A 57,671-nucleotide genomic window follows, 5' to 3' on the forward strand; every position below is an offset into this window, starting at 1 on the left:
CCGCAAATCACCGGCTGACAGGCGGGCCCACAATCAAGTTGAGAGCCCAACCATCTTGAAGCGATCGCCACGCTGTCACCTTTGATGCATCCATGTTTGAGGGAGCGTCACCGGTAGGTGCTACTTCACGAGCATACAGGTCGAGCGCAACGCTATTTGGATCATTTAAGGCGCTCAGCAGATCCTCCTGCCCCTTTGCAGCAACGATGCTGGATAGACGTCTTTTGATTGCTCGGTCAGCTCCTGTGTCAGGCTTAATGCTCAGATATCTTGGGACCCGATGGCCTAATGGCGAGTCTAATTCGAACAAGTAGCCAGCGGAGCCATTTCTCTGTCCAATGTCTTGGAACCTGAGCGCCGACCCTCCAAATGCGTTTGATACTGTTGGATCAAAATCGGACAACACCCAGTTTCGGGAAACGTCGTCGAAACTCAACTCTCGTGCCAGGTCCTCCGCAGCAGGACACAGCCCAAGAGAATGCCTAAATGCGTCGCGCGACTGGTCTTGCCTTGACGATATCAAAACGGTCGCACCGTCATCCAGCTCTTCCGCATAGACCGGGTACACCGCAAACCGATTGCTAAGGAACGAGAAGACTTCAGCTAGGATTAATGCATACCAAACGGGCGACTCTTGCCTTAGAGGACTGGCTTCCGCTGGAGTTTGCAGCGAGCGCCAAGATGTTGCTCCGAGCCCTAGTTTGCGGACTCTATCCTCAGCTTCTTTGCGCCGAAAACAAACACCGACCTTTTTCACAAGTTCCAATGCACCGTCGGTTCTGTCAGAGGCTTGCCTCTTTGATGCACCCACAATTTGGGCAAGGTAATCGCCTACAGTGTTCAAGCGGTATACTGCACGACCAGTGAATAGCACTAGATCACAACCATTTGGTTTGAAGCTCGCAATTCGCGTCGTGGCTTCAGACAAGTCTTGGGTTGCGAAATCCAATAGCCGGTTAGTATCAGTAGATGGGATCGCACCTTGAGTAATAGCGAATATATCTTTTGAAATGACCCTGCTGATTGGATAGCAAACCAGCTCTCCCTGCGCACTTGACCCAATTCTTTCGAGTTCCTGGCCAATTTCGCGGATCTCATCAATGATCGATTGTCCGTCAAGAACTTGAAATCTCTTGGGACGCATCAACTTGTCAAACAAGCGGTGTTCTGCGGCCAACAAGCTAGGCATCTGTTTGATATCGCCGAAGAATACCTTTTTGATCAACTCGGCAAAATCTGCCCAGTCCCGATGAAAAGAAACCGATTGGGTTCGCCCAACAATTCGCGACACTTCGTTTACGTCTTGCGAGGTAGATACAGCACTCTCATATCCGCCGAGCCTAAACACCAAAGACTGTGGATCGACGAAAACTGAGTCCAACCCTACTCCACCGTGAACTATGCCTGCTCGGTGACAGGCATCAATAGCAATAGCAACGTTTACTATTCCGTTCCAAAGACGCGATCGACCTCCGTTGCTTCGCGCAGCAGAAATCATTTCCAGAGACGCGCGATCGGAAAGATCGCTACAAGAGCTGCCGCAATCCAGCATTACAAGCCCGACGTAGTGAGCGTCTTCGACGATTTCGAGTATCTCAACAAAGGTCGAACGAGTCGTTTCAACCGACAGAACCCTACGAAACCGTCTAATACTCTCAGACAAAACCCTCTTCAGATCTTCATCTAGAGAACTGTTCGACTTCGGGAACAGGCGTAAGAGAAAACGTTCGCCATCGTGAGCTCCAGTCGCTCGAAGCATACCGACCATTTGTTCAGAAGCGCGCGCACTCGTGGGCCAAGCAATCTCAAATTGATCTGAAATGCTGTTTTCTATCGCTCTAGCCACCGTCTGCTCGATTCCTTCTCACAAGGTACCACGCCACTGCTGCGGACACCCGTTCAAAAAAACGCGGTTCGGCTTTGTTTTCTTTCTTAACGTAGGTTTCCGCGCCAGTCGGTCGAGCTTGGCGATTGGCAACGTAGCTTTGTGTATTTTGCAGAGTTTTAGCGCTTCGGCCAGTTGAGGCCGCTTGTCGTTTTTGCCGCTTTCTACTTCTTCGATCGCGGTTACTACCTCTGCACCGTCCTGGGCCGCAAGGTAGGTGTCAACGGCCTGTTGTTGGGCTTCTAACCCTAACCCACTTTCCTTTTGTCCCTTGGTCGAGACTCGATAGTAAACGACGAATTTTGACGGCGGTGTGAGCTGGTTCATAGATAAAGTGTAACATTCAGACGGTCGTTCGTATGTTACACTTTTGTTACGAAAGACCTAGAGCCTCTAAAAAACGCTGCCTGAGAAGACTAAGGCTTCGGCTTGCGGCGCTGCTTAGCGCTGCAAGCCGAACACAATCAGAACACCAAAATATCGTCTGTAAGTGCAGCAACATTTGTATTGAGGACCGTCAGACTATCCCCGCCGCCAAAATCGAACACGACATGGTTGCCACTTTGGCTCGCATGACTGAGCGCATCTTCTGCGTCAGTGAGGCCAAAATTGCGGAACACAATGGTGTCTACGTTGTCGGTAAAGTCGTTGATCTGATCCTGGTCCCAGCCCAGGTTGAAGTTGAAATGGTCAGCGCCAGAGTGTCCAACCAGAACGTCGTTGCCTAAGCGGCCGTGCAGGTGATCATTGCCTGATCCACCCCAGATCGTGTTGTTACCCGCGTTGCCGCGCAAGTTATCGTGCCCATTGCCGCCATGCAGGTTCTCGATGCTGATGTAAGTATCACCAGCAGCGGCGCCCGTGTTGTGTTGTGCGAACTGCAGATCAGCAATCAAGTTGGCGTCGGATGCGTAGTATTGCGCACGGTCAATGCCAGCCCCGCCATCCAGGCGATCTGCGCCATTGCCACCCCATAGGATATCGTTGCCGTTTCCACCTCTTAGATCGTCATCGCCATCTCGGCCATGTAGACGGTCGTTACCATTCCATCCCCAAAGCAGGTTATCAATAGCATCACCTCGCAGGTCGTCGTTGTAAGCCGATCCATGAAGACGCTCGATGCTATCGAACGTGTCGCCAACAGCTTCACCGGTATTGACGGATGTATTCTGCAAATCGACACGCACAGCGCTGCTTGCCTCGCTATATTGTGCGCGATCTATGCCGTCACCGCCAATCAGCTGATCTGCGCCACCTCCGCCGAAGAGAATGTCGTTGCCATCCCCGCCATCAAGACGGTCTATGCCGTCTCCGCCGCGCAAGTGGTCGATGCCAGCGCCTCCAAACAGATCATCGTTGCCGGACAGACCGTAAAGGCGATCATTACCATCTGCGCCCCAAATGGCATTGTGACCGGAAGACCCTTGGATCGTGTCGTTGAAATCGGAACCGTAGGCATTTTCGATCTGAATGAGTGTGTCGCCAAGTGCATCTCCGGCAAAATTTCCGATGTTCGTGCCATCAATACGAACCCAAATGGCCGAGCCTGCTCCTGAATAGCTGACAGCGTCAACACCGTTGCCGCCGTGGAGCGTGTCGCCACCGGCTCCGCCGATAAGGATATCGTTCTCGTCGTTGCCAGATAGGTGATCGGCCCCGGCTCCACCAATGAGAATATCGGAGTCACCTCCACCGTGCAGAGTATCGTTTCCATCACCGCCGTCTAACTGATCAAAACCGGCATTGCCCTGCAAACTGTCATCGCCAGCGCCACCTTCGATTAAATCATGTCCGGCTCCGCCAATCAGTGTATCATTACCTGCGTCCCCTTGAAGGCGGTCGTCTCCTAAACCGCCATCGAGCGTGTCGCTTCCTGCACCGCCGTCCAGATTGTCCGAACCCGCATCACCGCTGATTTGGTCGTTGCCATTGCCGCCAAGCAATGCGTCAGCACCGTCACCCCCTCGTAGCGTATCGTTGTCGTCGCCACCGTGAAGATAGTCAGCGCCCCAATTCCCAACGAGCGCATCATTGCCAGAGCCACCGCGAAGTGTGTCCGCGCCTTCGTCTCCGTCAAGTTGATCATCCCCGGAGCCACCTTCCAGAACGTCAGCGCCTTCTTTGCCATGCAGCGAGTCATCGCCTGTATCACCGCGCAAAAAGTCATTCCCAGAGCCGCCGTAGATGGTGTCGTTGCCAGCTTCTCCTATCAGAGCATCATTGCCATTTTGACCGTTTAACAAATCCTCGCCGATTCCAGCCCAAATAGTATCAGCGCCGTCGCCGCCGTTCACGGTGTCGTTCCTGCCTGTGGAAGCAGCGTAGGCCTGATACCATGTAAAATACACATCTGACGTGATCAGATCATTCCCTGAACCACCGTCAATGGAGTCCGCCCGTGTTTCCCAGCCAAACATGGTCGCATTCGGATCCGTCGCATCAATATTGTTGGCCCAGTAGAAGCTGTCCTGGTTATCTTGAAGCGCATCTACATGTGCGAGTGTGATCGTGCTGCTGGCTCCTGCTCCAGACGCCAAAAACGCGCTCCAATCTGCATCCGAAAGCGAAGAGGCTATAGCATTGTCTGTTCTGCCTGCGGTGCGCCCATGTTGGATGTAATGGATTGTGGCAGCTGACAAATCTGTCCCAAAAGCTGCACGTAGATCTGCATAGTTGCGCAAATACTGCTCCGCATCAAAGTCACCCGTGTTGCGGCCTTCGTCACGACCCCATCTGATGTAGTGCTCGGTGGCTTTGACAAGGTGAATGCCATACGCGTTGTAGACATCGGCGTTCGCAGCTAAGTACTGTAGTGCATTGAATGTTATGGGTTTGTCTTCACCTTGACCATGGCTTAACCACCAGTCTTCACCAGTTTGCCAATCAGTCCCTAAAGCATTTATCAAGTGATTGTGGCTTGCGATTAACGAGAGTGCAAACTCCGCCGTGGAAGGACGATCAAGGTGTGTCCAGTGAAGCTCGTGGTTGCCACCGTTGAATGTCACTCGCTCCACGTCCTGCACTTGTACAAACGTATCGCCAGACCAAAAGAGGTACTGTCCAACACCGTTTGCACCGCTTTGAACGTGTTTCCAGTCCCACATGCTGGCACTGCCGCTGAGGATCAACGTGTCTGTGCCGATTCCACCTTGCACAATATTGCTGCCACCATAGACGGTGAGCGAAAATGTATCGTTGCCGTCTCCACCACGATACAAGTCGTCGCCGTGACTATCGTGGAACAGGTCATCGCCCGCACCACCTTCGGCATAGTCATCCCCGTGACCGCCATGGAATGTGTCGTTTCCATCTCCGCCAAAAAGCTGGTCGTCGCCGTTCTGGCCTTCGAGCACATCTACACCAGCCCCGCCGTGCAGACGGTCATCACCTTCACCGCCGCGCAGCGTGTCCCGGCCTTCTCCACCAGAGAGGTAATCGTCACCCAATGAAGCATGAAGATTGTCGTTTCCGTCACCACCAAACAGCAAGTCGTCGCCTTGCCCACCATTCAGATAGTCGTTGCCATCGCCGCCAAGCGCAACATCGTCTCCGGTCTGGCCATGCAACTGATCATTTCCAGCCCCCCCCAGGAGCATATCATCGCCATTCGCAGCGATCAGTGTGTCGTTACCGCCATCACCGGACAGCACATCATCTGCACCACCGGCAGTAATACGATCAGCGCCATCGCCACCATAAATCGCAACAGCGCGATCTACATATCCAGCCGTAAAGGTGTCATTTCCGGCACCACCGTAAGCTGTCTCGAATTCATTGGCCTGAAGGTCGAACGTGAGTGCCGCGTTGCCGGTATATATCGCAGAGTCGTAGCCGGCGCCGCCGCGCACGATTGTGTCATGCTCGTCAAAGAAGATTTGGTCATTGCCACCAAATCCCAGCAGGTGATCCGCGCCACCGTCGCCAGACAAATAGTCATCCATCTGACCGCCATAGATCGCGTCGGCACCATCCCCGCCGGATATCTGAACAGAGCGCGTATGATTTTGTGCATCCAACTGGTTGTTCCGCGCGTCCCCAGTGACGCCGTCCAGCCAGTCTGAAACTAGATTGACAGAAGTCGCGCCCGAGCCATCCATGACGGTGTAAGTCAGGGACTGGCCGCTCTCAAACTCGATCAAGTAACCAGTGCTCGTTTCGATACGACGCCAGCCTTGTGCCGTGTAGCTCAAGGCCACATCACCAACACCGCCAACGACCACTTCGCCGTTTCGCGTATAGGAAGCGCTTCCCAGCAGTGCGTTTCCGAATACGTCGATATCGTTGCTTACGTCAGCGAAGTCAGTCCCATCATCGTAGGTCAGATTTATTTGCGAAATACCGAGATCAGAAAGCGTCCTCAGCTCGCCATCGTCAGTGATCCCGTTTTGGTTCAGGTCCTGCCACACTTTTAGCTCGGACCAGACGCCATCAAGGTGGTTCAAAACGCCGTCATTGTTACCACCTCGCGCGGCCCATTGATCAAAAGTAGCTAGGGCTTGAAGGTCTGTTGCGCCATCCCAATCAAGCCATTCAGTTAGGACCAGCTCTCTGGTTTGATCGATGACACCATCACCATCGCCACGCGTCCCATCTGCATTGAGGTCGATGACTAAAAATCCGTCATCTGCGTCGGCCCACGCTGTCTGTTCAAGAAAACCGTCGCCATCCATGTCAAAGCTGACGTCGCCGTTGACACTTACCTCTACGCCATCGCCATCCAAGTCCAGAATGATTGGCTTACCACTATCATTGCCAGAGTTATCGTTGCTATCGTTGCCTCCGAAAATGCCACTCACGAAATCAGAGATGGCATTGCCAACGGCACTAACGGCATTTCCAATGGCTTCAGCGACTTCACCAATTGCGCCAGCTATCCCTTGCGCAATCTCGCCAACGGCGTTGGCGATCCCGCGACCCACTTCGCCAATCGCACCGATGACATCACCGTTTGCAAGCCGTTCACCTGCAGCACTCAATCCGTTACCCAACGCAACGCCCGCCTGCGCCACGCCATTCAGAATGTGCCCTGCGACATGCAGAGGCGCCGTAACGATATCCGTCAACGCGTCACGAACTGTACCGTCGCCATCCTGACCACCAAAGAATGCATCCAAGCCCGCATCAATGTCGTTTCCGACGCGCCCCAGAAGACCTGAGTCGTTGTGAACTCGGATGCCGCCCGCGACATAAGTGTGAAAATCATCGACCTCGAAATTGTATGTTTTCCAGCCCTCTTGCACGTCTTCTTTGTAGACGACGTTTCCATCCACCACTGTTGCCTTAGTCGATGCGCGCGCAAACATATGCGCGGTCTCGGCAGAAAAATGGAGCCAAGTCCCCGTTGCAGCAACCACCGAACCGTTGGCGTCAATAAGACGGGCGGTTCCCCCGCCCAGCTTGAGCAGGTCACCAATCTTGGTGAAACCGCCGGTTTCGTCCAACATCAGGTGACCTGGTGTGACATACAACGGTTCACGGCCATCAGAAAAATCAAGACGAACAAAGCAATCGGTGACGTTCTCATAGACCCGTAAGATTTTACGAGACTGCAACTGGCCACGACCATCCGCGTCGTTCTGGTCAAAACTGGCTACCGAATGAGATGCCGCTAGGTTTTCAATCGCACTGTAAGTGCAGTCCGACAGAAAAACCGAAGTGCCCGGTGCGAAACAGCGATCCGGGTCAATACCTTCCGCATTAGATGTGCCACTTACAAAAGCTTCATTTACTTTATCGTGTAGTCGGTCCTTTTCTTCATCCGTAAGTGGTGGTTGCCCCATTCTGGCCAACGCACGATCAATTCGATCATACAAAGCAGCCTCTTCGACCGTAACTCCAACTGACAAATTAGCGCTTCTAGAGAATATTGTATCGATTCTACTTAATGCGTCGTTGTTTCGGATGGGTCCTGCCACATCTCGAACTATAATAGCATCATCAAGGGCTGTAATGCCCGTTGTTCGATCTCCTGTTAAAATATTATCAATTCTTGCGGCACGGGCACCAATATCTACTGCAAGCCTGTCTCCGGTGTTAAGTATTTCCTCCCGAGACTCCATTCTATGATCAAGAACCAACAACTCTGCTTCGAACAAAGAGTCCGCCATACTTTACTCCTAAAATTCTTCGAACTGCTCAACGCACTGTTTACCTAATGAACCTTCTGAAGTTAGCCTGCGTAAAGCCACAACCTCAGAAGCGTTCAAGTTATCAGAAATACGAGATAAGGCCTGTGAAGGTACCCTTTCATATGGTGCACCACAAACATATGCTACATGACATAGTTGGTGCACGTAGAGAAAAGAAAGGGAGAAGCGCAAACCATCCGCCTCTCCAACATTCGCCCGCAACTCAACTAAGTCATTTATTAGCGGAAACATTCTATTTCTTACTTCAGTGCAATCTCCTGTTGCAACTGGCAAATCTGCTTCACTATTTTTAAGCCGGTTCACGTATGCCAGCATATCCCTTAAGAGGTTTTTTGATAAACTTGGATCGGCACGCCTACCAATTAACTCTCTTAACGCCCTCTCATCCACCTCGGTCAAAAAATCCTCAGGCATTGGGCGCCTTGCCAGGTTTACCAGCTCACAATAGAGAGTACATTGAGGAGAAGCGGCATATGACATCAACTTAGGATGCTTATCTAGGAGCCTATTAAACGCAACGTAGTTCCGGCTCTCTACCGCGCTTACTGCTTCGTAGAAAACTTTGTTAGTTATGTCTGCATGTAACGGCTGGTGAAGAACTAGGCTGGTAAACATTGCCGCAAACGTACACTTTGCGTTTAAAGCCCACCTAATTATTGAACTATTCATCCAAATACCAGAAAATAAAGGTTTAAAGGCACTATGCTGATTTGGCATAGCTTCCCCCTATAAACTTGTATCCCATACGCTTGGCGAGCTTGTGTGCACGCGCGAGATCAACATCAGATGTTACATGGAACAAGACCTCTTTTGCGCCCCTGGCTGCTGACCAGGTTTCAATCCCTTTGAAGAGACCCAAAGCCACACGTCCACCTGACAACCCGGCACGCACAAACCGCGATACATTCATGTTATGGATGGTCGTAATCAGAGCACCTTCGCCGATGTGGTACTCTCCAACTGAACAATAGGCGAAACCAACGGGGGTTTTTCCCCTATGCGCCAACATGACAGCATGTCGCTTCGGATCCTTCAGCGCACTTCTGGCTATTTTTCTCACTTTATCAGGGCTGAACTTCATGTAGCTGAAGCGGCTTTCTTCATGCGCTTCTTGCGCGAGTTGGACCAGGACCGGAATGTCTCTCTCATTGTCAACAATACGAAAAACAATTGCTGCAGGTATTTGTTCTTGCTGAACCTTAACAATCATGAACCCCACCTCACCGCCTATCGCATAGGTAGCAAAGTTTAAATTGCGCTACAACACGATACGCCGTGTAAATCGGATTTTTCCATTGCCCCCGCTAAATCGTAAGCGTGCGGTCAGCCCACTTGTCTGCGACGTTGTGCGCTGTGCCAATTTGCTACCGAGATGATGGCGCATATCCGCTCCAACCTCGCGAGATGGTACGGCCCAAATATCGCGAGGCATTCACAGCCTCGTTCCGAGCGATGGCCCCTGCACTCGTAGCTTTTCAAGCTTCGGCAGCGCCAATGTCTTGAAATGAGCAATCTTGCCAGGTCAAAAACTAGTGGTTATTCGTCTTTGATAACTGGCGTGAAGTCAGACCATTGCTCGATGCGGAAAGATCGAATGTCTCGCACGCAGTTCTTGAACCAAGGCAGCTCTTTCAGGGCCATAATCGCTCGAAACAAGTTCGCCATGTCCTCAGTTTCCGTGACATAGACGCTGCCTTGAATGCGCTGGAAATCATACCGGGTCAGGGCATTGCCGATGTCGGTATAGGCTTGAGACAGACCCTTTGGGTGGTGCTTGGCCGTATCGGCCACCACCAAGTCAAACGCTATGGCAAACATCAGGCGAGAGGGTCAGCGGCTAGTTGGTCGCGGTCGTAGTCCAGCGTTTCGCCAGTTTCGACTACTCGGATTTTAACCGTGTGATCGTCCAATTCTTCGACCACCTCATAGGCTACACCAGCTTCACCAAAGGTGTGAAACTGCCCCACGACTGCCGGTTCTACACGTGCTTGTTCCATGCTCTCATTATACCTCTAGGCTGCGCCTCGGGCAAGTTTCGTCCCCGAACATAGAGAGCTGCTGCGGTTCTACATAGTACCCTCGGCGGCGCTTGGTCGTTTCTAGCTTCACCAAAGCAGCTTCGGCTTCAGCCTCACGGCTGTACCAATCCATGCGGACTTGACCGCCCCGCCCTATTCGCCCCCAATGACGTTCTAGCGTCCACTCACCAAACAAATTTGGGCGCACGGCCATCTGGTAAAATCTAGCCAGGTTCTTTCTGGGGTCGCGTTTTTCTAGGGTCAGGCTTCATAACCAATAGATGACGAGGGCCGCGAGGGCGATTGCTAAGAGGAACACCTTTGGGCATCGGTCATAGCGGGTCGCGACGCGCCTCCGGTCTTTGAGCCTACCGAACATGATCTCGATGCGGTTGCGCCGCTTGTATCTCCTCTTGTCGTATTTGACCGGCGTCTTGCGTTTCTTTCGGCCCGGGATGCAGGCGCGTATCCCTTTGTCTTGCAACGCTTCTCTGAACCAATCAGCGTCATAGCCACGATCCCCGAGTAGCCATTTGACGTTTGGTAGGCGACTGAGCAGCGCCCGTGCGCCGATATAATCGCTGACCTGACCGGCGGTGACGAACAGGTCGATTGGTCGTCCCTGACTGTCGCAGATGGCATGCAGCTTGGTGTTCATACCGCCTTTGGTTCGACCAATCAGGCGGCCACGCCCCCCTTTTTGGCGGCCATACTGGTCGCCGTTCGGTGGGCCTTGAGGTATGTTGCGTCGATCATCACGGTCGTTTTCTCGCCGTGCTCTGCCGCCAGCCCGGCCATCATACGCGCGAAGATGCCTTTCTCGCTCCAGCGTTTCCAGCGGCCGTAGAGCGTCTTGTGCGGGCCGTATTGCGCAGGGGCGTCGCGCCAACGTAACCCATTGCGATTGATAAAGATAATCCCACTCAGCACGCGTCGATCATCGACGCGGGGCTTGCCGTGGGACTTTGGGAAGAAGGGTTCAAGACGCGCCATCTGCGCATCGCTTAGCCAGAAAAGGTCACTCATGTTACCGCTCCGTTTTCGGAGCCGTGAATCATGCAGCGCGGCGGAAATCAATGCATCCTGACCCTAGGTGCGCATCCGGCTATTTTGCAATCACGCTTCATTATGCATGTGCGTTATCTGGACGCAAAGCGTCCGGTAGATGTCCGTTCAGACTACACGCGAAAAGGTGACCGAGCCAGGCGGCTTCCCTGGCTATGTCGAAGTCCGCGATCACTTTCGTACGCCCAACATGGCCCATGTTTACGCGCTCTGTTTCGTCCGTCAGAAGTTTATCTATGGCAACCTGAAGTGCGTTGACATCACCAGGTGGTAAAACATAGCCGCTGGCACCATCTTCGACCAACTCTTGCACGCCTGCAACACGGCTGGCAATGACAGGCAGTCCTGTAGCCATCGCTTCCATCAAAACGACTGGTACGCCTTCGGCAAAACTGGGTAACACGAGAATATCCGCAGTCTTCAATGTTGCAGCGACGTCATTTTGTCCCAGATACCCGGTAAACGTCACGGCTTCCGACAATCCAAGTGTGTCTGCGCGCCTTTCCAGTTCTTGTCGTTCTGGACCATCACCGATAAGTGTCAATCGAACGTCAGCGTGCATGCTTTTTAGCTTTACCAACGCATCAAGCAGCAAAGGAACCCCTTTGATTGCTGCAAGGCGACCTACAAAAACAAGGTGCTTGCCCGGCTCATGATCGTGTTTCTCATACAGTTCAGGTTCCACTCCACAGTGAACAATCTTGATTTTGCTCCAGTGAGATTTGTCAGAAAAAAGCATGCATTGAGCCCGCGCAAAGTGACTGATGGCTGCCACAAAAGATGCACGGGCGATTTTGGCATCAAGTCGCCAATGGTGCGGCTCAAAAAACTCCATCGGACCATGGGCGGTATAGCTGAAGGGTACTTTGGCCATATGTGCGGCAAGCATTGCAACTGAGCAACTTGAATTACCAAAGTGGTTGTGAAGATGTTGGACACCAATTCGAAGCATGTGATCCGCCAAAACACCTGCCTGCAAAAAGTAGAAAAGTTGCCACAAACGGCTCTTCACTCCCTTGGGCGAGGTTGACCAGGCAAGGCCAGCAGCACCAAGCCATTGGCGCGGAAATCGCATCATCCTCGCGTGTGCGGCAATGAGCCGAAATGGACGCTTAGCCGATTGTTGAACGACAAATGTAGATGCGTGCTCGGCCTGCTGCTCAGGACCAACGTGATGACTTGGATCAGTGGAACGAACAGAGCAGGTGTGAATTTCAAAGCCGAGATGTCGCAACTGCGCAACTTCACGTTGGATGAAAGTGTCGGTAGCTCTTGGGTATTCACCCGTTAGATATGCAATTGGACGTGGCTTCATTCTGCGGACTTAACACTTTCCGCCAAGGAATCGGCAAAGGAATGCTCTGGGAGGAACTCCAGTCGTTGTTCAAGCCTGTTGGTTGAGAAACGCAAAGGTTTGAACCGGGCGGCGAGAGTTGGAGGGCGTAAAGAAGATGGAACAAAGCGGTGCCCTATTGCCGTAGTCTCTGCTAGTAAATCCAATGCGGCAGAGATCTTCATCATCAATTTGAGAGGTAACTTGATGCAGCGAGTGTCAAGGACGTTCAACCAATCTGTTTGCGATGGAGTGGACGGATGCACCAAATTAATAATAGTAACATGCCCGCCCCCTTTGAGTATAGGGGCGTCATCTGGCCAGTTGTTGTTTGGTGCCGTCGCAGCAAGCGCGAGTGCCCGCGCACAATCCGCAACGTGTATTGCTGGCACCGGAACGTTGCCACCAGGACAAATACAGTGACCTCCTTTAAACCAGCCCAACCGTGCCGTTTTGGTTCGACCAGGTCCGAATATCGCTCCAGGTCGAGCGATCCACAGGTCGAGCCCTTCTGTTTGTGCGGCGAGGACCGCAGCCTTTTCTTGACCAATCTTGGCCCTGGTGTAGGCGTCCCTTGTCGCTCCTGTGGGTTCAGTTGGTGACGTTTCATCCAATTGCGCGCCGTCGGGAAGGCCTTCAAAAGCGTAGACCGAAAAGGAAGATACCAGAACCAACCGGGCACCTTCAGGCATAGCTGCAAGCACGTTTTCTGTCGCTAAAATCGTGTCGCGGCCGTGAGCTTGGTCGTCTCCTTGACCCGCAGCGGTATGAATAACAGCGTCCGCTGTTGCAAGGGCACCTCTCAGCCCATCTCTGTCGGCCAGATCGACGACAGCGCGCGTAATCGCTATGATCTCATGTCCTTGGTTCTCCAATGCAGAAACAACTGAGCGTCCAAGAAAGCCACCTGCACCAGTTACCGCGATGCGTGTCATGAGTGATCGCGCCGCGCAATTGGAGCAAAGCGTGTTACGGTCGAATAAGGCATTTGACGTAGCGCAGCACCGAAACCCGCCTGATCACCGCTAGAGTGTGTTCCGTGATGACAAGCAAGCGTAACTTCAGAGACATGCGCGGCGAACTCTGCATTCGTATAGGGCTCTTGTCCGGTGCGAATTGCTTGAGCCAGATCGGCGATCGCACGACAAAAATCGCGTGTTTGGGATCCACGGTATTTGGCGATCTTCTTTGAGTCTCCCCGTGGTCTCAACTTTTTGGTAATTGGTGACAAAAAGCGTTTGCGCCTTATAGTTTGGTAACGCCTAATGCGTACGGCGGATGTGTCAGATCGCGGATCGTCCACTTCAATGACCCCATCATCGCCCCATAGCCGCAAAGCATGATCGTGCCCCGCATAGATACCGTTCGTCATGCGCGCCAACACTCCATTGTCAAAACTCAGGGCGGCCATCGAAAAATCTGGGCTTTCTGGAAGGGCAATGCCGCCAATTTTCTGCGGTAACACCGTGTCTGCATGCGCAGTAACGCGCACGACAGGGCCAAACATGGCACAAAGCCAGCTGAGGACGTAGCCGGCATGTTCAACAGTACAGCCTGTGACATACTCATCCACTGCCGGCCATGCGATGCCGCCTTCGTTCACCCACCGGTGCGTAGGCGCGCTTGGGACCATTCCGTCCTCCATAGCAGCGTGAACAACCCGAACTTTGCCAACAAGATTTTTTTCCAAGGCTTCCCACAACAGCTGTGCGACAGGACCAAGAAGAGTGCACGGCGCCGAAACCAAGTGCCGCTTTGCCTGTTTCGCCCGATCAACCAGATCGCATGCGTGATCAAGGCGCATGGCAAGCGGCTTTTCGGTGTACACGTGCTTTCCGGCCGCCAAAAGAGCGCAGCTTGTTTGGTAATGCTCGGATGGGTTGGTCAAATTGAGAACAATGGTGGTCTCAGGATCATCCAGTAACCCCTGGATATCAGCATACGCTCGAGCACCGGTTAACCGCGCCATCTCCATGCAGCGCGACGTTTCACGATCAAAGACGCCAACCAAGCTTAGATCTGGATGAGCTGCGAGCGTGAGCCTATACATATTTGCGACGTACCCACAGCCCAGCATCGCAATTTTAGTTAGCTGCGTCATATGCGATCGATGAACTCCGGTCTTTCGTCAATGCAAACAGGCTTTTAGCTGCTTTTTTGTAAAAGTGTATAGTAACAGCTGCATCCTAACATCATCTGTGCCATTTCTGCACACGAAAACATCAAGAGAAGCAGATGACCCAAGTAGTAGATTTTGCCGGCCCATCGGATAGCATGGTGCATGTTACTCATTCCGACAGAGCGACTTTGATGTCGGAGGTCGAGGCTGCTGTGCAGGCGGGCGAAGGGTTTTCGATGGCAACGCTCAATCTGGATCACATTGTCAAATTGCGGCGCGATCCTACCTTTCTGGCAGCGTACAAAGCTCAAACCTATGTCGTGGCCGATGGCAATCCCATCGTGTGGCTTTCGCGCCAGGCTGGGCGTGAGGTAGAGTTGATCCCAGGGTCGGAACTGGTTGTACCTTTAAGTCAGATGGCTGGACGGTTGAACGTGCCGGTAGCCTTTTTGGGATCTACGGTGGAAACTTTGGATGCTGCAGAACAAGGCTTGCGCGCGCGGTGTCCCGGTCTGAATGTCGTTTGCAAGATCGCGCCACCCTACGGATTCGACCCAGACGGCGATGTCGCAGTAGCGGCGCTTAAAGAAGTTGCTTCTTCCGGGGCGGGGTTGTGCTTTTTGGCTTTGGGCGCGCCCAAGCAAGAGAGACTGGCAGTGCGTGGGCATGCCTTGGCGCCAAAATGCGGATTTGTCTCTATCGGCGCCGGTCTGGATTTCGTTGCGGGTGCTCAGAAACGTGCACCAGTCTGGGTGCGGAAGCTCGCACTTGAATGGGTTTGGCGGATGCTGGGAAATCCGGGCAGGCTTGCGGGTCGCTACATGGCATGTATCGCGATCATGCCCGGACTTTTTCGTTCTGCGCGGCAAGCTGGCAAAGCATTTACCGCGCGGTGAATTGCCAATTAATCACGCAAGATGGTCATCCAGGAGAGGTCTGCGCGGCTGAGACCCTCAAACAGAATTGAATCGGTACCGTGTACGAGTAACAGACCACTTTCGGTATCAGTCGCGATTTCATCAACAGTTTGATCATCATTTATGAAATTGGACAGGACGACCTTGTCGTCTAAGGTAAACCCTTGCACCGTGTCGTGTCCGCATCCTGCATTAAAAAGATAGTTGTCCTTCCCGCCCTCTCCGCGCAGACGGTCATTTCCTTTGCCACCATCAAGCGTGTCATCTCCTGAACCGGTGATAAGGCTATCTTTGCCGTCGCCACCTTCAACAATGTCATCGCCAGCAGCAGTCGCGATGTAATCGTTACCTTCGCCTCCGCAGAATGCCTCACCACTTCCGCGACCAAAGAAACGGTCATCCTGCGGGCTTCCAACTATAGCGGAAACATTCAATGCGATGGAACCGAGAAGGCGTGCAGTTGTAATCGCGCTGTCGGTCAAAGGTGGGCTCCCGGGTGACAAACGGTTTTCATTCACAACATGGTACTTGGGCGTGATCACTTGATCTCCCACTATGGCTTCAGCCCCGGCTTCGGAAATAAAGTATGCGGGTTTTGTACCTGATCTTGCGTTCAGACCTAATTCAATGCCTAAGGCGGACCATCTGTTGATGGCACTTACAGTGCCTCCCACTGGCACCAGTACGCCTGCATAGTCAGCTGCATCAACGACGCCACCTCTAACTTCTGGGACGACAAAGTTAGGCGGAATTTCCAGTTGCGCATCTTGTTCGGGCAGGATCAAAGCGCCATCGGCGCCGACCGGTAAGTCTGCCAAAATGATCGGTTCGCCCGTCCCAAAAATCACGCGTTCTACAGAGACGTAAAAATCGCGACCCTGTGGCCCGGACACCTTGTAACCGCCGCCCTTGGGCTCAATGCGATAGGCACCAGAAACATCGGACAGAAGTACGGTGTCCATGCCATTGCCCCCGTGAACTCCATCATCACCGGCGCTTTCAACAATTCTGTCATCTCCATCACCAGCTAGAATGTAGTCTTCTTGGTCGGTGCCGGTCAAAGTATCGGCCTGAGCCGAAGCATGTTTCGTAACCCCATGCTGAAAACTGGCGTTGGGCTTCGCGCTCTCCCACCAAGGGTCTTGCTCTGCATTCAACGCATTAATTAGGTTACCTCGCTTTGTTGTGATGTTTAGGCCCTCGTAAATTCCCCACGATCCCCACTTTGTAGGCGTTGTCATGTCGCCAAATTGCATAAACGGTCCATCACTTATTTCAGACCAAATATACCAGCTTTCCCGGTAAAGCTCAGCCATTTCCTCACTTCGGACAAATTCGACCATGAACTCTTCCAATAGAGCACGATCTTCGTCGCTGAGGTTGGGCGTTCTACTGTGATGGTGAACGTGTTGCCCACCTTCATACGCCGTTAGCTTAAGGCCATATGTCTTCGCCAATTCGGCATGCTCCCGCCACCGGCTCTGAAGGTCAGGTAAGGAATGGCTATACGAAGGATCTCGCAAACGCTCGGCAAGGTACTTAATAGCATTAATTTCGGGAGACTTAATCGTGTTCAAAAGATGTATTTGTTCCTGTTCGTTGCGCATCAACGTGCCGCCAAAGTAGTGTGCAATTGCCAATTCATCAAAAACAGATTCCGGGGCAACAAATGCATCGGGCTCATTTTCACGCCATGCCTCTGCTTTCATTGCAATACGTGTTCGCCAGGTATTGATGGCTTGCGCACCTAGTACATGAACAAGGCGCATGTCAGCCATTTCCCCAAACACTTCATTCCAGATCAAAGCTGTCTCAACTGCTTTTTTTGTATGGTATGCAGGTTGCCTTTCTTCACCCCAGTCCTTGATCGATTGTTGTAATACCCAATGCGCCTGTTCAAATCTCCAGTTCCAAACTTCATTAGAGTACTCAACACGTATCGGCAGTGTCGGGTCCATGTGGTCGCGGACATAGGTTGCGAAGTTGCGGATATATGTTTCACTTGCCATGTGAGGCATTGTGAACCAGGGTTCCGCACCAATCTCGTTTGCCAGCTGCACCATATGCTCAAGTGGCACGCGGAAATTATTGGCGCTTTGCGGAGTTGAGCGATCTTCCCAGTTAACGATTTTAGAATTATTCGTTTCTCCCCAATCCATGAATCGGACTTGTCGTGCATCTTGAATAAGCCGCAGCCAATCAGGATTGAAGGTTGCACCCGCTGCATGCAACTCAAGATGACGCTCTGCTACAATGGAGATGTTGCGAACGTAATCCCCGTTCCGCAACGGATCAGTGCGCGTTATTTCAATCGTGAATGTTTTCCCTTTACGATTGTCAAAGATTATCAATCCTGGCTGCTGCGAAACAACATGTGCATCTCTATGCAGCTTAACTGTCCCAACCCCTTCGTATCGTAGAATGTACCGCCCACGTGCCAACGGTGAATCTTGTGGAAGGTCATTCCACGTCATTACCGTCCAGAGCGCATCTTGTCCTTTTGGAAGCCTGATTGGCCAACCATTTGCATCTAGGTGTCCTAACTGCTGCAGTTCTTCGTTTGACAAGCCTGCGGAATGCGGTTGGCCATGTTTGACTGCACGCCACGGCCGCATCATGCGAGCCAGATCCAAGAATTGAAGTCCCGGATAAAAGTCCCTTACTCGCGAAAGGTTCAACGCGAGAGTCGGGTTTGTCAAACCTCTAGCTGGTTCGGCAGATGTTTGTGCAGATGCGGATGTCATGAAGAGTAGTCCCACCAAAAGCAAACCAGCCAAACGAGAGTTCAACAATGCGAACACATAACACGGCTCAGCTTGCAACTTCGAAGATGTCATACCGGAACCTTTCACGACTTGAGAGCATTCATGTCGATCCTAGCATGACGTGAGGCTGTCGCCATCTACATGGTGCAGATAGCGGCAGAAAATGTTGCACTCGCTACAGAAATTCTAACAAAACGCCGTGCAAGTATCCGTACGTGCTGCCTGGAGCGACAGACAAACTCAAGGTCACTTGTCCATCAGCAGGCACGGTTACGGCAGTAAACGTGACCTGGTTGGACACCGCAACATTGGATGCATCCAGTTCAAGTGTCTCGCCGGTGCTCAAGGAAACCATGGCGCGCCGGTTTGCGCTGCCCGCGTTACGCACACCTACGGCCGAAACGCGGACTGTGTCGTTTGGGGTCAGTTGAGCGAAGGTCATGTTGTAGACCTGAGTACCTTGCACGTAGATTCCGTTGTTAACGATCTCCGGGTCGTGAAACCGGGTATCCGCAATCCGTGCAAAGGTTTCCGTTCCCGCATTGTTGGACCCGTTTTGGAACACGTCTGTCGTCAAAACTTCGATAAACGGGTCAAATGATCCGCTTACGTCCACCGCACCACACAGCAACGGATTGTTCTGGAAAATCCCGTTCCCGTTCGAGATAAACCTGTTGATGGACCCGATGGTCATGCTGGTCGGGTCGCCCCTCTGCGGTGAATACAGGAACGCGCGTCCCGTCCGACTGGCCCCTGATGACATCCCCAATGCGCGGCCTGCAACGCGCGCCAGAACGTACCGGCCCAAAGACGCACCATATCCATGAATGCCATCTGAATTCACAATTTGCGGGTAACGCGCTGCTAGCTCGTAGGGGTTCACATAAGGCACTTGCCCCACTGCCCGCCAATTCGGGGCGTACTGATCAATTGCGGAATAAATGATGTTCTCGTTGTATGGCCGTGACCCGTTGATCTCAGTTGCAGGATCGGTTGGATCGACGGAGTTTGCTTCGGAGTAAGGTGGCACTGCATCGCTGCCATAAATGCGCTTAGTCAGAGGCATCGGCACCACAAGGTCAGTTGATGTGATATCCTGCATCAAAGTAGTGTAGTCTGCGGTGAAACTAGTTTCGTTGCCGGGCCACGGCCGGTGGGCAGACACATCGTTCCCACCCGTGTGTACCAAATACAGGTTTTGGCCCGCCGTGGCAGCAATGGCTGGCTCTGCTTGAACATCAGCCAATCGTGTCTGCGTATCCACGATCCGTTCACCCGCCTGCGAGCGGGCGTGCAATGTGCCAGTAAACCCGGCTGCAGCAGCGTAGGCCTGCATTTCGGGACGCAAGACCTGCCCACTGCCAAAGGCCGAATCCATAATCGAAGCGCCCAGAACAATGATGTTTGGGGCGTCTAAAATCCCAGGGATCGGAGCCAAACCCGGTGCGGACACAACAGTCTCCGCAGAACGCCAACCATAGGATGGCGTAAACGCAGTGTTCTGAAAGCTGATGTCCATGAATGGCCTCCCTGTGACAACGGCGCACAGGAATGCCAAAACTCGGGTTTATATGACCTGAACTGACCGACCGTAAATCCGCCCGATTGCGCAACGGATGCCGTCACTTTAAACGCCGCTAACTTGGCAGCTAAGCGTACAACGCACTAAGCAGACTTGGTGGCGCCAACTGGTCGTTGTGAGGGGATCTTTATCCCAAGAAGACCAAAAGATATCAGGGCGTTGGATGTAATCAAATGGTACACCAGAATGGGCCCAATCACGCCTACGGCGATGCCGCTGATCCACATTACGGGGTCAGACACATCTGGCCACAGCACCAACCAGGCTGCCTGCGCCGCCGCCGTGAAAAAAACGTGGAACAGGAAAATCGCGTATGACATTTTCCCCAACCGGGCGAGTGTCACACTTTTTGGCTGCAACGACAGCAGCGTAAAGCAGAATATCAGCCCGCAAGCCACGGTCAGACAGCGCCGCCAAAATGGTTGTACTGAAACGGCATCTGTTGCCAGTAACGCACCAACACCAATCAGCACCGCCAAGACAAAAGCAGTCCAACTCCTGTCGATCTTCGGCATACCAAAGCATCGGGTGAGATACCCCGCCATAAAGAATGGCATCAAGTACAACGCCTGAATGACAGAAAAGACGTTTTCGGGCGGGACCGCCCGTGTGATCCACGCACCAGCCCCCAACACCATCAAGAGCGCTGCCACATAAACATCTCGCCGCCCGCTAAGCCATGTCAGCACGACAAAAACGGACATGATAAGAAATGTCGCTTGAAGGAACCAAAAATGCGCAAAAGGCATGATGGCAATGGACAAAACAGGCTGCTGCACATGCCCTGACAAATCTCGCGCCAGCCAGAACAAACCACCGACACACAGCATCGGGACAAGCAGGCGCCTGGCCTTGGACAACAGCAACTCCTCCGGCTCTTTGTCCGTGCGGGCAAGCGACACAAAGACGAAACCAGACAGAAAACTGAACAACGGCATGCGCATGTCAGCAAAGGTCAGGTTCACAAGCCGTAACCAATGGTCATCGGGCAATTCCATACCAGACTGTGATGAATTCCCAACGACATGAAATGACACAAGCGCCAGACAAGCCAGTGCTCGGATCGTATCTATAGAAAGGTCGCCACGGGGGTGCAGGGTAGTTCGCGCCAGGACTGTAACTCCAACCCGCAGCGCTCCCACACGCTTTGGGCACCGGTTTACCCACCAACACACTTATAGCGCGATCACGCTCCCGCACAAAGAGAATCTTGTTCATTTGGGCCTGAAGCGTCAGAAACACGCTTTGTCGGCGATTTAAACAATTGATCTATCGAATGCTCAATTTCGCACCTAACACCCGACATGATCCATAACTTGATATGTCTGGTACATACCGCACCTCCAGTGACCAACAAATCACTGCATAGTTAACTTGCCGCGGTTTTGCTGTATCTCCGCCATATAATACGCTAAGACATCTGCGATGTCGTGAAGTCAGGACACCAAGTCCGCTAGGTAGAGTTAAAGAGACGACAATTATGGCGTACGCTTCATCCGACAAGTCAGGCCTCGCAGCAGTATTCCACCCTGGCCTGTTCTGGCTTACCCTGGCCACTCTTGCCGCCATCGGTTTCTTTTGGGAAGGGATTGAGGCGCTGCTTGTCGCATGGCAGCTGCCCGAATACAGCCATGGTCCGCTTATACCGGTCCTCTCCGCACTGCTCTTCCTACGGCAGCTCAAGGAATTTCCGCCGAACTACGGCGCCGTACACGACCGCCAACCTGGGCTTTGGCTGCTTGGCCTGTCCATTGTTTTCGCCCTGCTTGGCAAACTCAGCAAGATTGACGACATCGTCGCCTATGCCTTGATCCTCTGGGTGGCAGCCATCCTGCTGATTTCTTTCGGCTGGCGCACCGGACGTCATTTCTGGCCGCCAGTGGTTCATCTTGTGTACATGCTGCCGCTTCCGGGGGTGCTCTATTATAAACTGTCCACGTGGCTGCAAATGGTGTCGTCCGAGTTGGGCGTGTGGCTGCTACAGATAATTGACGTGCCCGTGTATCTGTCGGGCAACATCATTGACCTGGGCGTTCTGAAACTACACGTGGCCGAGGCGTGCTCAGGCCTGCGCTACCTGTTCCCGATCCTATCCTTCTCCTACATCTTTGCGGTCATCTACCGCGGCCCGATGTGGCATAAGGCCGTTCTATTGCTGGCTGCAGCCCCCATCACAGTTGTGATGAATTCAGCGCGCATCGCGGTCGGCGGCTGGATTGCAAACGAATGGGGCGTCGAACACCTCGAAGGGTTCACGCACTTCTTCGAAGGATGGGTGGTCTTCATCATTTGCATCTTCATGCTGTTTGCACTGGCATGGGTTATGCTCCGCTTTAACCCCGACCGTCCTTCGTTGCCTGATGCACTTGATCTCGACACATCTGGCCTGGGAACTCAAGCAGCACGCCTGACGCTGGTGCAGGCGTCGCGCCCGATGATCGCCGCAGCGATGCTGATGGTCGCCGCGGCGGCAGTATGGCAGGCACGCCCCGCGGTCACATCCGTTGACGTGCCTAGGGATCCCTTTGCGATTTTCCCGAGCACACTGGGCGATTGGCGATCGTCCGAACGTATCTCGCTTGAACAAAGCGTGGAGGTGGTCCTGGGTGCAGACGACTACCACTCTGTCACGCTCAGTAGTCCGACCGCCGATGCGCCCGTGGGCCTGTTCATGGCCTGGTATGATGATCAATCCAACGGTGGGACCCACTCGCCAGAAGTATGTCTACCAGGCGCCGGTTGGGAGATTGCCTGGCTCGAACGTGTCGACATCGCTCCCGAGCTTGGTTTAACAGAACCATTCAATCTGAACCGCGCGGTTGTCCAACAGGGACAGACCCGCATGATCGGTTACTACTGGTTCGAACAGCAGGGTCGCCATATCGCGTGGGACTTCGCGGCAAAATTCTGGCTCTTCTGGAATGGCATCACGACGGGGCGCACAGACGGAGCACTTGTCCGCTTGTTGACACCAATCAATTCAGACGAAACGGAACAGGAGGCCGAGGCACGGCTGAAATCGGTGTTCCTTGAGATGCAGGGTGTCCTGCCGCGCTTTATTCCGGAGTAACCCAGTGGCGCTTGACAGATCGGACATCTTTTTTGTCTACGGTGCCCTGCGTTCGGGCACGACCGTGTTTCGGCTCATGCTGAATGCGCATCCCCGTATGAGCAATCCGGGCGAAATGGACTTTCTCTTCGACCATCTGCTTCCGGACACGTCACATCCAACCGGTTGGAGATACCAAATCGACGCCCTACGCGCCGGACGTATCTTCAAGAAGCAGAGGCTCGACATTGCTGCAGGCATGGACGGTCTTGACCTGCTCAACAGCTTTCTAGATCAGCTTCAGGCTCGCGCCCTTGGGCAAGTGCTCAGCATCAATATTCACCGCAGCGTAGACCGTATGCTGCAAGTATTGCCTCATGCACCAATCATCCACATGCTGCGCGATCCGCGCGATGTCGCCCGGTCGTCGATTGGGATGGGCTGGGTTGGTACACTTTATCACGGCGTCGGACACTGGATCGAAACGGAACAGGCGTGGGACGACGCCACATTAAATATAGCAAAGCAACAAATTGAAGAATTCACCTACGAAGATCTGTTTCGCCGCACCGAAAGGACACTCAGGGCCGTCTGCTCATTCATGCACTGCGACTATGATCCGGCCATGCTACAGTACCACGAAAACACCACTTACGGTCCGCCTGACCCCAAACTGACCGAGCAATGGCGGCGCAAAAGCACGCCCCGGGAATTGATGGATGTGGAATTTCGCGCAGGACCGATGATGCAGCGCCGCGGCTATACGCCAGCATATCCGCGCACACCGGCGCCAATCACGCGGCGCATCGCGCTTGGCCTCACCAACAAGATAGCTGTGTGGAAGTTTGGCATCCGTCGTTTCGGGTTTGTCATCTTCTGGGCAGAGAAGGTAACGCGGTGGGCCCGCATGCGCGGGCTGCACCGATCTTTTAAAGAGCAAATGGATCAAATCACGATCCAGCACCTCAAATAGTCAGCGCAAAGCCACTAGACCCGACGCAGTTGTGCCAGTGGCCATGACCCGTGCGATGCGCAAGGGGTAAATTACACCGGCTTGCACATTCGCTAACGTCACGTCCTGACCAGACACCATACGCAGTTGCACGCTTCCGGCTTCGCCAATGTATAGGGCACGAGTAGCAACTGACAGGTCAATTGCATCGTCAGGTATGATAGGCTCTGCGTCCCGGGCGGGTGCGCTCAGGCCCGTTGCATGGTTTTTGAATTCGTCATTCATCGCCCTCTCCTTTTTGTGGAACGTCTATTGGGGCGCAGGAATAATTCACGTGCATTAACACAAAAAAAACGGACCAAACGGCATCATCGCTCATTACGCAACGCCCAGGCGATTCGAATCGGCCAGCGCTATCAATTCCCAAACCCAGTGAAATTACACGCTATTGTTGAAATTTGGTCAACAAAACGAGCGCTTAGGCGATTTTGTATGTTCCTATATCGTTACAAACGCCCAGGAACCGCACATATGGGCTTAACTACCAATGAAAACATCGAAGTTGCTTGTGCCGCAAAGAAAGCCTATGTTAACCATTATTACGACGGGACCAGTTCCCGATATGAAGTGTTCGTGGAGACTAGTTATGAAAAAGTTGCTGCTGACTGCTGTCTCGGCTTTGGCATTTCCGGTGGCGGCGTATGCTGTGCCGGTTGAGCCGGGTGACAGCACTCCTCAAGCCGGGTTCTTGTTGCCTGGTGGAGGTGGTATTTCGTTCGATTTCGAAATCCAAAGTGCGCTGGATGCAACCGCACTCGTGTTTGGCGTGGGTGATGCGCTCGACGTTAGCGAAGTAAGTTTTGAAATTACATCTGTAAGTGGTATCTTACAGAACGGCACCCTTGCTAACAATCTCACTGTGTTCCCCGGCACATCCGCCGGCGTGAGCCAAGATGAATTTTCGCTGCCGCGCTTGTTTGGTGGTGATGTTCTGACGGTATTTTTTGCGCCACCTGAAACCGGCGTAAGTGCGCCTATCTCGATTACAGCGACGCTTGCGACTGCAGAAGTACCGCTTCCTGCTGCCGGCGGTATGCTGTTGACTGGATTGTTTGCTGCAGGTTTTGTTGCGCGCAGGAAACAAATGAAAGCTGCGTAAGCAATCAGCTTGTCCTAGTGATATTGATAAAGCAGCCTGAAGGCTGCTTTTTTTGTTTAGGTTATGCAGCGTAACCCATCTAATTTAGCCGTAGTAGTTATATGATGCGTCTTCTGTTTCATAACGACACTTGTTTAGGACAATACCCAAAATATTCGTAACGTCCGCCAACTCGCGTTCACATACATCAAGCGCATCAATTTTGGTTTGCTCTGCCGCAGCAACAATCAGCACACAATCCACCTTTGTGGCGAACGCCATCACATCATCGCTGACCTGAAACGGCGGCAAGTCGAACATCATAATCGTCGGATCATAATCCGCTTCAATTTGCTGCAACGTGTCCTCAAGTTGCGGATTCTGTAAGATCTCAGCCGACGCTTCGACCGGGCGCTGCAACACACCCAAGGCAAAATTAGACTTCAACCGCACTGCCTCGTCTGCAAAAGGACTGGTGTGTTGGATCACTTTGCTAAAATCGCGGTCAGTCTTCAGGCGCAAAGACTTCATGATTGACGGCTTGCGCAGATCCAACTCACTCAGGATCACCCGACTCTTCATTTGACGCGACATGCTATAAGCAAGGTTCATAGAAACAGTGCTCTTGCCACTCGACGGACCGGGCGATGTGATGGCCACCCGCCGCCAGTTGTTGGCATGCATCTGTTGCAGCATCCGGGTGCGCAGTTTGTCAAAAGCTGCGGCCTCACCAACACGATCAAGTGTCACGATCCGCTGAGAACGCAAACGCTTCATGCTGGGCTCAATCAACGGCAGCGCAGCCCACGCCGTTTCGCTATGATCTTGATCATAGTCGCGATGGTGAAACAGCGGCCGGGTGGGAGAAACATGCTGCCGCTCCGCCCGGGCCTTCGCAATCGCAGACTGTATCTTTTCCATACTCGTAACGGCCCTTTCGCGCTCAGCTGTCTTGCGCTGGGATACTGAAATTGATGTTTGGCAACCGTTCAAGGATCGCTTCGAACAAGCGGTCAATAGGAATGACATAGTTGTCAATTACCCACATCCCGCCAAAGACTGCGACCCCAACGAACGCCAAAATGGTGATCAACAGTAAGCGCCGTTTGACGCGGTCAACGCGCGTGCGAATAAACGGCAACGTCCCAAGCGGCGTCACATCCAACCGCTGCACAATGTCCTGAGGTCTGCGAATAGCGGTGTTGAGCAGTTCCAAAAGAACGATGAGACCCAGACCCATCATCATGCCAACGCCCAGGCCCGCAATCGCCAACCGGGGGCGATCCGGGCTGGTCGGATTCTCTGGCGGCACGGCCTGTTCAATCACCGAAATACGTTCGCCTTTTGACAGAGCTTCAATAATATCGCCGGTTTCGGCACGAGCCCGGTTGGCAACTGCCTGATCATACTGCTCCCGCGTCGCTGCAAAATCCCGTTGCAAGGTATCAAGGGAAATCGCGTTGGCAGGCGTTGCCTCGATCGTGGCTAGCAGCAGTTCCATTTCGGCTTCGATCTCGGACCGCAGTTCGACGACAAACTCCAACTGGTTGTCGAGATCGGCAAGCTGCAGATCGTAAAGAGACAACCCCGCGTCCGATTTCTGATCCGCAGTCGTCACACCTGCAGTTGCAGCAGCTTCTGCGGCAACCTGTTCCTTGAGCGCCTCAATCTGTGCCCTCAACACACGGAGGCGTGGATTATCAAACGCCAACACCGCACCAGAAGAGGCTAGGCGTTCCTCCAATTCACGCAATTTGAGTTCCGTCGGCGTCAGATTCTGACGAGCCTCGGGCGCCAGCAATCCAACGCTGCCCGTGGTCTCGAACACCGTCACAAGTCCCTGACGCCTATCCAACAAAGCCGCCTCTTCGCGGGTCAGTTGCAATACACGTTCCTGAGCGGCCGCCAACTGACCTCGACGAAATTCCAGGCTGTCTGGCAGTGCTTCCTTGTTGGATTCCTGAAACGCGATGATCTGCGCACCACGACGCGCCAACTCTTCATCCAGGCGGGCCACTTCCTGTTCAAAGAACTCAAGCGTTTGGCCAGACACCCCGGTGCGCATCCGCACATTCTCTTCCAACATCAGTGTCACCACCTCGTTGGTGACACGCGCGGCAAGAGCCGAAGATGACGCGGTAAAAGAGACGTCAACAAGGGTTGCGTTAACCGTCCCTCGGCGGCTCCCGCCCCGCATACGGATATCAATTCGTTCCCGCAGATCACTCACAATCTGATCCGGGCGCAGCGGTTCGCCCTCTTCTGCCTCCCGATTGGCGTAGATGTTCAAGCGGTTGGCCATCTCAAGCAGGTTGTCCCGAGTCAAAATCCTCTGCTCGATGATCTGGAGCTGCTCGCTGGCCTCTGTCCGCACTGTAGAGGCCGCCAATTCATCCGGAATTTGCTCGGATTCGACCACAAGCCGCGCCTCGGCCTGAAACGTGGGAGGCAAGGTCAGCGCCAAACCAACACCAACAGCTGTACCGGCCACCGTCAGGATCAGAAAATACGGCAAGCGCCGCACAAACAAAGCAAAGTAAAACGATAGGTCCAAGATCACGACTTCCTGGAAACGGGGTCGACCAGCCTCAATGCATCTGCTTCGGCCTTGGCGGCGCCGGCAAAGAAAACGCCGTCTGTGAGAATCTGCTTCATTATTGCTGCTGTCACCGTATGCTCACCTCCACCAAACGTGTAAACCAAACCCAGATCAGCTAACTGGTTAACAATACGAGGCACCCCTCCAGAGTTTTCGAAAATAATCTGGCAGGCTTCAGTAGTAAAGATATCGAGGGATCCACCTGCTTTGTTCAGGCGTTCGCTCATATATTCCTGGGTAATCTCCAATGTCATCGGGCTCAGATGGAAATGCGCGGCGACCCGTTGCGCAAATTGTGACAGTTCCGGCTTCATGACCGTGTCGCGCAACTCGGGTTGGCCCACCAACACGAGTTGGAACAGCTCGTCCTTGTTCGAATTAATGTTGGTAAACATCCGCAACTCTTCAAGGTTCTCTCGATCCAGGTTCTGGGCTTCGTCAATGATGATAATGGCGCGGCGGCCCAATGAGTATTGCTGAATCAGAAAGGCCTGAAAGCGTTCAAACAGGTCCACGTAGCCGGCCGACGGGTCGGTCGGCTGATCAAACGCAGACATGACCCAACGCAACAACTCGCCGCGGTCGCCCTGAGCATTGGACACCAGACCGATGCAGGCATCTTCATTAAACGAATTCAGCAGCTGATGGACGAGGGTCGTCTTTCCGGCCCCCACGTCGCCCGTCAGCATGGTGATCGGCGCACGCGAAATGATCCCATATTCCAGGACCGAATAAGCGCGCTGGTGGGCCGGACTCCAGAACAGGAAGTCCGGATCCGGGACGAGGCTGAAAGGCCGTTCGCGCATCCCGAAATGACGTGTGTATATATCAAGTGTGTTCATCTGTCCTGTCACCGATGCTGCGGTTAGGTGAGTCGCACCATTCGTGGACGCGCACGACCAAGCCTTCCGCATCTCGTTAACCGATCTGACCGCCTGCTCCTACTGATTTCCGCCGATACTTCCCAATATCGTAGCAAAGAATCATTGACTGCAGTAAATCGGCGCTCTGCTCACGGGGATTGTACCCGCCACAGAATTACTTGCACACGTAAGTACCATGATTAACATAGCTTTTTTATCGTTACGGTACTTTTATGCGCGACTTCACGGCATTGCCATATTTTAATCCCAAATTTGAATCAAAAACGGTGGATGACCGTGGATAAACCACTCCAAAGTTGGTAAGAGCGAATATCCGCCAACTTTATGTAATTTAGTATTTTACGCGACAAGGCGTGACACACAGTAAGGACATAGTTACATGCCCGAGAAGACCAGTTCGTTGCCTCTGACCGCCACCAGTTCTCCCGCGGACGGACTATTGCCTGGTCCTACATCGGCCCGCCACATTGGTCAGACATCGATGTTTTTGTCTGCCCGAGACATTCGCAAGGCAAGCATTGGTGAAACAGCCAATGCCGTGAACCGCCAACGTCAAGTGAACCATACGCAAACGTCCGGTTTCTACCGGAATGTGGCCAAGCGCGGTTTGGACATCCTGCTGGTGGTGCTCAGCTTGCCTGGCATCCTGCCTTTAATCTTTGTACTCGCGGTTCTGGTCTCACGCGAAGGCGGAAAGCCATTTTACAGACAAAAGCGCATCGGCATGAACGGGCGCGTGTTTTATATGTGGAAACTCCGGTCCATGGTGCACGAAGCAGACAAGGTCCTCGAAACCTATCTGCAGGACAACCCCAAGATGCGCGCCCAATGGAAGACCAAGCAAAAGCTAATCAACGACCCGCGCGTTACATCATTGGGCCGTTTCCTGCGCAAATCGTCGCTCGACGAACTGCCGCAACTTTTCAATGTGTTAAAGGGTGAAATGTCGCTGGTCGGCCCCCGTCCTATGATGGAAGACCAAAAGTCGCTCTACCCCGGCAGCGATTACTACGAGGTACGCCCCGGTATCACCGGCTTCTGGCAAATTTCCGACCGCAATGAGACCTCCTTTGCCGATCGCGCTTTCTATGATGCACGCTACAACCGCGAGCTATCATTCAAGACCGATTTCATAACCCTAGTTGCCACTGTGCGGGTTGTTTTACGCGGAACAGGTCACTGACCTAGCGGCTTGCAATCAATCATATTTCCTTGAAAAACCACGCTTCTGCCTTTTTCAAAACGCGTTTCAGCAGTACAAAGCAGCATGTCACGTCGTAGCCTTACCGTTTTTGCCTTATTGGCCATGTTGGGTCTTGCCGCATGCGAAGACTCCGATGAAAAAGCCGAGCGGTTTTATCAGTCCGGGCTCAGCCTGTTGGCTGAGAGCGATATGGATCGTGCAGCTGTCGAATTCCGCAACGTATTCCGGTTCGACGGAGAACATGAAGATGCACGCCGCCAGTTGGCCCAAATCCTAGAAGCTCAGGGCAAAACCAACGCGGCCTACGGACAATACCTGCGGCTGGCCGAGCAGTATCCTGACCTTGCTGATGTTCGACAGGCATTGGCGCGTATGGCAATCGCGTTGCAAAACTGGGACGAGGCGGAACGGCACGGCCGCCGGGCCATCGAACTGGCCCCCGAAGCCCCTATCACGCAACCCATCCGTGTTGCGCTTGATTACCGTCAAGCCGCTTTGGACGAGTCAGCAGCCAAACGGACTTCCCTGGCCGAAGAGGCCAAACAGCTGCTTCAAGCCGATCCTATTGACCTAATCAGCCGCCGCCTTCTCATCGCGCACGAACTCTACTCAAATCGCCCCTCAGCAGCGATTTTGCACCTCGATGCAGCCATCGCGCAGGAACCTAACGAACTCCGCTACTACGTCGTCAAGCTGCAGGCACTCCAAGCACTCCAGGACGATTTTGAAGTCGAACAACTGCTGCAAACCATGTTCAAGCAGTTCCCTACAAACGAAACAGTCCAGCAGTCGCTGATCACCTTCTACCTGCACCGCGAGAACTTCGACCAGGCCGAGGCGTTCCTGCGCAATCTTGCGGGCGAGGATACTGGCGAAACCGAAGGGTTTGTGACACTCATTCAGCTGATCAGGCAGGCCCGCGGCCGCGACGCCGCACTGGCCGAAGTTGAACGCCTGATCGCCGCCAACGCCGAGGAACCGGACAACCAGCGTTTCTACCGCGCGCTTCGTGCAAGTTTCGACTATGAAAATGGTAACACGCAAGAGGCAATTGCCGCACTGCAAAACATACTGACCGATGCGCCAGACACCGATCAAACCCGTCAGATCAAGGGCACGTTGGCCACCATGTTGCTACGCAGCGGCAACCAGGTTGGCGGTCGCGCGCTAATCGAACAGATTCTTGCAAGTGACACCTCGAACGTTGCCGCGTTGAAATTACGGGCCGAATTGCTGATTCAAGGAGACAAAGCGGGCGAGGCCATCATCGACTTGCGGCGCGCGCTGGATCAAAGCCCGCGGGATACGTCCATCCTGCTTCTGTTGGCCCGCGCGCATGAGCGCAATGGCAGTATCGAGCTACAGGGCGAACGCCTGGCCACTGCGGTCGACGTGTCAAACGCCGGAACACGGGAATCGCTGCTTTATGCCAATTTCCTACTGCGCAATGACCGTCGCGAAGCGGCGCGTACCGTGCTCGCCGACGCCCGCAACGCTAATCCAACCAATGTCGATGTGCTGGGCCTGTCCGCGCAGCTGGCGCTCGAAGACAACGCCCTTGGTCTCGTGCGCGGGATCATCGCAGACTTGCAGAGAATTTCGGATGAACCGCGTGCGCCTGACTTGCTGCAAGGACTGCGCAGCGCCTTGCTTTTGCAACAAGACCGCGTAGACGAAGGGTTGGCCATCCTACAGCAACAGGCTGGCTCCGGGGGCGCGAATACGCGCGCCGTGTATGCCGTTATCCAAACACAACTGCGAACTGGCAGAGTGGACGAAGCACGCACCTACCTCGATGGTCTGCTTCAAGGCGGCAACCCCGACCGGGAGTTGCGCCGGATTGATGCCGCACTGAACGTGGCCGAGGGCAACTCAGGCGAATCCGAGACTATTCTACGCGCACTCATTGCCGAAGAGCCCGACTACGAACCTGCCATCACTCAACTCTATGCGCAGTTGCGCAGCGAAAACCGCCTTGATGATGCAAGCGCCTTACTCAGTGCGTCTCTAACTGTGAATTCCGAGGCCCCGCGCCTCCTTGCACTGCAAGCCAGAGAACTGGAACGGCAAGGCAACATCGAAGGCGCGATTGAGATCTACGAAACGCTCTACACACTCAACACGGATAACCTGATTATAGCCAATAACTTGGCCAGCTTGCTCAGCACCTTCCGCGACGACCCCGAAAGCCAGGCGCGCGCGGCCACCGTCGCCCGCCGTCTGCGCGGAACCGATGTCCCTGCCCTGCAAGACACCTATGGCTGGATCGCTTTTCAACAAGGTGATTTGGACGAAGCGCTGGCCTATCTTGAACCGGCAGCAGCGGGGCTGCCGAACAACCCGCTGGTACAGTTTCACCTTGGCATGACCTACGCCGCACTGAACCGCAATGAAGCGGCACAAGCCGCACTGAACCAAGCGATTGAGCTGGCCGGACCAGACACGACCCTGCCGCAAATCGCTCGGGCACGCGACGCCCTGCAAAGCCTTCAAAACAACTGATCGGGCCCAAATGCCGCTGCGCACAGCGAAAGAGTGTTGCAGACGCGCAAGCACTGGAGTCCCACTGCCCGATTATTAATCATGGCTCTATGATTTTTCGGTCGTGACCAATAATAATCCCACACGCAACTCGACCAAACTCATCAACGCATAAGGTCGAAAAAAAATGAGGCATACAGCATGATGTATCGCAGGCATGTTCTACGCTGGTTGATCGCTACTCTGATCAGCCTCCCCGTTTTGGCCACAGCACAGACCTACCGCATCCAACCGGGAGACGTCCTACGCATCGAAGTTGTAGAGGACGAAACACTAAACCGTTCCGTCCTGGTTGCCCCCGATGGCCGCATCAACGTTCCATTGGCGGGATCTATCCGCGCTGCAGGCCGTTCAGTCGAAGCGGTGCAAGGCACGCTAGCACAGCGGCTTCGCTCTAACTTTGCCTCCATGCCGACGGTGTTTGTCGGCCTCGAACAGCTGGCGCCCGAAGAGCCTTTCCGAGAAATTGATCCTATCACCATCGCCGTCTTCATGTTGGGCGAGGTGGAACGGCCCGGCAGGGTCGAGATGGAGCCTGGATCGACTCTCCTGCAGGCCTTTGCAGAAATGGGCGGCTTTTCTCCCTTTGCTGCGACAAAACGGGTGCAACTGCGCCGTACTGATCCCAAAACCGGTATTCAAACAGTCTTTGCGCTGGATTATGACGCCATCACACAAGGCGCCACGACCAACTCCACGTTCGAGCTGCAGGATGGCGATGTCATTCTGGTGCCGGCACGCCGCCTTTTTGAATGATCCGTTCGATGGGGAAAGCCCGCGTTTCGTCTTGCCTTGCACTGGGGGGGCTCTGCCTCTGTGCGGGCCTGTTATCCGTCAGCTTGGGCTTTGCCCAGGAACAGTCGGAAGAGCCCCTCCTGCAATTGGGGATCACTACAGGCGTCGCCACCAGCAGCAACCGCGGCCTCGATGTTGACCGCACGGGCAGCACTACCGAATTGACCTCGCGGCTGGATTTCCTGACGCGCTTTGCAACCCCAATCCAAGAGCTGGAATTCAGCGGCGACATTGGTCTGCGTTCGGTCACAGGGGCTGAAGATAACAGTTTGCCGGACGGCATTTTCGAACCTCGGCTGGCCCTGGCCTATTCCCGGGAAGCGCGCGATGCCCGACTGACGGCGGACCTCTTTTTCCAGGAACAGGATATTTCGTCCAGCGAACTGCAATTCAACGAAAACACTGCCGATTTTGATCTGCTCGAAGACACTGGCACACAGCAGCGCGTCGGCGGTGATGTGGCGCTTGAACTGAGGCGACAATCCCCATTTGGGGTCACCCTGTCTGCAGGCTTCACCACACGCCGCTTCAGTGACGCCGACGATCCCGACTTGACAGATCAGGACCGATTCCGCTTGGGTGCACGGTTCCGCTTTAACCTGGCCCCCGACACCCAGGCCTTTCTCAATACCCGTTTCAGCACCTTTGAAGACTTCGGAACAGCCGAGGGGCGCCGCGAAACGTTCAGCATTGACGGCACGTTGCGGCGCGATCTGGCCAACGGCAACGCTGTGGTACGCAGCAACGTCACAGACACCGAAGATGGCACCCGTTACACTCTCAGCGCAGGCCGCACGATAGAAAGCGCCGCATGGGCATTTACCGGCCTCTTTGGCGTGACCCGTGGTGTCACAGGCCGTGTCCGGCCTACGGGCGAAATTGACGTGTCCCGTTCGTTACGCAATGGCGAGCTCAGCGCAAATCTCACCCGGACCTTGCGGTCCAACGTTGATGACGAAGAACAGGACGTTACGACTGTGCGCCTGGGCTACACCACACAGCTTTCGCCACTGACCGGGCTCAACACCAGTTTCTCTTTCACTGACCGCGACAGCGACGGCGGCGGGGATGATGGCAGCTTTGGCGTTGTGTCGTTGGGCATTCAGCGTGCGATCACCCGCGACTGGGACCTGAACGTGGCTCTACAGCACCGGTTGCGCGAGGAGGACGAAGGCGACACCGCCCGCGACAACCGGCTCAGCATCACTTTACGGCGCGATCTTTTGGTTCGACGCTAAGGACATCACATGGCACAGTCGGGGACGTGTTCCCGCGCATGCGAAGCCCAAAACCAAAGCAAAGACCCATGCCTCCCCCTGCCCCGCAGCAACACGGACGTCACACAATTGACGAAAGGGTTTGCCTGTGGCTGTTGCTCGCGCTGATTTGTCTGCCGGAAATCCTGATTTACGCCGCAGAGCTTGGTTGGATCGGGTCCCGGACCTGGCGGGTCTTGTCGGTGCAATACGGGGCTTTCTGGCCCGGTCTTTTGCGCGACTGGCAACCAAATTATGCCGCCCAACCCTGGGTGATGTTTCTCAGCTACGCGGTGCTGCACACGGGGCTTATGCACATGCTGGGAAACGCGCTGGTGACGCTGTGGCTGACCCCTCCCCTTCTAGCACGGTTTGGGCTCGGCCGTTTTGGCGTTCTGTGGCTGGCGGCTGCCATATGCGGCGCTTTCGGTTTCTTTTTGCTGGCGTCCGACCCCACACCGATGATTGGGGCCTCTGGATGCGTTTTTGGCCTCGTTGGCGCGTGGACCGTGCTGCGCTTTGTCTTGCCTGGGCGCCTTGGCGCCGCCTTTACCATTGTCATCGCTCTGATTTTCCTGAATGTCGTGACCCTCATCATCGAGCAAGGTGCACTGGCCTGGCAGACACATCTGGCGGGCTTTATTGCGGGTGCGGCGCTGGCCTATCTCTTCCGAAACCACCGCAGGCCGCGCACGGTGTGAGGCCTGTGTTTGTTTTACTGACAGTACGCGAAAGCACGGCTGTTCAAAATTCTCGTAAAAAGTGTTATTAGATTCCCACTGTACGTAAGTGTTTGTTTACCCCACTTCGTAATGACTAGGCTTTGTAGATTGGTCTTGAGAGCGGATATGATTGCATTTCTCATTGGCACGAGTATCGGTGTCGGATTTATCGCTACGACCGCTGCTGTCGCCACCGGAGCAGGCATCTGGTTGGCTCTACTGGCTTACGTTCTAGGAAGTATTTTTGGCATGATGTTCGCGATCCTCTGGGCTTGGTCGCGAGACGTTCAAGCCAGTGCCCACTCGCGTACCGCCCGGCTGAAAACCGCGCGAGCGTTCCATGCCAAAGATATAGCACGCACCAATGCGGCCGAGCACTAGGTCAATCAAGACCTGCGCAAAACCTTTTAAACAATGCCTTAATGGAAAAGCCCGCTCCGCGGCTTCAGCCAGCGCCAAACTCAGTGAATGACACCTGACCATCGCTCAACTCGGCAAGTGTCAGGCGGCCCGTCGCATAGGCCCCTGTGTCAATGGCAATACGCCCGGCACTTACCTTGGCCTCGGGGACAACCGTATGGCCATGCACAACCCAAATGCCGTCCTTGCGCACCGTCCGGGAAAACCGCCGATGCCCCCACCGCAGTGTCGCGCCGTCTTGCTCATCAATTGGGACGCGCGGGTCAGCACCCGCATGCACTACCGCCAAGTTGCCAAAAACGGCTTTGTCTGGCCGCGCGCGCAGCCACGCGATCGCCTCTGGTCCCATGGCCTCCTGCAACCCGTCGCGCAAGTCCGACAAAGCAGCCGCACCCGTCTCCGCCGCGCGCGGGTCCAAACCAAAGCTACGCACTGTGCAGTCCCCACCGTGGCGCAGCCACGCCGCCCCAGACCCCTGAGGATCGTTAAGAAAGCGCAGCAACATCTCTTCGTGGTTACCGCCCAGGCATAGAATGTTAGGCTGCTCCATCAGCAACTGCAGCACTGCAGCACTGTCTGGCCCCCGATCCACGTAATCGCCCACACAGATCGTCAACCGGTCCCCTGCATAGGCCAGCGCCTCTGCCAAAAGATCTGCACATCCATGCACATCTCCAATGACCGCCAGCGCCCTGCGCGGCTTGAGCAATTCGATGGGATATCGGCCAAAAAATCGGGACAGCATGCGGATCATCAACAGGAGATCGGTGAGCAATCTACCTATTGCCTACGCCTCTAAATGCAAAGCCTCGCCTTTCCCGGTCGCCCTGATTTCTTGAGATTTTGAGTACGGATACTTAGCGGTACTCCCGCTTGCGTTCTTTTCACTCTATTGCCCCTCATTATTTTGTAGTGAAATCAATTTCTTAGCGTATATGTTTCACCTATACCCACTCAAATAAAAGGATACTTTGCGTTAGTCCTGCTATTTCACGCCACATTGCGCACAATACCGAAAGTAAACGGCGTTAGACCGCGAAAGAGGCTGGCGGCCTGTTTATCAGGTAAAATCATCCGATGCAAAGCACGGCCCTGTTGTCTCGGACAAATAGCAGGCACGAAGGAGGCGTATCCTAAAAAACAGGGCCGAACGGTGGCAACCAATCGACCCTTAAATTGAGAACCAAAGAGACGCTTCCCTAGATAGATCTTCAGCAGCCTCGATGAGCAGAACCCGCAAGCAATAGCTGCGCTGGACCTAGGGAAGTATGTCAAAAAAGATCATTTTTGACCGGTGCAAGGGGTTTGTGGCCCTACCGGTCCAAGTACTTGAGCTCGATCTGAGCCCAGCCAAGTCGATGGGGTGAGCTATCAGTAAACCTGAATTCATCTCGAATTCCGGCATCGTGAAATGAAGTGATTGACTCAAAACAGCTTGATGGACCCAGGAGGCCCTCTCTTCTTTGCCGCTCTCTTGGGAGTAGCGCAGCCGCCATCATTTCTGTCCACGCCACGGGCAACTGGCTAAGAAGCTGGCGTGGATGTTCCAGCAATCGCGCTCTCCTTCAGCGTCGATGTCCCCACTGCCTGGAATGATGGTTGGTGAGGAGAGCCTCAAAGTGCCAATTTTTGCCGCTGCTGAGCCTCGACGATGGTTCGGTGGCGTAGCGGCAGCTCTACGGGTTGCCCAAGCATCTGCCAGTTCTAACTCATGTAAAACGGAAGGGAGTTCGCTTGATGCTAAGAGCTGCTCCAACATAAAAGCATTCTTGTTCCAGTTCGCCAAATCAGAACGACCAGCTAGCGAGCGTACACTGCGGAACGCGACCCCGATTACCATCAAATCTTGATCATCCAGAGCACCAACTATCGTTGATTGACCTAGTTCGAGTTCTGCTTCTGAGAAAGCATTGAGGACGACGTCTTGAGGTCCAAAATCACAACCGATCGTGATGATCGACCATCGGTCGCGCAATGGTGAGCTGGCGATACCGTCCGCAGGGTCCGTGATGGAAACGACGCGGTTGAACGCATCGTACTCGAAAGTCGTCTCGCCCCCGCCGAAGTAGATGATCGATGTCAGGCGATTGTTGTCGTCATAGCCACGGAACTCCATCAGACCGTCATGCCGCATGACTTCAATGGTCTGGCCTACGGCGTTCACCCGCAGGTCTGTGACGGACCCCAGCGGGCTGCGGACCTGCGCAAGGTTCCCCCGCTCATCATAAGTATAGTCCCAGGCCCCACCATCGGGACCGAGCTGCGTGATGGGATCCCCGACATCTTTCCAAATTGTAAAGTGCTCGCGGCCCTCTTCATCGACCGCGCTCTGAACGTTGCCGTGCGCGTCATATCCGTAGCGCCGTGACTGGCCGTTTGCATCGATCCCCCCAACGGAGTTGTCGGTCGCATCGAAACGCCGATGTGAGAACCGCCCCGCCGCATCCGAGGTCATGATGTGGCGCCCGAATGCGTCGAACCAAAGCTTCTCGAACCCGTCGCCGCCCTCCCCGTGATGGACGGTGACCTGATGTCCGGACGGATGGTATTCGAAGCTGCCGTGTTTGTAGGTCCCTACGGTATCAACATGGGTTAGCCGCGCATGGTGACGTCTTCCGATCTATCCTTGGCACAGCCACCATAAGATAGAGGCTCGCGTGACTTTGCCGCAGACTTGCCCCTGCGTTAGTTGTTCGCCGCCGTACGGCGAAGAAGCAGTGGTTGCCTCAAGTTGAGGCGGCTAAGCTTAAACTCGGTGAAGAAGAAAGATGAGAGGAGGATAAGACAGCGCGAATAAAATACCCGGAAGGCCGACCTCAACTAGCCCCCAAGCACAAAGATTAACTGCAATGATCGTCGCTACATCAGCTCGCCAACTAATACTTTCGCTAAACTTTTTTGATGTCCATTGAGCACCATATGCTGCAAATGATACTAGAAGTGCAGAGAATAAGCCCCAGGAAAACCAAAGCATAGCAATCAAACCAGCAGCCGCAGAAATGTAGGCATGGCCTGTATGGATTTTTTTTGACCCGGGATCCTGCATGACTATTGATCGAAGTATCTTTCAGGTAGCGCATCGGTTGGCGCTAGATCTAAGATATGCACCAAAGTACGTTCACTCAGTTCATTATTTGAATATTTAATCGTCGCAACAGCTCGAATTTCAGCTAGTTTGTCGGCAGCCTCTCCAATTGTCGCAACATAGACCACACCTGCCAAAATCCCGAACGCTCCGGCCGCTGTACCGGTCAGGGTGCTACCAACGCGATTCATAGCGGTATTTGCTCTTGGAAAGCGTTCTCCAATTGTTCGCCTAACACGCTCCATCGCTGCAGCATCAACCGCATCGCCCATAGCAGCAGCTCGCTGACCGATTGATTGTGCAATTTGAGCCGGTGTTTGCCCTCTAAGTGCCCCAACAGTTCCTACTGCTCCAAGTCCGCTTGCTATTCCAGCATGGCGATCAAAGAACTGTTTGACATCATCATAGTGGCTCAGAAGTTCGGCCTCAGACATGGCAAGTAGATTACGCACATACTCAAAAAGGACAGGCCATGCCTGCATTTGCCCCATCAAGGTACCGAAAGAGTACTTGAAAGGTTGACTTATTGAATACCGAAATCCTTCATCAACAGCGCGTCCCAAGGCATTCAATGTCGGGCGACGAGCAGATTGAGGACCATCAATTATAGGAACGCCCCAAAGACCATTCAGACAGTGAAAAGCGAGTTCTGGATTCTCTTCTGTCTGATCGACAGGTATGCGAAACAAACCGCAAAAATCCTCAAGTGCTCCAGGGGAGTATTCTATTGTGCTGATGGTATCCATTAGTTTAAATCAATCCTCGCGCCATCAACATCCACGATGTCTTCACCTACGAGTGAAAGGCGCACGCCATGTAGTTCAATCGTCCCGTCTGCCTTCAGCTTTAACCTCGACTTGCCACAAGAAAATAAAAGTTCCTTGCCTACCGTCTTTACTGAAGTGCCGCCAACAGAGGTCACCTCATTTTCACCCACTCCAAAAGTAGCTGACTTAGCGACACTAAACGTTTGAGTGCCCCTAATTTGGGTCCGCGCATTTCCATCCACGATAAGTGTTGAATTCTCTCCGACAGAATCGAACCTGTTGCCCTCACTTAGTAAGGACAGCCCTTGGGCAGATTGAGCCGCACCATCAAACGTGTCTAGGGAGTATCCGTGCGAGGAAAGCGGTGTATTTACAGAAGCGATGCCAAGCCGCTCCAGCTGGCTCGCGCCTGTCAGGCCGGTTGAAATTGTCAGCCCAGACATTGCGCTCAGATAACGAAATCCGAAGGTCTGTTCCACCGCATTCAAAAGTGTCGTTGCGACTTTGTTTTGAGAAACATACTCTACCTTGTTATTCCGAACCATTACGTTGAGATCTCTTTCGGCATGAACTCGGATTTCTTCCTCACCCGCTTTGTCCTCAAACCTGAGTTCATTGAACCCACTCCCCTTGTGGGTATTTGTCCTGAACGTTGAGCGCGTCTTATGCTCTGGCAGGTCGTATGGGACTTTCTGGCGCTGGTTCGGCACGACTCCTGTGACGACGGGTCTGTCCGGATCGCCGTCCAGATAGCTGACCATGACCTCCATGCCGATACGGGGGATCACCTGGCCGCCCCAGCCTGCACCAGCCCAGTTCTGCGCCACACGCACCCAACAAGTGTCCGAGCCGTCCTGCGTCGCCCGCCGGTCCCAAGGGAACCACAGCTTGATGCGGCCGTATTCGTCAGTATGGATCTCTTCGCCCTCGGGGCCCGCGACGATCGCCACCTGGGTACCGTCAATGCGCGGGCGCGGGGTGGCCAGGGACGGCGTGGCAGGCACATCGGCGGGCAAAGCGACAAAGCGGTTGGCGTAATCGGGCTGGTTCTCGACACTTTCATAGCTGAGATCCGTCGCCTCATGCTCGATCGCCAGGATTACGTGCGGTTCAAAGACGTTGTCCGGGTTCGCCACATCATAGGGCGTGAACCGGGATCCAGCCGCCAGTGTGCGCACATTGCTGTCACCTTCGACCCGCGCATGTTCGGCCTCCTGGGCCTTCATGCGCAGCTTTGCGACCCGTTCGACACCCGCGGTCTCAATACCCTCGGACGCGCGGCTGCCCGGTCCGTAACCTGCCTGCATCGGATAGGTATAGCGCTCGTAATTTCCGTTCTTGGGCAGGCTCACCAGTGACGGCGTTGTCGCATCCGGCACCGTGCCGGGCGTGGTAAAGTTCCAGTCCCGTCCGGCGTGATTGCCGGGGATGTAACGGAACCTCGTTTCAAAGCGATTGATGTGATTGCGGTCTGTCGAACCATGGGCAAAGCGCACATCCTCTCCACCGATGTAACCCGCCGCATGGCTCGCGATATGCAACTGATGTGCGCCAGACTCGTGGGTCCACCAATAATAAAGCCCGTCTTCTTCCAGACGGCGCGTCAGATAGTCCAGATCGCTCTCATTCCACTGCACCGAGTAGTGTTGTGGCGGCACGGGCTCGACCACACCCGCTATGACAGGGGCGGTAATCCCATGTTCGCCGCACAGATCGTTGGCGATGTCGATCGCAGATTTGTCCAGCCAGATACGGCAATCCGAGGTCTGGCTCAGCAGCCACAGATCCGGGCGCAGCGTCAGGGTATATTCCCGCAGGCCACGGGTCTGCCGCGCCCCGGCCATCAGATCAGTCACGATAGCATTCCAGGCCCGCCGCTCGCCACCGCCAAGCTCAATGGACACATCGACGGCTTTGCCAAGCAGATCTTGCGGGGTCAGATCCGAGGATTTGGAGCGCACGACCATCCGCGCCTCAAACAGCTCCGAGACCGCCTCGCGCAGCCACAGCTTCTGAGCCAAAAGCTGATCCTCTCCCAGCGACGTCTCAATACGTAGGATTCGCTCAGCCTGAATAAAATCAGCTTCTGCGTTCATCAGCGCCTCCTGAAAGAATCTATCAAATCAAAAAATAGTAGTGCGCGACACGACACTGGACCCTAATCCACGTCGTGACGAGACCGGCTGTAAGCGACCGCCCCGAATGGCACGTTCTTGCCGATATGGCCCTCCGTCGCCGGATTGACAGGAACCCGAAATGTGCCGGAAGCCACCAGAAGAGGCATTGGCGCGTTCTACAGGCGTTACACTCAACCCAACGCTAAGTTACGGCTTTGTCCCCTGACAAGAGTGCGCCCAATATGTTGTTGGGCAAGCTGTGCGGGTAAGGCCCGGCTTCGCGGGTCAGGTCATGGGCCTAAGCTTTGTGATGCAGGCGTTGGTACTACCCCTGCCCTATTGCATGCAGATCGCCATAGGCTTCAATAAGAACGGCAGCTCAGAAACCCTGCCATCGGGGACATATGAACCCAGCATTGGATGAAAATCTGCCACTTTGTTCTTCTAAAGAAACGCTTTGTACTCATTCATAAGTGTCGCAACCTGAAGAAGCCCCTGCGCCTCCGATTTGTGAATCAACCCTGGAACATCGATTGCAGGGTTTGCAAACCGTTCACGCATACGACGCAAAGCAACAATTGCCTCTGACGGGTCAAGCTCGACCGTGTCCGCGATGAAGTCATCCGCCGAGATCGCATCTATCGCGTGCCGTTTGAGCGTTTGGGCGGGAAAGTCCGCGAGATTATCAGTCACAATGACCTGAGCCGATGCCGATATCGCAGCCGCAAAGACATGGTTGTCACCTGGGTCCGGCAGATCAAGCTGTGCCTCAAAGACTTCGTATCCAACAACAAGGGACTCTGGAAATGCTGCCTCAATAGCAGCGCGCTGCCGCGCTCCATCCGTCGCTCCCTTTGTGATCCCCAAGATAGCCTTTTGGGTCTCATCAAGAATACGCGCACTCCACCGCGGCCGGAACAGTCCGGCTTCGGCCAAGCTCAGCAACATATTTCGACGGAGAGCACCGCCAAGCACGCAGGCGTCAATCAGCGCTGTGAACCGGTCGGCATGTCCGTTCATACCATTCCGTCTTCGGCATCCATTCGAGCAAGATCACTCAAAGCGTCCGAACGCGCAGCGTCGCGTTTTTCTTTATAAGCAAAGAGATCTTCAGCACGCACGCGCCGATGCCGCCCGGTCTTCGCAAACGGGATATCCCCTTCTTCTAGAAGCTTCACAAGGAAGGGACGTGACACGTTCAGCAGATCTGCGGCTTGTTGCGTTGTAAGTTCCGAACCAACCGGGATCATGCGGAACCCGCGCCCGCTTGAAACCAGCCGCAGAACTTCCAGCAGCGATGCCGCAAGAGCTGGCGCCAGGGTCACGGTTTGAACATCGCCACCTTCCAACGCGAGCGACAACGTCGTCGGGGCCCCCTCTTTCATTTGGGACGCTACGATCGTTCTGAGTTGTTCGGCATTCTTGATCTCGACCTCGTCAGGCAGTCGGTCAAAGAATGCCTCTTTGCTGGGGGCGGCCATGATGATCCTGAAGTTACGTTCTGAGGCAGACAGAACATAGGTGCCATTTGAATTATTCGCAATAGTCGAAATATTCGAAATTCATTGATAGCTTATTAAGTCGACTCAGAGGATCTTTAAGCAATTGAATTTATTATAGTAAATGTGCCACCGTATCCGCAGGTCCGACTTCGTCCGATCTGGCGACACCCCAAGCAGTTGATGACGTGTATTTGCTACAAGCTCTTAAGTGGCTCTCCAGCCACTCACTCGCCCCCTGCCCCAAGCGGCGACGTTCAAGGCACTGGTCCGTGACTTGGCCCAGCACCCGGTCAGCAGGTTTCGCGACGAAACCTAAGGCTTCTCCAAAAGCACCCGGATCTCTTCCATCAGGGATGTCATCAGATCAGGCGACACTGCTGCCCCTTCAATGCGGATCGCATAACCCTGCGAATCGCGCATTTGACGAAGCGTAATACCGTTGGACAACTGCAACGTATCCGCCCGCATTGGCGGAGAAGTTGAACGACCCGAAGGTCTTTGCTCTGATCAACCTGAACATCCAGCGCAGGTTCACAAGTGGGCACGCGCTGGCGCTGTATGAGAACTGTTACCGCTTTGTGCGGACGGGGAGCACGGGGTGGTGGAGCCTTGATCTTTTTCGAAGGCTGATGGGGGTCGGGGACAGTGCCTATTATGAGACCTACAAGCATCTGAATGCCAAGATCATCAAACCCGCCGTGGCCGAGGTGAACAAGACCTCGAACATCATTGTCACGCCTGAGATCCGTAAGCGAGGCAGGGCGGTGTCGGATATCCGGTTCAAGATCGAGGAGAACCCGCAACTGGCGATCCTTGATCTGGATGATGGTACCGGGCTTCGCAATGCGCCTGTTTATGGCCGGTTGAGAGAGCTGGGTGTCAGTGACAGGTTGGCCCGGCAGTGGCTGGCCGAACATGGGGAGCCGTATGTGTCGGCCAAGCTGGAATATGTGGCGGGGCAGGGCAATGTGCGCAATCCCGTGGGGTATCTGACCGCTGCGATGAAGTCGGACTATGCCGTTGAGGTGCCCGTCCCGACCAGCGGCAGGGCGGCGCAGTTGAAAGTGGTGCAGGCCCTGGTTGCCGCACGGACACCGACGCAGAGGGATGCAGACAAACGGTTGTTTCTGAGCGGCATGGACGATGGTGCGGCGCGGCAGGATTTTGAGCGGCATGGCTGGATGTCTGCGCTGAATGCGTCTGCCATCCGGGCGTTTTGGGAAGAGCTTGTGTCGGGGGCTTTCGATGGGGTGGATGGCGAAGGTGGAGTGTAGTAGCCGCTTCAGCCGTCTTCAGATGGCAAGACCTTTATGAGCCATCTGTCAGGGTGCAGTTTATCATCACCTTAGCCTTTTCAGATGCTCCATTCGGCACTGTTTTTTCTATAATGCCGTGGATTTTGCAGTGGTCCGTACTCAGAGCCAATCAACGTAAAGTCCAATCCAATGCCTGCGGAAAAGTGCGCGAAAACCTCATCCGCGATCACTGGGAAGACATCCTGCGGATCGCCGTCACTATGGACACTGAGGCCATGCCACCCAGTCAGATCGTGCGTAAACTGGCTTCTTACCCGCGCCAGAATGACTTGGCCGTGGCGTTGCGCGAAGTCGGGCGGATCGAGCGCACCCTCTTCATCGCGCTATGGCTCACAGACCGTGAGTTGCAACGCCGTGCCCAGATCGGGTTGAATAAAGGCAAAGCGCACCACGCGCTGAAAAACGCCCGACGCATCGGTCGCCAAGACGAAATCCGTGATCGTTCCAGCCGTGCCCAGGATGACCGACTGGCTGAGCTCAATCTCCTCGGGGCGATCATCATCTACTGGAACACAAAGCAACTCGGTCAGATCATCGCAAAACGTAGGCATACCGGAATCTACGACCCAGAAAGCCTGCTCTCACACGTCTCTCCGCTCGGATGGGCGCACATTCTGATAACCAGAGAGTATAGATGGCCCAAAACTACCCAGAAAATCCCGTAACGCAGGATTCCGCTCCTATTCGCAACTGACCCCAAATGGATTTCAATCAAGTGTGTTCTGTAGGCCAAAGTTGCTGCGCTTCCGTTGCGCCATTGCGCCCGGTAAAATACGGGCACGGTCAATGGGAATGCTGTTTTGCAACTATCCCTTTGCGCCTTGTCCGCGTGCGTAGACGTCTTCGTATCTTACAATATCGTCTTCACCCAGATACGCCCCGGTTTGGACTTCAATCAGCACCATGGGAACTTTTCCCGGGTTCTCCATACGATGAACGGCCCCTAGCGGGATATAGATAGACTGATTTTCTGTCACCAGTCTCACTTCGTCATCAACTACCACTTTTGCGGTGCCTTCGACAACAATCCAATGCTCGGCGCGGTGATGGTGGCTTTGCAACGATAAAGAAGCACCTGGGTGCACTACGATCCGTTTCACTTGGAAGCGATCGCCGATTACGAGGCTTTCGAACCAGCCCCAAGGGCGGTGGTCTTTGGGGAACTGCTCGGCCTGCACTGCTCCCTTGGATTTCAGGGACTCTACAGCCAGTTTGACCTCCTGACCCCGTGATGCATCAGCAACAAGCACGGCATCATTCATCGCGACGGCAACAATATTCTCTAGGCCGATACCGACCAATTCCAGCTCGTTGCTTTCTGATCGAAGCAACGTATTGTCGCATTCGATTGCGGTTGCATTTCCATGAACTGAAACACCTCGATCATCCTGCGGACTTGCGCGCCAAACTGCATCCCAGCAGCCAAGATCAGACCACGCCGAAGAAAAAGGAACGACCGAAAGGTTGTCCGCCTTCTCCATTACTGCGTAGTCAATCGATATGTCGTCGACTTTTGACCAGGGCTCTGGCGCAAGGCGTAAGAATCCCAAATCCGTCTGAGCATCAGACACAGCGCGTGCGACCGGTTCGATTAGTGGAGCAGCATGAGCCTTAAAGGCATCGATAACGGTCGCCACTTTGAACACAAAGATGCCCGCGTTCCACATATGCTGTCCGGAAGCGACAAGTTTTGCCGCGGTCGCCGCATCAGGTTTTTCGACGAACCGTGTCAGGGGCACAGCGCTTGAGCCGGGAGCCTCGGCGAGTTCTAGATAACCGTAGCCAGTCTCCGGATAGGTTGGCGCAATGCCGAAAGTCACCAACTGACCGTTCTGTGCTTCGGCCAGAGCGATTTCGGCGGCTGCGAGAAAACTATCGGTATCTGGGATCAGGTGATCCGACGGACACACAAGCATGACTGCGTCAGTGTCTTGCGCATACAGGTGCAGTGCCGCGGCGAGAATGGCAGGCGCTGTGTTTCGCCCCTGTGGTTCGATCAGAATTGCTCCTGGGTCAATGCCGACGGCAGCCAATTGTTCAGTCACAATGAATCTGAAGTCGGAACCAGTTACGATAAGCGGCTTTTCAAAGGCGCACATCCGGTTCGCGGTAGCTTGGAAAAGGGTACGTTCTCCGATAAGATTGGCAAATTGTTTCGGGTAGCTTTTGCGTGATAGCGGCCATAGGCGCGTCCCGGAACCTCCGCACAAAAGAACTGGTGTAATAGTCATTTTCACTTGGCCTTCAAGTAATCCACAGCGATCCTGGTGGTGTTTGCTTGGATTGGATAACCTGTGAGATGATGCGGTTCCAGCTTGTATTGCGCTGTTGTGTGTCTGACGTCAGCACCAATGGGACAGATTAGGGCGATTTGATAAGGGAGGGTTTCTAGCACATCGTAACCATCAAGGAGTGGACATGATACAGAAACCCGGAGCACGAAAGAGCCACGGCTAGAAGGTCGTCAAAGACATCCGTCGTGCGACGCGCAAACAGTACTCTGCCGAAATTCTGCCGAAGAGAAGATCAGGATCGTACTGGACGGCCTGACGGGTGAGGACAGCCTTGCTGAGCTTTGCCGCCGTGAAGGCATTGCACAGAGCCTATATTACAGTCGGTCTAAGGAATTCTTTGAAGCTGGGAAGAAGCGGCTGGCGGGCGATACGGCTCGTGCTGCGACGTCGGCGGAAGTCAAAAACCTGCATCGGGAATCCTGCGATTTGAAAGAGGTCGTCGCTGAACAGGCCTTAAAGCTGCGGCTGCTCAAAAAAAGCATGCTCGGGAAAGGGGGCGACGACGAATGAGGTATCCCGCATCCGAGAAGCTGGAGCGCATCCGCCTCGTCGAAGGGCCGCATCTGTCGACCAAGCGCACGCTGGACAAGCTCGGCATCCCCAGGACCACCTTCTATCGCTGGTATGACCGGTATCAGACTGGCGGTCCCGAAGCGCTTGAGGATCGCAGTCCTAAGCCGTCATGGGTCTGGAACCGCATTCCCGAGCCAATGCGTGAGAAGATTAAGGACCTGGCTTTGAAGGAAAGCGACCTGTCTCCGCGCGAGTTGGCCGTTCAGTTCACCGACGCGGAAAAGTATTTTGTGTCAGAGGCTTCGGTCTATCGCATCCTGAAGTCCAATGATCTGATCACCAGTCCGGCCTATGTAGTTCTATCCGCAGCGGACGAATTCAATGACAAGACCACGCGTTCAAACCAGCTCTGGCAGACAGACTTCACCTATTTGAAGGTCATCGGCTGGGGTTGGTTCTATCTCAGCAAGATCCTGGATGACTACAGCCGGTGCATCATCGCATGGAAGCTCTGCACGACCCTGCTCTCAGACAATGGGTCGAGTTACATCTTGGGCGAACTGGTTGACTGGCTCGAAGTTCAGAAGATGGATCACGTCCGCGGCGCCCCATATCATCCGCAGACCCAGGGTAGGATTTGATCAGACAGCGCCTCGGCCCAGGGCAATTCAGATTGAAACACCGCGTGATAGCCAAAGCCTCGCGGCTTTCTGCTGCCTCAGATGCCCCATTGCGGTATCCATTGACCAAGCACATCAAGTCATCAGGTGTCCCAAGATACTGATCGATACCGTCCACGATGCATTTGGCCTCAAACGGACTGATGGCGGGCGCGATGATCAGATCTGCTAAACCGAGCGCCGCGAGTTGAGGCTTAGCGCCAGTGCGAAGAGGTTTCTCGTCGTATGGTAAAAACTATTCATAGTGAGGGGCACGACGCGTTGTGCGCTGAACTGATCAGGATAAGTGTTTGTTTAAGGGAGCGAAAGCTTATTTCGAGCTAAACAACAAGCGTTTTGCAACCAAGTATCCCGCATATCCGCAGCTTCACTCTCGTGTTGGCTTAGTTCACGCCTTCAAACCGTTGAGTACAGAAGAGGCGCTGTTCGTGTTCGCGCCGCACGATACGAGTGGTACCACCCACCGGCGGATACCGAGGTTGTGCGTTGAGCCACATCGGATAGTCTTCATTGATGAAACGGCTGTGACCACGAAGATGAGCCGCCTGCGGGGGCGATCCCTGCGCGGTGCGCGGCCGGAAGCAGATGCGCCATTTACTCATTGTCGGATCCAGACATTGCTTGCTGGACTACGCTTCGATGAACTGACCACGCCTTGGGTCTTGGATGGCCTCATGGACCGGTTCGCTACTGTGCTTGAACTAATGGTGCAAAATGGTTCATCCTTCGCCTACATCGAGACCCAGTTCGCTCCCACTCTGCAGCCCGGCGGCGTGGTCATCATCGCCGACAACTTGTTGTGGCACAAATCTGCACGCGCTCAGGATTGCTTGAAGGCGCAGGGCAATTGGATGCTTTTCCTGCCACCACACAACCCCGATCTGAATCCCAGTGAGATGGCTTGCTCAGAACTCAACGCTCACCAGCGACAGTTCAAAGCCAGAACTCTTGACGCCTTGTTCCAATCTGTTGCCCAAACCTGTGATCTGTTCCCACCAGAACAGTGCCGCCACCGCCGCGTTGACTTTTATATAAGTTTATTCTGAGCCTATACTGACGCCAAATGGCTGATGGCAAGGACCGAGTACCTTCTTCTTTGTAACGCGATCGCCCTACTTTTAATGGTACAGATCCCATGGTACAAAATTCGAAAACTAGATCTCTAGGTGCGTTATGACCACTCCAACTCTTCCTTTCGGAGCCAAAGACCTTACGTTGGACACCGCTGTTGCCAAGGCTGCAGGCAAGGCCCTGAATGAAAAGTACCTGGGCGCGGAACCCTACCACCACATTTGTATCGATAACTTCCTGACGCCCGAAATCCTCGATGGTGTCCGCCAAGATCTGGGCACGCTACCCGACGCCGAATCCGCCTTTGATCGCGCTCAGGAGAAGCTCAAGACATCCTACAATCCCGAACGTTTGCCCAGCTACACTCGCAGGGTTTTCCATGCGTTGAACTCACAGCCCTTTATCCTGTTTCTGGAAGAGATGACCGGCATCGAGGGTCTGATCCCGGACCCTTATTTCATCGGTGCCGGAATCCACAAAGTGGCTAACGGCGGGCACCTTGATATCCATGCGGACTTCAATCTTCACAAGCAAATGAATGTGGAGCGTCGCCTGAACGTCCTGATTTATCTCAATAAAGGTTGGAAAGAGGAATATGGCAGCTCTTTCGAGGTATGGGACAAGGAGATGACAGGCAAGGTCGCAGGTTTTGTGCCGCACTTCAATCGGATGTGCTGTTTCTCAACCGGGTCCGACACGTTTCATGGCAATCCGGAAACCGTGAACCATCCGGACGGAGAACATCGGATGTCCATAGCGCTGTACTATTATACAGCGACCTGGGACTCGTCGCGCAAATCACACACGACAATTTTTAGACCTCGCCCGAATACGGCAGACCAAGTCGACAAGCTAGTCGCGCGGCGGGCGCACATTGAGGATGCCCTACCACCCATGCTCTATTGTCGTATTGCACACCACCTGCCCAAGATTGGGCTTTGACGCAAAACAATGAGTGATGACGCATTCGACACGGAAAGGTCGTGCGACCTGCTCGTTTCTATCATCAACTATCGAACGGTCGATCTGACGATTGCTTGCATCAAATCCGTTCTTGCAGACTTCGAACACAGCCCAGGCTGGCCTGCGAATGGCCAAATTGTGGTTGTGGACAATGCCTCCGGCGATGGGTCGGCCGACCGTATCGCGGAGTGGATTTCGGAAGCCAGCGCACCAGTGACGTTAATCCGGTCCGCCACCAACACCGGATTTTCTGGCGGACACAATCAGGGGATCAATGCGCGTAAGGCGCACCATTATTTGGTGCTGAATTCAGACGCTGTCTTGCGCCCAGGGTTTTGCGAGCATGTCCTCAAGGCCGCGACGGCGCACCCGAAAGCAGGCCTGATTGCACCCCGTTTGGAATACGATGATGGCACACCACAGATCAGTTGCTTTCGCTTGCCCAGCCCAGCCAGTGAATTAATCCGAGGGGCCGAAACCGGCCCTATCACGCGTCTGTTCAAACGCTATGACATGCCACTTGGGACAGAGCCGACGACACAGGACATCGGTTGGTCCAGTTTCGCTTGCATTCTCTTGCGCGCCGACATGCTGGAGGAGATCGGACCTATGGACGATGGATACTTCCTTTATTTCGAGGATACCGAGTTTTGCCTGCGCGCAGGTCGTGCAGGCTGGAAGATTGCGCATACCCCAAAGGCACGAGCCGTACATTTCCGGGGCGGAAGTGCGCCTGTGAAAGCATTAGCACATGCACGCAAACGCCTACCCGCCTACTACTATGCCTCACGCAGTCGCCTGTTCTACCAAAGCTACGGCTATGCTGGCCTCTGGTTCGCAAATCTGATGTGGCATGTTGGCCGCGGCGTAGCTCGGCTTCGCGTGGTTTTTGGAAAACCTGTCCCAAACGGTGTCGAAGCAGAGGCGCGAGATATTTGGATTAACGCACTCACACCTATGCGTATCTATGATGCGACAGGTCCCCGCACATGAGGTTGCCAGACTACATCATCATCGGCGCAATGAAATGCGGCACAAGCACATTGGCGGCCCAGCTCGGTGCACAGCACCGTGTGTTCATGACGACGCCGAAGGAACCAAATTTCTTCTCGGATGACCCAGTCTTTGCGAAAGGGATTAACTGGTATCACAGCCTTTTTGACGGCGCTAAGCATGGCGATCTCAAAGGCGAAGCGAGTACGCACTATACGAAACTGCACGATCTGCCCGACACACTGCCCCGTTTGCGCGCCACTTTTAACCATTCGCCGCGCCTGATTTATCTGATCCGCGATCCATTGGCGCGCGCTGTATCTCACTATATTCACGAATGGACCATGGGCGTAATAACAACCGATTTGGCCTCGGCGCTCGACACACATCCCGCACTGGTCGACTATGGTCGTTATGGTATGCAGCTCGCACCGTGGGTTGAAACCTTTGGCACGGAGGCAATCCATGTGGACACGCTCGAAGCAATGTACGCCGATCCCGCGGCACTGATGCTCCGCATTGGTCATTTCCTCGGGCGCTCCGATTTAAGGTGGAAGGAGGACACTGGTCCCCAAAACGTTAGCTCTGAACGCCTGCAGCGCCGGGCACTGGACGGCCTTCTGATAAACAACCCGGTTGCAACAATGCTGCGCCGCAAACTCATCCCGCAAGCCCTGCGCGACAAGATCAAAGCAGGACGCCAAATGAAAAAACGACCAGAGATCGGACCAGATCACATAGCACGGCTTAAGGCGATCTTTGCCGAAGATCGGACCATCCTTCACGCACTCCTGCCCGGACGGTCGGACCTTGATGTAGCGTATCAGGCCGTGCTGTCGTGACGACCCGTACCGCCACCGTCATCATCGGGCGAAACGAAGGCGCGCGTCTTGTGGCATGCTTGGCTTCGGTACCGCAGGGTATGGGTGATGTGGTGTATGTGGATAGTGGGTCAACTGACGGCTCAATTGCAGCGGCTCAAGCCGCAGGCGCGTGTGTTATACCTTTGGACATGAGCCAACCCTTCACGGCCGCGCGGGCCCGAAATGCCGGCATTACTGCGCTGAAAACCCCGCATGACTACATCCAATTCATCGACGGAGATTGTACCTTGGACCCCGAATGGGTGCCCAAGGCACATAAATTTCTCACCAATCAACCGGATGTGGCCGTGGTTTGCGGACGGCGGCGCGAACGCTTTCCCAGCCATTCTATGTACAATCGTCTGTGTGATTTCGAATGGAACACGCCGGTGGGCGAGACCAAAGCATGTGGTGGTGATGCGCTTATGCGGCTTGAAGCACTCAATGCTGTCGGCGGTTTTAATCCGTCCCTCATTGCTGGCGAAGAGCCCGAATTATGCGTGCGCTTGCGAGCCGCGGGTTGGCGCGTGTGGCGGTTGGACGCCGAAATGACGCTGCATGATGCAGCCATAACGCGCTTCGGTCAGTTTTGGCAACGTGCAAAGCGTAGTGGCCACGCTTTTGCTGAAGGGACCGTTATGCATGGTGACCCGCCAGAGCGGCACGGCGTTGAACAAACCCGGCGCGCGCTAGTATGGGGGGCAGGGCTGCCGCTTGGCATTGTCGCAATGACCCTAATTTTCGGGCCATCGGCCTTCGCGCTCGCGCTTGTGTATCCGTTGCAGGTGGTGCGTTTGGCGATGCGCGACGGCGGCACGCGGCCGGCATGGGAACGGAGCCTTCTTTTGACCATAGGCAAGTTTGCCGAAGCCCGAGGCGCTCTGTCTTACCACATGCGGCGCTTGCGGGGCAGGCAAGCTGAATTGATTGAGTACAAATGACAAACCCACGCAGCAGTACATCCTAATCATTGGGGCCATGAAGTCCGGCACGACATCCTTGTTTGCGACACTGGCAAGGCACCCGAAGATCGCGCCAGCCCACCCGAAAGAACCGGGCTATTTCGCTTTTGACGATGTGAACGCTCAGGGGCTGGACTGGTATGACAGTCTCTTCGATTTCGATCCAGACAGCCAAGCCTATCGGCTGGACGGCAGTACGGACTACACAAAGGCACCCTTTGTCACAGGGGTCCGAGAGCGCATGGCAGCTGTACCAGGTGCGCGTTTCAAGCTGATCTACATCATGCGCCATCCGTTGCGCCGCATTGAATCCCACGCGCGCGATGTTCAGCGCACGCGTAAGGAAATTGGTCAGTACAACTCTAAGCATGCTGACCACAGTCTCGATACAAGCGTCTCACTGCAATCTTTAGCCATGGCGCGCTATGCCGAGCAGCTTGATGTGTTTGCCGACCTGTTTGACGCGGGCGATATCTTTGTCACCGGCCTCGAAGACCTCAAAGCCGAACCCGCGGAAACGCTAGAGCGGCTCTATCGTTTCCTGGACCTCGACTTTGAGCGCAAAGCAACGGACATAACGCGCAAGAACGTTGCCAAAGACCGCGTATCGCTCAGCTCTTCTTGGTCTGCGCTCACGTCAAACCCTTTTTTACTCAAAGTTGGAAAGTTATTTTTGTCAGAGGCGCTACAAAAGAAAATCAAAAGCCGCTTTCGGCGCAGAGTGGTCGTCGAGGGACGATTTGACCTTACTCCAGAAGAAGAAGCGACACTTCTCTCTCTGCTGAACGACGACCTGCATCGGCTTCAGACCCGCTTTGGATTTGACGTGGAACGCGTTTGGGGTATCCCGGTATCAATGTCTTGAACCACCGGCCTGGCGAACCGCGTGTATTGTCTTGGTCCTTTGTTCTTTACCTCCTGCACGTCACTTTGCTCCGGATCAGCCTCCCGATCGAACTGCACGAACCCTGCAAGTGCACCAGCCATCAACCAACCAATCGGGCTTAGTGCCGAGTTGGGTATAAGATAAATCAGATTACCTGTCATGATAAGAGCAAGGGCCATTGTCGCAATGGGAATATCCTTGCGTCGCCTCACGCGCATGAGTGCTAGTAAAGGAACAGTCAGAAGTGTGAAGAACGCCAGATATCCGATCCAACCGCTTTCGCCCAAGACAATGATCCAGGTACCATCAGATGTCGAAGTGCGTTCGCCTCTATCGTTATAGATAAGACTGCGCCCCCAAGTTCCCCAACCAAAGACAGGCTTTTCCAACGCCCGAGCAAGCAGCTGATCCTCATTGTCGAGGCGGAATTGAAATGATTGTGCACGTTCTGGCGAGATGCGCTCAGTAAGCTGAGTGATTTGATCTGTAGGAGCAAAGCCAGACTGACGGATGGCTGGATACAACAGAAAGGGGATAACTATCACCCAAACGAACCTCAGCTGCCAACTTCGCGGTGCCATTATTACAATGATCAGAAGCAACGCAATCACAGTTGCAGCAAGGTTCTTGCTTATAAAGAGAACGCCAAACAGCCAGACCGCACTCAGGAAATACAGACCACGATTGTGTTGAGGATGAGACCGTAGAAGCGCAAATGCTGCCAGTGTTACTGTAAAAAGCCAAAATCCGACCGAAAGGCCGTGACTCAGAAATACTTTCGGCCTGTATCCATCACCCCGAATATGCTGAAGAAATGAGTGTTGATGATACCCATACACCCAGTTGTGGAGTTGTGGGCTGAACCTGACTTCGAACACCACAAGCAAACTGTAAAGTAAACCCGCTAGGACAAGAGAGACGAGAACTTTTCGATGCTGTTCTACCGTCGCGAGATGTCGTCTTGCCAATAAAAACGGTATCAGGAAGGATAGCGTTTCAACAGTCATGCCCAAAAAATCCCAGGGTCGTATTGCGGGAAGGACAACAGGGCCAACAACCACTGCCGTGCGGTTGCTCAGCATTGTGAAAGCAGGCGCCAGTAACAGTGCAATTATGGCGAGGTTGAGAATTTGACCGACCCGGCGATCCTGATTTCTCAACTTAGGTTCCTTGGATTGCTGAACCTTCCGGCGAAAGAACAGCGTGCCTAGAAGCATTCCGGCCATCAAAATAAGGGTTTTGTCCACCGGCGGTAGTCCCGGTAGATCAACTTCAAATTTCTCGGGCAAAAACAAATAGCCTACGAGCGTGCTTATCACCAAAGCCCGCGCAAACGACATCTGTGCGAAAAAGAAAAGCGCTATAAGCGGCCAGCTCAAAATGGCCAAAAGAGGCATTTTATATCTCCGAGAAGCGCTTGACGCTATGAAGCCGCCGAGTTACGAGGACGCCTGCTGGGCGCTGCTTTATTCTACCTTGCTGTCCCGATCAAAGGAAGTTGGTTCTTCTTCGACATGTAGATGTGGACAAGTGTGTGATCCGGCGTTTCAAGTCTCTTCTGGCATCAGATAATGTAAAGGGCCGGACTGTCCGCGGGATACTGGCAACGATCTGGCTTGCTGGCGGCGGCCAGATGTTACGATTTGCATCAAACCTGCTGCTGACCAGGTTACTGTTTCCGGAAGCGTTCGGGATCATGGCACTTGTCCAGGTTATCATCGGCGGGCTTGTCATGTTTGCGGATGCCGGCTTGCGCGGCTCCGTTGTTCAGAACCCTCGGGGCGACGAACCGGCATTTCTTGACACGGTGTGGACGGTGCAAATCCTGCGTGGAATCGCTCTATGGCTGATAATCAGTCTTCTCGCAGTAGTCTTTTCCCGGTTTTTTCAACAGCCACAACTGATCCATATTTTGCCCGTAGCTGGTGTAACCCTGGTTATTCAGGGTCTGCACAGTACAAAAGTCTTAAGTGCACAGCGTCACTTACAGCTGGGACGACATGCATCGTTGACCTTAGCCTCGCAAATGATTGGACTGATTGGCACGGCTTTTCTGGCGTATTTTCTCCAAACAGTTTGGGCGTTGGCCATTGGAATGTTGATACAGCCTACGATCGCTCTTCTCTTGTACGCCCGTTACTTGGAAGGCCACCGCAACAGGCTGGCGCTTGAGCGGGCAAGTTTGCGTGACATTTTTAATCTGGGCAAGTTTCTTAGCATAAGCAGCATCGCAACTTACGTTATGAACCAAAGCGATAGAGCCATCTTGGGCACGGCTATAACCGTTGATTTGCTGGGCATTTATGGACTTGCCTTGGCCCTGGCTCAGATACCAACAACGTTGACCCAGAGAATAGCAGGCTCTGTCTTGTTTCCGCTTTACCGCATGCGGCATCCTTTAGACGACCTTCGGAACCAAACCAATCTATTCAAAGTCAGACGCTTACTTGTATTGGCTGGGTGTTCAATGCTGAGCCTAGTGGCACTCACCGGACCATGGCTCGTGGAGACGTTGTATGACGACAGGTACAAAGCCGCCGGAGGAATTGCCGTTCTGCTAGCGGTGGCTCTAATGCCTAGAATGATAATGACAGGCGTCATGAATTCAGCGGTCGCAAAGGGTAATTCGTTTGCCATGATGGCGGTGAACCTCAGCACTGCAATCGTGCAGTTGACAATACTTGTCGCATTGGTTCCCAGTTTCGGGATTATCGGTGTTAGCGTAGCCATTGGATTAGCGCCAGTGATTGTATACCCGTTGGTTGCTTACTATAGCGCTCAGTATAAAACCTGGGACGGCTGGGGCGACCTAGCATTTTTTGTAACATCCAGCACCTTAACTGCCTACGCACTGTGGCTGCATTGGAATGATATTCAGACAGTCGTCTACTTATCATAACTATCATTATGGGGTTTAGATTCGCTGCTTCTTCGGCGTTGCTACATCCACAAGCCGCGTGATGTTTTCCGCGGAAACTTCAAGCGCCCTAGCAAGGACGATTAACTCAACCACATCGATCTGTCTTTGACCGCTTTCAATACGCGCAACCATGGACTGGTGACATGACAACCTGCTGGCGAGATCAGCCTGAGTCAGACCGGCAGTCTTCCTTATCCTGATCAGTTCAGCGCACAACGCTTCGTGCCCCTCTACGGCCAGTGGGGTCCCCCGGAACGAAGCACTAAGCGCCTCGAAATACCTCGGCCGCGCGATCTGGCGAAAGTGGAGCAGATACCACCGCCGAAGCCGCACCGACAAGAGACTATACAACGATGCAATACGCGAAGCTCTTAGGGCAGAACCTCATGGCACGCGACTTCGATCGTCAGGTCGCCGAACTCCACGTCCGAGCTGCCGTCCTGAAAAGCTAAACCGCGCTCGGTATACCTATCATAAAGCCCGTGGGAAAAGTGCCCCAAGTGAAAGGGGGTTCCGGGGTTCACGCTCTTTGCGCAACGGAGCCGAGGTTAGCACGCGAGAATTCATCCATATGATTGACTAGTTTGTTAGACCGACGACACTGCTTTATTTTACTCTCATGCCCAACAGGCATGTCGGTCGTGTACCAGATCGTCATTCTTCGCAGTCCGGCTCTCCACGCTCCCAATTGACTTCAACACGACCATCGGGCCACTGCCTATATGTTCTTTCGCTATCGCCGAATACAATCAGAGCGCCCTCTGCAAGCCCTTCTTGAGCTGCTTTGAGCGTTGCCGGACCGATGATCGCATCCAGCTCATCCATCGTCATGTCTGCCAAAGCCTTCTCAGGTGCCATGATGGCCCTCCTATTGCGGGGTGTTGGCAACAAGCAATCGATCAATCTCACGTCGCAAGGCGGTTGATCGCTCACAGTACCGATTAGACCAGATCGTCAACCCGCCATAGACGCTGGCCACTAAGACGACGCCATAGATCTGAAATGCTATAGCCGAAAAAGCATACCTTCCGAGACCAACAGTATCCAGAAGTGATGCCCACAAAAAATAGCCAGGAATTGCGGCGAGAAGACTGATGACAAAGGCGCTGAATACGGTTGCTGGGATAGATGTATTGATGGTCAGTTCCTTGCTGTCTCGGACAAGCTCGGTCGTAAAATTGGCGAAAGCCATAGGTTTGCCTGAGGCTACCTTGGTTATGACAGCTACTTCGTGTCCGGGTTGCGCACCATCAAAAAAGGTCGCCTTGATAGCGGTGCTCTTTGCCATTTTCATCACGTATCCAAAGGTCAGGCATTGTGCTTACTCGGCCGTAACCAGTCTGCCG

At 54.1% G+C, this 57,671-nt stretch carries 47 protein-coding genes and 6 pseudogenes; 23 read left to right on the top strand and 30 right to left on the bottom strand.

Features of this window, described 5'->3' with window-relative positions:
* Window positions 1-7: 7 nt before the first annotated feature.
* The 13 genes and pseudogenes from RA29_RS20620 to RA29_RS22650 all read right to left on the bottom strand — a co-directional run bounded on the left by RA29_RS20620 (window position 8) and on the right by RA29_RS22650 (window position 14,551).
* Window positions 8-1,846 carry a hypothetical protein gene (locus RA29_RS20620; RefSeq protein WP_193743602.1) on the bottom strand — a complete coding sequence of 613 codons (1,839 nt, stop codon included), beginning with the start codon at window positions 1,844-1,846 and terminating at the stop codon, window positions 8-10.
* Between the two features lie 18 nt (window positions 1,847-1,864).
* The gene (locus tag RA29_RS20625) at window positions 1,865-2,212 is read right to left on the bottom strand and encodes a recombinase family protein (RefSeq protein ID WP_052249846.1); all 348 of its coding nucleotides are present in this window, start codon (window positions 2,210-2,212) and stop codon (window positions 1,865-1,867) included.
* 137 nt (window positions 2,213-2,349) lie between these two features.
* Window positions 2,350-7,992 (bottom strand): calcium-binding protein, encoded by a 5,643-nt coding sequence (locus RA29_RS20630; protein WP_082029651.1) that lies wholly within the window; start codon window positions 7,990-7,992, stop codon window positions 2,350-2,352.
* A gap of 9 nt (window positions 7,993-8,001) precedes the next feature.
* Window positions 8,002-8,751: a hypothetical protein gene (locus RA29_RS23355; protein WP_193743603.1), complete on the bottom strand. Its 750-nt coding sequence runs from the start codon at window positions 8,749-8,751 to the stop codon at window positions 8,002-8,004.
* Window positions 8,735-9,244: a hypothetical protein gene (locus RA29_RS20635; RefSeq protein ID WP_039689653.1), complete on the bottom strand. Its 510-nt coding sequence runs from the start codon at window positions 9,242-9,244 to the stop codon at window positions 8,735-8,737. The genes RA29_RS23355 and RA29_RS20635 overlap by 17 nt, the downstream gene beginning before the upstream one ends.
* A gap of 172 nt (window positions 9,245-9,416) precedes the next feature.
* Window positions 9,417-9,521 (bottom strand): annotated as a pseudogene (locus tag RA29_RS23710) (IS5/IS1182 family transposase); the annotation flags it as partial.
* A gap of 49 nt (window positions 9,522-9,570) precedes the next feature.
* Entirely contained in the window at window positions 9,571-9,852 is a 282-nt protein-coding gene (locus RA29_RS20640) for a virulence factor (RefSeq protein WP_039689655.1), read from the bottom strand.
* Window positions 9,852-10,031 (bottom strand): DUF5397 family protein, encoded by a 180-nt coding sequence (locus tag RA29_RS20645; RefSeq protein ID WP_039689657.1) that lies wholly within the window; start codon window positions 10,029-10,031, stop codon window positions 9,852-9,854. Before RA29_RS20645 ends, RA29_RS20640 begins: the two co-directional genes overlap by 1 nt.
* A 7-nt stretch (window positions 10,032-10,038) precedes the next feature.
* Window positions 10,039-10,317 (bottom strand): WGR domain-containing protein, encoded by a 279-nt coding sequence (locus tag RA29_RS20650; protein WP_082029652.1) that lies wholly within the window; start codon window positions 10,315-10,317, stop codon window positions 10,039-10,041.
* A gap of 3 nt (window positions 10,318-10,320) precedes the next feature.
* A protein-coding gene (locus RA29_RS22640; RefSeq protein ID WP_152613104.1) for an IS5 family transposase occupies window positions 10,321-11,078 on the bottom strand; the annotation gives its coding sequence in 2 pieces (ribosomal slippage) (window positions 10,321-10,754 and window positions 10,754-11,078; 759 coding nt in all).
* A gap of 100 nt (window positions 11,079-11,178) precedes the next feature.
* Window positions 11,179-12,432: a glycosyltransferase gene (locus RA29_RS20665; RefSeq protein ID WP_039689662.1), complete on the bottom strand. Its 1,254-nt coding sequence runs from the start codon at window positions 12,430-12,432 to the stop codon at window positions 11,179-11,181.
* On the bottom strand, window positions 12,429-13,385 hold the full coding sequence (locus RA29_RS22645) for an NAD-dependent epimerase/dehydratase family protein (protein ID WP_082029653.1): 957 nt from the start codon (window positions 13,383-13,385) through the stop codon (window positions 12,429-12,431). Before RA29_RS22645 ends, RA29_RS20665 begins: the two co-directional genes overlap by 4 nt.
* Window positions 13,382-14,551 (bottom strand): Gfo/Idh/MocA family oxidoreductase, encoded by a 1,170-nt coding sequence (locus tag RA29_RS22650; RefSeq protein WP_082029654.1) that lies wholly within the window; start codon window positions 14,549-14,551, stop codon window positions 13,382-13,384. The genes RA29_RS22645 and RA29_RS22650 overlap by 4 nt, the downstream gene beginning before the upstream one ends.
* 134 nt (window positions 14,552-14,685) lie before the next feature.
* Here RA29_RS22650 and RA29_RS20675 point away from each other — a divergent pair, with 134 nt between their 5' ends.
* Window positions 14,686-15,465 (top strand): WecB/TagA/CpsF family glycosyltransferase, encoded by a 780-nt coding sequence (locus RA29_RS20675; RefSeq protein WP_039689666.1) that lies wholly within the window; start codon window positions 14,686-14,688, stop codon window positions 15,463-15,465.
* 8 nt (window positions 15,466-15,473) lie between these two features.
* On the opposite strand, the gene RA29_RS20680 is transcribed toward RA29_RS20675, so the two are convergent.
* The 3 genes from RA29_RS20680 to RA29_RS20690 form a co-directional block, all read right to left on the bottom strand.
* A complete protein-coding gene (locus tag RA29_RS20680) occupies window positions 15,474-18,230 on the bottom strand; it encodes a calcium-binding protein (RefSeq protein ID WP_193743604.1) in 2,757 nt (918 codons plus the stop codon).
* Window positions 18,231-18,426: 196 nt separating this feature from the next.
* Window positions 18,427-19,515, bottom strand: coding sequence for a hypothetical protein (locus RA29_RS20685; protein WP_152613106.1), 1,089 nt, complete (start codon window positions 19,513-19,515; stop codon window positions 18,427-18,429).
* A 401-nt stretch (window positions 19,516-19,916) separates the two neighbouring features.
* Window positions 19,917-21,008 (bottom strand): acyltransferase, encoded by a 1,092-nt coding sequence (locus tag RA29_RS20690; protein ID WP_082029655.1) that lies wholly within the window; start codon window positions 21,006-21,008, stop codon window positions 19,917-19,919.
* Window positions 21,009-21,313: 305 nt separating this feature from the next.
* Between RA29_RS20690 and xrtD the strand changes: the two genes are divergently transcribed.
* The 4 genes from xrtD to RA29_RS20710 all read left to right on the top strand — a co-directional run bounded on the left by xrtD (window position 21,314) and on the right by RA29_RS20710 (window position 24,993).
* Window positions 21,314-22,903 (top strand): VPLPA-CTERM-specific exosortase XrtD, encoded by a 1,590-nt coding sequence (gene xrtD / locus RA29_RS20695; protein WP_039689674.1) that lies wholly within the window; start codon window positions 21,314-21,316, stop codon window positions 22,901-22,903.
* A 4-nt stretch (window positions 22,904-22,907) separates the two neighbouring features.
* Window positions 22,908-23,855, top strand: coding sequence for a sulfotransferase (locus RA29_RS20700; RefSeq protein WP_039689676.1), 948 nt, complete (start codon window positions 22,908-22,910; stop codon window positions 23,853-23,855).
* Between the two features lie 240 nt (window positions 23,856-24,095).
* Window positions 24,096-24,551 carry a hypothetical protein gene (locus tag RA29_RS23360; RefSeq protein ID WP_193743607.1) on the top strand — a complete coding sequence of 152 codons (456 nt, stop codon included), beginning with the start codon at window positions 24,096-24,098 and terminating at the stop codon, window positions 24,549-24,551.
* On the top strand, window positions 24,481-24,993 hold the full coding sequence (locus RA29_RS20710) for a VPLPA-CTERM sorting domain-containing protein (protein ID WP_039689679.1): 513 nt from the start codon (window positions 24,481-24,483) through the stop codon (window positions 24,991-24,993). The genes RA29_RS23360 and RA29_RS20710 overlap by 71 nt, the downstream gene beginning before the upstream one ends.
* Before the next feature lie 84 nt (window positions 24,994-25,077).
* On the opposite strand, the gene RA29_RS20715 is transcribed toward RA29_RS20710, so the two are convergent.
* Genes RA29_RS20715 through RA29_RS20725 form a run of 3 tightly spaced genes read right to left on the bottom strand, consistent with a single transcriptional unit; the run spans window position 25,078 to window position 28,413 of the window.
* Window positions 25,078-25,893 carry a CpsD/CapB family tyrosine-protein kinase gene (locus RA29_RS20715; RefSeq protein WP_052249847.1) on the bottom strand — a complete coding sequence of 272 codons (816 nt, stop codon included), beginning with the start codon at window positions 25,891-25,893 and terminating at the stop codon, window positions 25,078-25,080.
* 22 nt (window positions 25,894-25,915) lie between these two features.
* Window positions 25,916-27,532 (bottom strand): Wzz/FepE/Etk N-terminal domain-containing protein, encoded by a 1,617-nt coding sequence (locus tag RA29_RS20720; RefSeq protein WP_039689680.1) that lies wholly within the window; start codon window positions 27,530-27,532, stop codon window positions 25,916-25,918.
* Window positions 27,529-28,413: an AAA family ATPase gene (locus RA29_RS20725; protein WP_039689724.1), complete on the bottom strand. Its 885-nt coding sequence runs from the start codon at window positions 28,411-28,413 to the stop codon at window positions 27,529-27,531. Before RA29_RS20725 ends, RA29_RS20720 begins: the two co-directional genes overlap by 4 nt.
* Before the next feature lie 421 nt (window positions 28,414-28,834).
* On the opposite strand from RA29_RS20725, the gene RA29_RS20730 reads away from it, so the two are divergent.
* The 6 genes from RA29_RS20730 to RA29_RS20755 all read left to right on the top strand — a co-directional run bounded on the left by RA29_RS20730 (window position 28,835) and on the right by RA29_RS20755 (window position 35,354).
* On the top strand, window positions 28,835-29,638 hold the full coding sequence (locus tag RA29_RS20730; protein ID WP_241462675.1) for a sugar transferase: 804 nt from the start codon (window positions 28,835-28,837) through the stop codon (window positions 29,636-29,638).
* 210 nt (window positions 29,639-29,848) lie between these two features.
* A complete protein-coding gene (locus tag RA29_RS20735) occupies window positions 29,849-32,161 on the top strand; it encodes a tetratricopeptide repeat protein (protein ID WP_206540162.1) in 2,313 nt (770 codons plus the stop codon).
* A gap of 180 nt (window positions 32,162-32,341) precedes the next feature.
* On the top strand, window positions 32,342-32,956 hold the full coding sequence (locus RA29_RS20740) for a polysaccharide biosynthesis/export family protein (RefSeq protein WP_039689685.1): 615 nt from the start codon (window positions 32,342-32,344) through the stop codon (window positions 32,954-32,956).
* Between the two features lie 8 nt (window positions 32,957-32,964).
* Window positions 32,965-34,233 (top strand): hypothetical protein, encoded by a 1,269-nt coding sequence (locus tag RA29_RS20745; RefSeq protein WP_193743608.1) that lies wholly within the window; start codon window positions 32,965-32,967, stop codon window positions 34,231-34,233.
* A gap of 68 nt (window positions 34,234-34,301) precedes the next feature.
* Window positions 34,302-34,952 (top strand): rhomboid family intramembrane serine protease, encoded by a 651-nt coding sequence (locus RA29_RS20750; protein WP_193743609.1) that lies wholly within the window; start codon window positions 34,302-34,304, stop codon window positions 34,950-34,952.
* A gap of 147 nt (window positions 34,953-35,099) precedes the next feature.
* A complete protein-coding gene (locus tag RA29_RS20755; protein WP_039689689.1) occupies window positions 35,100-35,354 on the top strand; it encodes a hypothetical protein in 255 nt (84 codons plus the stop codon).
* Window positions 35,355-35,418: 64 nt separating this feature from the next.
* Here RA29_RS20755 and RA29_RS20760 read toward each other — a convergent pair whose 3' ends face one another.
* On the bottom strand, window positions 35,419-36,168 hold the full coding sequence (locus RA29_RS20760) for a metallophosphoesterase (RefSeq protein ID WP_241462676.1): 750 nt from the start codon (window positions 36,166-36,168) through the stop codon (window positions 35,419-35,421).
* A 720-nt stretch (window positions 36,169-36,888) separates the two neighbouring features.
* Window positions 36,889-37,848 carry an RHS repeat domain-containing protein gene (locus RA29_RS20765; RefSeq protein WP_039689691.1) on the bottom strand — a complete coding sequence of 320 codons (960 nt, stop codon included), beginning with the start codon at window positions 37,846-37,848 and terminating at the stop codon, window positions 36,889-36,891.
* Window positions 37,849-37,851: 3 nt separating this feature from the next.
* Between RA29_RS20765 and RA29_RS23365 the strand changes: the two genes are divergently transcribed.
* Window positions 37,852-37,989 (top strand): hypothetical protein, encoded by a 138-nt coding sequence (locus RA29_RS23365; RefSeq protein ID WP_193743610.1) that lies wholly within the window; start codon window positions 37,852-37,854, stop codon window positions 37,987-37,989.
* 452 nt (window positions 37,990-38,441) lie between these two features.
* Here the strand turns inward: RA29_RS23365 and RA29_RS23055 are convergent, their stop codons facing one another.
* The 4 genes from RA29_RS23055 to RA29_RS20780 all read right to left on the bottom strand — a co-directional run bounded on the left by RA29_RS23055 (window position 38,442) and on the right by RA29_RS20780 (window position 42,843).
* Window positions 38,442-39,224, bottom strand: a complete 783-nt coding sequence (locus RA29_RS23055; RefSeq protein ID WP_152613108.1) for a hypothetical protein — start codon at window positions 39,222-39,224, stop codon at window positions 38,442-38,444.
* Window positions 39,224-41,341, bottom strand: a complete 2,118-nt coding sequence (gene tssI / locus RA29_RS20770; protein ID WP_039689693.1) for a type VI secretion system tip protein TssI/VgrG — start codon at window positions 41,339-41,341, stop codon at window positions 39,224-39,226. Before tssI ends, RA29_RS23055 begins: the two co-directional genes overlap by 1 nt.
* Window positions 41,342-41,806: 465 nt before the next feature.
* Window positions 41,807-42,382, bottom strand: coding sequence for a PIN domain-containing protein (locus RA29_RS20775; RefSeq protein ID WP_039689694.1), 576 nt, complete (start codon window positions 42,380-42,382; stop codon window positions 41,807-41,809).
* Entirely contained in the window at window positions 42,379-42,843 is a 465-nt protein-coding gene (locus RA29_RS20780; protein ID WP_039689696.1) for a helix-turn-helix domain-containing protein, read from the bottom strand. Before RA29_RS20780 ends, RA29_RS20775 begins: the two co-directional genes overlap by 4 nt.
* Window positions 42,844-43,325: 482 nt before the next feature.
* On the opposite strand from RA29_RS20780, the pseudogene RA29_RS20785 reads away from it, so the two are divergent.
* A pseudogene (locus RA29_RS20785) lies at window positions 43,326-44,138 on the top strand (replication initiation protein); the annotation flags it as partial.
* Window positions 44,139-44,293: 155 nt separating this feature from the next.
* A pseudogene (locus RA29_RS20790) lies at window positions 44,294-44,845 on the top strand (Tn3 family transposase); the annotation flags it as partial.
* 141 nt (window positions 44,846-44,986) lie between these two features.
* Here the strand turns inward: RA29_RS20790 and RA29_RS20795 are convergent.
* Window positions 44,987-46,411, bottom strand: a complete 1,425-nt coding sequence (locus RA29_RS20795; protein WP_039689698.1) for a mannose-1-phosphate guanylyltransferase/mannose-6-phosphate isomerase — start codon at window positions 46,409-46,411, stop codon at window positions 44,987-44,989.
* Window positions 46,412-46,652: 241 nt separating this feature from the next.
* On the opposite strand from RA29_RS20795, the pseudogene RA29_RS22655 reads away from it, so the two are divergent.
* The 7 genes and pseudogenes from RA29_RS22655 to RA29_RS22200 form a co-directional block, all read left to right on the top strand.
* Window positions 46,653-47,625: pseudogene (locus RA29_RS22655) on the top strand (DDE-type integrase/transposase/recombinase); the annotation flags it as partial.
* Window positions 47,626-48,082: 457 nt separating this feature from the next.
* Window positions 48,083-48,713: pseudogene (locus RA29_RS20805) on the top strand (transposase); the annotation flags it as partial.
* A gap of 169 nt (window positions 48,714-48,882) precedes the next feature.
* Window positions 48,883-49,680, top strand: coding sequence for a 2OG-Fe(II) oxygenase (locus RA29_RS20810; RefSeq protein ID WP_241462678.1), 798 nt, complete (start codon window positions 48,883-48,885; stop codon window positions 49,678-49,680).
* 9 nt (window positions 49,681-49,689) lie between these two features.
* On the top strand, window positions 49,690-50,694 hold the full coding sequence (locus tag RA29_RS20815; RefSeq protein ID WP_052249852.1) for a glycosyltransferase family 2 protein: 1,005 nt from the start codon (window positions 49,690-49,692) through the stop codon (window positions 50,692-50,694).
* Window positions 50,691-51,536, top strand: a complete 846-nt coding sequence (locus tag RA29_RS20820) for a sulfotransferase domain-containing protein (protein WP_039689702.1) — start codon at window positions 50,691-50,693, stop codon at window positions 51,534-51,536. The genes RA29_RS20815 and RA29_RS20820 overlap by 4 nt, the downstream gene beginning before the upstream one ends.
* Window positions 51,533-52,498 carry a glycosyltransferase family A protein gene (locus tag RA29_RS20825; RefSeq protein WP_039689704.1) on the top strand — a complete coding sequence of 322 codons (966 nt, stop codon included), beginning with the start codon at window positions 51,533-51,535 and terminating at the stop codon, window positions 52,496-52,498. Before RA29_RS20820 ends, RA29_RS20825 begins: the two co-directional genes overlap by 4 nt.
* Window positions 52,485-53,384, top strand: a complete 900-nt coding sequence (locus tag RA29_RS22200; protein ID WP_275041522.1) for a sulfotransferase — start codon at window positions 52,485-52,487, stop codon at window positions 53,382-53,384. The genes RA29_RS20825 and RA29_RS22200 overlap by 14 nt, the downstream gene beginning before the upstream one ends.
* On the opposite strand, the gene RA29_RS20835 is transcribed toward RA29_RS22200, so the two are convergent.
* Window positions 53,324-54,802, bottom strand: coding sequence for an O-antigen ligase family protein (locus RA29_RS20835; RefSeq protein ID WP_039689706.1), 1,479 nt, complete (start codon window positions 54,800-54,802; stop codon window positions 53,324-53,326). The two genes, RA29_RS22200 and RA29_RS20835, sit on opposite strands and share 61 nt — an antisense overlap.
* 137 nt (window positions 54,803-54,939) lie before the next feature.
* Between RA29_RS20835 and RA29_RS20840 the strand changes: the two genes are divergently transcribed.
* A complete protein-coding gene (locus RA29_RS20840; RefSeq protein WP_052249854.1) occupies window positions 54,940-56,304 on the top strand; it encodes an oligosaccharide flippase family protein in 1,365 nt (454 codons plus the stop codon).
* Between the two features lie 15 nt (window positions 56,305-56,319).
* Here RA29_RS20840 and RA29_RS23715 read toward each other — a convergent pair whose 3' ends face one another.
* Window positions 56,320-56,658: a helix-turn-helix transcriptional regulator gene (locus RA29_RS23715; protein WP_241462683.1), complete on the bottom strand. Its 339-nt coding sequence runs from the start codon at window positions 56,656-56,658 to the stop codon at window positions 56,320-56,322.
* On the opposite strand from RA29_RS23715, the pseudogene RA29_RS22660 reads away from it, so the two are divergent.
* Window positions 56,558-56,777 (top strand): annotated as a pseudogene (locus tag RA29_RS22660) (IS5/IS1182 family transposase); the annotation flags it as partial. The gene RA29_RS23715 and the pseudogene RA29_RS22660 sit on opposite strands and share 101 nt — an antisense overlap.
* A gap of 202 nt (window positions 56,778-56,979) precedes the next feature.
* On the opposite strand, the gene RA29_RS20850 reads toward RA29_RS22660, so the two are convergent.
* On the bottom strand, window positions 56,980-57,183 hold the full coding sequence (locus RA29_RS20850) for a hypothetical protein (protein WP_039689708.1): 204 nt from the start codon (window positions 57,181-57,183) through the stop codon (window positions 56,980-56,982).
* 10 nt (window positions 57,184-57,193) lie between these two features.
* Window positions 57,194-57,619, bottom strand: coding sequence for a hypothetical protein (locus tag RA29_RS20855; protein WP_039689709.1), 426 nt, complete (start codon window positions 57,617-57,619; stop codon window positions 57,194-57,196).
* Window positions 57,620-57,671 lie beyond the last annotated feature (52 nt).

The organism is Tateyamaria sp. ANG-S1 (assembly GCF_000814025.1).
GTDB lineage: Bacteria > Pseudomonadota > Alphaproteobacteria > Rhodobacterales > Rhodobacteraceae > Tateyamaria.

Coding starts and splice junctions, on each gene's coding strand:
- RA29_RS20755 (WP_039689689.1), top strand. CDS start 35,100: ATGATTGCATTTCTCATTGGCACGAGTATCGGTGTCGGATTTATCGCT.
- xrtD (WP_039689674.1), top strand. CDS start 21,314: ATGGCGTACGCTTCATCCGACAAGTCAGGCCTCGCAGCAGTATTCCAC.
- RA29_RS20855 (WP_039689709.1), bottom strand. CDS start 57,619: ATGAAAATGGCAAAGAGCACCGCTATCAAGGCGACCTTTTTTGATGGT.
- RA29_RS23055 (WP_152613108.1), bottom strand. CDS start 39,224: ATGGATACCATCAGCACAATAGAATACTCCCCTGGAGCACTTGAGGAT.
- RA29_RS20735 (WP_206540162.1), top strand. CDS start 29,849: ATGGATCGTGCAGCTGTCGAATTCCGCAACGTATTCCGGTTCGACGGA.
- RA29_RS20715 (WP_052249847.1), bottom strand. CDS start 25,893: ATGGAAAAGATACAGTCTGCGATTGCGAAGGCCCGGGCGGAGCGGCAG.
- RA29_RS20775 (WP_039689694.1), bottom strand. CDS start 42,382: ATGAACGGACATGCCGACCGGTTCACAGCGCTGATTGACGCCTGCGTG.
- RA29_RS20820 (WP_039689702.1), top strand. CDS start 50,691: ATGAGGTTGCCAGACTACATCATCATCGGCGCAATGAAATGCGGCACA.
- RA29_RS20780 (WP_039689696.1), bottom strand. CDS start 42,843: ATGGCCGCCCCCAGCAAAGAGGCATTCTTTGACCGACTGCCTGACGAG.
- RA29_RS20835 (WP_039689706.1), bottom strand. CDS start 54,802: ATGCCTCTTTTGGCCATTTTGAGCTGGCCGCTTATAGCGCTTTTCTTT.
- RA29_RS20635 (WP_039689653.1), bottom strand. CDS start 9,244: ATGATTGTTAAGGTTCAGCAAGAACAAATACCTGCAGCAATTGTTTTT.
- RA29_RS22645 (WP_082029653.1), bottom strand. CDS start 13,385: ATGACACGCATCGCGGTAACTGGTGCAGGTGGCTTTCTTGGACGCTCA.
- RA29_RS20730 (WP_241462675.1), top strand. CDS start 28,835: ATGCCCGAGAAGACCAGTTCGTTGCCTCTGACCGCCACCAGTTCTCCC.
- RA29_RS20625 (WP_052249846.1), bottom strand. CDS start 2,212: ATGAACCAGCTCACACCGCCGTCAAAATTCGTCGTTTACTATCGAGTC.
- RA29_RS20640 (WP_039689655.1), bottom strand. CDS start 9,852: ATGTTTGCCATAGCGTTTGACTTGGTGGTGGCCGATACGGCCAAGCAC.
- RA29_RS20675 (WP_039689666.1), top strand. CDS start 14,686: ATGACCCAAGTAGTAGATTTTGCCGGCCCATCGGATAGCATGGTGCAT.
- RA29_RS20680 (WP_193743604.1), bottom strand. CDS start 18,230: ATGACATCCGCATCTGCACAAACATCTGCCGAACCAGCTAGAGGTTTG.
- tssI (WP_039689693.1), bottom strand. CDS start 41,341: ATGAACGCAGAAGCTGATTTTATTCAGGCTGAGCGAATCCTACGTATT.
- RA29_RS20645 (WP_039689657.1), bottom strand. CDS start 10,031: ATGGAACAAGCACGTGTAGAACCGGCAGTCGTGGGGCAGTTTCACACC.
- RA29_RS20850 (WP_039689708.1), bottom strand. CDS start 57,183: ATGGCACCTGAGAAGGCTTTGGCAGACATGACGATGGATGAGCTGGAT.
- RA29_RS20815 (WP_052249852.1), top strand. CDS start 49,690: ATGAGTGATGACGCATTCGACACGGAAAGGTCGTGCGACCTGCTCGTT.
- RA29_RS20750 (WP_193743609.1), top strand. CDS start 34,302: ATGCCTCCCCCTGCCCCGCAGCAACACGGACGTCACACAATTGACGAA.
- RA29_RS20630 (WP_082029651.1), bottom strand. CDS start 7,992: ATGGCGGACTCTTTGTTCGAAGCAGAGTTGTTGGTTCTTGATCATAGA.
- RA29_RS23355 (WP_193743603.1), bottom strand. CDS start 8,751: ATGCCAAATCAGCATAGTGCCTTTAAACCTTTATTTTCTGGTATTTGG.
- RA29_RS20745 (WP_193743608.1), top strand. CDS start 32,965: ATGGGGAAAGCCCGCGTTTCGTCTTGCCTTGCACTGGGGGGGCTCTGC.
- RA29_RS20765 (WP_039689691.1), bottom strand. CDS start 37,848: ATGACCTCGGATGCGGCGGGGCGGTTCTCACATCGGCGTTTCGATGCG.
- RA29_RS20665 (WP_039689662.1), bottom strand. CDS start 12,432: ATGAAGCCACGTCCAATTGCATATCTAACGGGTGAATACCCAAGAGCT.
- RA29_RS20725 (WP_039689724.1), bottom strand. CDS start 28,413: ATGAACACACTTGATATATACACACGTCATTTCGGGATGCGCGAACGG.
- RA29_RS20740 (WP_039689685.1), top strand. CDS start 32,342: ATGATGTATCGCAGGCATGTTCTACGCTGGTTGATCGCTACTCTGATC.
- RA29_RS22650 (WP_082029654.1), bottom strand. CDS start 14,551: ATGACGCAGCTAACTAAAATTGCGATGCTGGGCTGTGGGTACGTCGCA.
- RA29_RS23360 (WP_193743607.1), top strand. CDS start 24,096: ATGGTTTTTGAATTCGTCATTCATCGCCCTCTCCTTTTTGTGGAACGT.
- RA29_RS20795 (WP_039689698.1), bottom strand. CDS start 46,411: ATGACTATTACACCAGTTCTTTTGTGCGGAGGTTCCGGGACGCGCCTA.
- RA29_RS20710 (WP_039689679.1), top strand. CDS start 24,481: ATGAAAAAGTTGCTGCTGACTGCTGTCTCGGCTTTGGCATTTCCGGTG.